Source organism: Pantoea sp. GD03673 (genome assembly GCF_029844725.1).
Taxonomy (GTDB): domain Bacteria; phylum Pseudomonadota; class Gammaproteobacteria; order Enterobacterales; family Enterobacteriaceae; genus Pantoea.
Window position 1 is genome coordinate 115343 of record NZ_JAOCKJ010000007.1, and the last position, 55043, is coordinate 170385.

Below are 55043 nucleotides of genomic sequence, written 5' to 3' on the forward strand. Positions count from 1 at the left end.
AGATGAGTCACCCGGACTTCTTTAGTCAGGCACACGATCAGACGCAACCGGTGCTGGATAATCTGGCTCAGGCTGAGCAGGAGCTGGAAACCGCTTTTGCGCGCTGGGAAGAGCTTGAGTCACTGAAAAACGGCGCGTAGGGCAGGGTTAACGGATGTGTTCAGCAGTGAAAAGTAACGCGTGGATGCTCTGTCCACAATGCGATTTAATGATTAAGCTGCCGGACATTCCCGTTGGCAGCCGTGCGTCATGCCCGCGCTGCCACACCTCACTGACGGCCAACTGGCACGAACCGCGTAATCGCCCGACAGGCTACGCCCTGGCGGCACTCTTTATGCTGCTGCTGGCGAATCTGTTTCCTTTTGTCTCCATGAAAGTGGCGGGGCTGACCAGCCAGATTACGCTGTCGCAGATCCCTGAGGTGATGGTGACGGAAGATTACAGCAGCCTGGCGACGCTGTTTCTGCTGTTCGTGCAGGCGGTTCCGGCCTTCTGCATGATCACCATTATTCTGCTGGTTAATCCGGTCCCCTTGCCGACCCGGCTTAAAACGGGTCTGGCACGCATCCTGTTTCAGCTGCGTAACTGGGGTATGGCAGAAATCTTTATGGCAGGCGTACTGGTCAGCTTCGTCAAGCTGATGGCCTATGGTGACATCGGGCTGGAAACCAGCTTCTGGCCGTGGGTGCTGTTCTGCCTGCTGCAGTTGCGCGCCTTTCAGTGCGTTGACAGGCGTGCGCTGTGGGATCGCCTCTCACCCCGACCCGCGCTGCCCCATCCGCCCAAAGTGGGCGTCAGCGGTCTGGAGCAGGGCCTGCGCTCCTGTCCCTGCTGCACCGCCATTTTGCCAGAAGCTGAGCATACCTGTCCGCGCTGTGGCGTTACGGCACAGGCACGGCGTAAGCACAGCCTGCAATGGACGCTGGCGCTGCTGTTCACCTCAATTCTGCTTTACATCCCGGCCAACCTGTTACCGATCATGGTGACGGAAACTCTCGGTACAGCCTATCCATCGAATATTATGGCAGGGGTAATTGTGCTGTGGGGGGATGGTTCCTATCCGGTGGCGCTGGTGATATTTATCGCCAGCATCATGGTGCCGACGCTGAAAATGCTGGCAATTGGCTGGCTCTGCTGGGATGCCAGCGGACGCGGGCAGCGTGACAGTCATAAGATGCATAAAATTTATGAAGTGGTCGAGTTTGTCGGCCGCTGGTCAATGATCGACGTGTTTGTGATTGCCGTGCTCTCTGCGCTGGTGCGTATGGGACAATTAATGAATGTTTATCCCGCGTGGGGGGCAGTATTGTTTGCGATGGTGGTGATTATCACCATGATCGCTGCCATGACGTTTGACCCGCGATTAACCTGGGATCGTGTACGCGAAAACAATTTGAAGGAGTCGCGCCTTGACGGAAACTAACCACGGCCACGCAAAAGTGGAACAGATTAAGCGCTGGTCGCCGGTCTGGATTGTCCCCATCGTTACGCTGTTAATCGGCGGATGGATCCTCTTTTATCACTTCAGCCATCAGGGGCCGGAAGTGACGTTAATCACTGAAAACGCCGAAGGCATTGTGGCGGGTAAAACCACGATTAAAAGCCGCAGTGTGGATGTTGGTGTGGTGGAGAGCGCAGTGTTAAGCGACGATCTTCACCATGTGGAAATCAAAGCGCGTCTGAACGCGGGCATGGAAAAACTGCTGCACAGCGACAGTGTTTTCTGGGTAGTCAAACCGCAGGTGGGCCGTGAAGGGATCAGCGGTCTTGGCACGCTGCTGTCAGGTGCCTACATTGAACTGCAGCCCGGTACTAAAAAACAGCCACCCGACCAGTTTACGCTGCTGGATGCGCCGCCGTTAGCGCCACCGGATGCCAAAGGCATTCGCATTGTGCTGGACAGTAAAAAGGCGGGTCAGCTCAATCCGGGGGATCCGGTGCTGTTCCGTGGCTACCGTGTCGGTACGGTCGAGACCAGCGTTTTTGATACTGACAAACGTATGATGACCTATCAGCTGTTTGTCGCCGCGCCGTACGATCGCCTGATTACCACCAATGTACGCTTCTGGAAGGACAGCGGCATCGCCGTGGACATGTCCGCGTCAGGGATGCGGGTGGAAATGGGATCGCTGACCACGCTGTTCAGCGGAGGGGTCAGTTTTGACGTGCCCGATGGCTGGGAGCTGGGCGAGCCAGCGCAGAACAAGTCTGACTACCATCTGTTTGACGATCAGCGCAGCATTCAGGATTCGCTCTATACCAATCATGTCGACTACGTGATGTTCTTCTCCGACTCAATCCGTGGTCTGCAGGCGGGTGCGCCAGTGGAATTCCGAGGCATCCGTCTGGGTACCGTCTCCGAAGCGCCATTGATGAAAGCGGGTCTGGTCCAGGCGCTGAATAATGATTACCGCGTGCCGGTGCTGATCCGCATCGAGCCGGATCGCTTTGTCAGCCGACTGGGTGAGAACTTCGATCTGGAGCAGCATCTGCAGGATGGTAAAAAACGTGGCCTGCGTGCCACGCTGAAAACCGGCAACCTGTTGTCGGGTGCGCTCTATGTTGATCTCGACTTCTATGACAATGCGCCAGCCTATAAAGGCCCGCAGAAAGTGTCTGGCTATGAAGTGATCCCAACGGTCAGCGGTGGCCTGAGCCAGATTCAGCAGAAGCTGATGGCGGCACTGGATAAGATCAACAGTCTGCCACTGAACGGTATGGTCAATGAAGCGACAGGTACGCTGAAAGAGAGCCAGAAAACGATGCGTGATCTGCAGCGCACCATCGACAACATCAACAACGTCACCGGCAGTCCGGCTATGAAAACCCTGCCGGAAGATCTGCAGCAGACGTTACGCGAGCTGAACCGCAGCATGAAGGGCCTGCAGCCAGGTTCGCCAGCGTACAGCAAGCTGGTCGGCGATATGCAGCGTCTGGATCAGGTTCTGCGTGAACTCCAGCCGGTATTGAGAACGCTTAATACCAAGAGCAATGCGCTGGTATTTGAGGCGAAACCGGGACAGGATCCCCAGCCGAAGAGGGCGAAACAGTGAAAAAAGGATTGATACTTTGTGCCGCGCTGGTGTTGAGTGCGTGCAGTAGCACCGTTGACAACACCTGGTATCAGCTTCCCTCCGGGACGGCACCGATGCAGGTCACCCGCAGTCAGCTGAATGAAGCTCAGCCTATGTTGTGGGTGCAGCAGGTGACGGTGCCGGACTATCTGGCAGGCAACGGACTGGTTTACCAGACCAGCGATGTCAAATATGTTATCGCCGCAAATAACCTCTGGGCCAGTCCGCTCGATCAGCAGCTGCAGCAAACGCTGATCACCAATCTGAGCAAGGCGCTGCCCGGTCGGCTGGTGGCGGGCTCGCCGTTAGGCGCGCAGCACGACACGCTGAATGTGACTGTCACAGGTTTCCAGGGACGCTATGATGGCAAAGTCATCGTGAGTGGCGAATGGACGCTGGAACATCAGGGCCGCCTGACTAAACAGGCTTTCAGTCACGTACTGCCGCAAACGGAAGATGGCTATGATGCGATGGTCAGAACGCTGGCGGCAGGCTGGCAGCAGACGGCGCAAAACATTGCTAATAGTGTGGTTGCGTTAAATTAAGAATGATGTGAATAAATAAGCTAAGCCCCTGACCCATGTCGAGTTTCTTTCGACATCGGTCAGGGGCTTTTTTATTAGCTTATTCATGGAGATAGTGTTGTCGGATGCATCACAAAACGGTCTTAATTTTACCGATTAAGGTCACATTTATGACACTGGCATGAAGATTGGGCATTGATCTTTGGGTGCGCAGGGGGTAGAACATAAGGGTGGTTGAACATTAATTCACCACTTTTCTTTCCACCAGATTCCACAGACCTTACATGAGGGACACGGAGTATGAAGAGACAGAAACGAGACCGCCTCGAACGCGCCCATTCACGTGGTTATCAGGCAGGCATTACTGGACGCTCAAAAGAGATGTGTCCGTATCAGTTGATTGACGCTAAGTCTCACTGGTTGGGAGGTTGGCGACAAGCCATGGAGGACAGGTCGGTAGCTGCATAACCGGATGTCACTGAAAAGGGAATATAACCTCCGCCATGCGCGGAGGTTTTTGTTTCCGGGAGGAAACGCTTAGAAAGCGGCAGTATCTTTGAACAGGCCGACTTTCAGATCGCTGGCGGTATAAATCAGATTACCGTCAACCAGTACTTCGCCATCTGCCACGCCCATAACCAGCTTACGGTTGATTACGCGTTTGAAATGAATGCGGTAAGTAACTTTCTTCGCATCCGGCAGGACCTGGCCGGTGAATTTCACTTCACCCACGCCCAGCGCACGGCCTTTACCTTCACCGCCCAGCCAGCCCAGATAGAAACCGACCAGCTGCCACATGGCATCAAGGCCCAGGCAACCCGGCATGACCGGATCGCCGATAAAGTGACAGCCGAAGAACCAGAGATCGGGATTGATATCCAGCTCTGCTTCAACAAAGCCTTTGTCATATTTGCCGCCGTCTTCGGTCATTTTGACCACGCGGTCCATCATCAGCATGTTGCCAGAGGGAAGCGGCGGACCATTTTCGCCAAACAGTTCACCACGACCTGACAGAATCAGATCTTCTTTGGTATAGGATTCGCGTTTATCTACCATGTTTTCAATAAGCCTTGTTTTAGTGAATCACGAATATTAGCGAACAGTTGTACGCTGAGCAAATCGGATTAACGGTGGTTAAACCAGTTAAGCCAGCGGAGCGCCCAGGGACGTTGCGGCACGTCCGGCTGATTGAACAGGCTGATACGCTCCTGAATGGTGTTCAGCAGGCTATCACCCTGACCATCTTCACTACTCCAGATTTTGCCGGTCAGCAGCGGCAATGCTTCATCGGCACGGTCAATCGCCCAGATATGGAATCGGCCCTGTTCAACCGCACTGACAACCGCCTGATTAAGACTGAGATGACGCACGTTGCAGGCGGGAATAATCACACCCTGCTGACCCGTCAGTTCACGCTGATGGCAGATATCAAAGAAGCCTTCGATCTTCTCATTCAGTCCGCCTACCGGTTGTACGTTGCCGAATTGATCGACTGAACCCGTCACAGCGATTTGTTGATTGATCGGCTGATTCGCCAGTGCGCTGATTAAGGCACAGAGTTCAGCCAGCGAAGCGCTGTCGCCGTCCACCTCGGAATAGGATTGCTCAAACACCATGGAGGCTGAGAAGGGCAGTTGCTGATCGAGCTCCAGCTCTGCAATCAGATAAGCCTGCATAATCATCATGCCTTTGGCATGGATGTTACCGCCCAGCTCCGCTTTGCGCTCAATATCCATGAACTCGCCATCGCCAGGATGGACGACGCAGGTGATACGTGATGGATCGCCCCAGGCGCGGGGATGACCAGGATATTCCACCACCGACAGGCCGTTAATCTGACCAACCACTTCGCCTTCGGTTTCAATCAGAATCTGTTGCAGCAGAATCTCATCACGCATGCGTTCATTAAGGTAATTCTCGCGCCACAAGCGTGCTTCCAGCGCGTCGCGCAGTGCTTCGGCATTGAGTGCATCCCCCATCAGGGCCGACTCGCGCATCTGCCGCTGCAGCCAGCGAGGGCAGAGTGGCAGCGTATCCTGATCGCCGCTGTAACGGACACCTTCTTTGATCAGCTCTGGCCAGAAGTCCGCTTTCGGCAGGGGCAGGCCCGCCTGTTGCGCCAGTTCAGCGTTCCAGCGACACCAGGCCAGCATGTCATTCTCATCCAGAATCTGAATGTTCTCTTCAAATTCAGTATAGATGGCCATTTCATGCGCTTCAGGGTCGAGCGCCTGAAAATCCGCCAGTGCTTCCCGGTCGCCACACAGGACCAGATTAAGATTGAGTGGCAATGAAGGAATCGAGACAGGCAGCGGCCGGCGTTCATCCTGGGATGTCCACTCGACATAGCCTTGCTCAATACACTTTTTCAGGCGCAGCCAGAGAATCGGCTGCGTCAGCAAACTGCGCAGTGACAGCACCAGCGTGCCGCCATTGGCGCGATGAATCAGCCCCGGTTCAAGCTGGATGCGGTCTTTATACTGGCGCACGCAGCCAAATAACTGCTCCGTTTCAATCCACTCGGCAAAGTGAATCCCCCCCTGACTGGTGAAGGGGCGTTGCGGATCAGAAGGGGGCTGAAGCGTGACGTTGTCAGCCATGATATGGTAATCACCGCCATACAGCGTGGTACTGTCAGCCATGACCCGCTGCGCGGCCTGAACGATGAATGCCAGATAATCGCGATTCTCCTGGCTTCTGACCAGCAGTAACGGAAATCCCTGCGTCTGGTGGTGTAAATGCGCCAGCGCATTCAGCAACCGGGGCTGTACCGTTGCCAGAGCATCAGTTTCTTCATCAGCAATTCGGGAGAAAACGGATTGGTATTGCGCGCTATCCGGCTGTAAGGTCTGCCACGTAAGTTGAGTGCTGGTCAAAATAATCGCATTTGTCTGTTTTAAGAAAAGCGAGATTATACAGGATTCACCCTTGTTAAGCACTGCAGACTTCCTGTTGAAGATGTGACGATGGCAGCATGTTTTTCGTTGCTGCATCCGGGAAAAAAGCTGTTATTCTTAGCCCGTTACGTGATCACGATGAGATTCCGATGAAATACCAGCAACTCGAAAATCTTGAATGTGGATGGAAGTGGAAATACCTGGTGAAAAAACATCGGGAAGGTGAACTGATCACGCGTCACCTTGAGTTAAGTGCGGCACAGGCGGCAGTGGATAAGCTGCTGGCGATGGAAAACAATCCGGTGACGGTGAATGAGTGGATTGCAGAACATATTCATTCTGATCTTGATAACCGACTGAAGCAGACCATCCGCGCCCGGCGGAAACGCCATTTCAACGCTGAGCATCAGCATACCCGTAAAAAATCGATAGACCTTGAGTATCTGGTCTGGCAGCGACTGGCGGGTCTGGCACAGCGGCGAGGCTGCACGCTTTCTGAAACGATTGTCCAACTGATTGAAGATGCGGAACGTAAAGAGAAATATGCCACTCAGATGTCGAGTCTGAAGCAGGATTTGCAGGCAATTCTGGGTAAATCGGGTTCCGAGAGCGAGTAAGCGGGCAGGACGTTCAGATTGGGCAAAATGAAGACCCGTTTATTACGGGCATAAAAAAACCCCGCCTTAGCGGGGTTTTTTTTGACGTATGTAACTTAAGCCTGTGGCTGAGTTACAACGTCTTTGATGCCTTTAACATCGATTTCTACGCGACGATCCGGCGACAGGCAGTCGATCAGGGCATTGCGGCCTTTCACGCTGTCACAGGTGTTGCCGGTAACTGGGTTAGATTCACCCATGCCACGTGCAGAGATCTTGTTAGAAGGGATACCTTTAGATACCAGGTAATCTACGACTGACTGAGCACGTTTCTCAGACAGTTTCTGGTTGTACTGCTCTGAACCGATGCGGTCGGTGAAGCCCAGTACGACAACGGAACCATCTTTAGGATCCATTGAGCTCAGCTGGCTGTACAGCTGATCCAGAGCCTGCTGGCCTTCTGGCTTCAGGGTAGATTTGTTGAAGGTGAACAGAACGTCAGACTTCAGGGTGAAACGCTTGGTTTCAACAACTGGAGCTGGTGCTGGCGCCGGTGCTGGAGCCGGAGCAGCGACGTCATCCTGACCGAAGCGGTAAGAAACGCCTACGCTCAGCATGCCGTTGTCTGGACGAGCACCAACGGTCTGTGCATCACCGATGTTGTTAACCCACTGGTAATCCAGACGGGTAGCCCAGTTTTTGGTCAGCGCATATTCAACACCAACTGCAGCCAGCGGAGATACGCCGGTGTCGTGGTCGCTGATGCGGCCAGTCGTTGGGTTAGTCTGCGTTGCGTCTGCACGCCATACCATGCCGCCCAGACGAGTGTACACGTCCAGATCGTCATAAATTGGGTAGCTCAGTTTAGCAGCCAGCTGAACGCCTTGTGCTTTGAATGCGCCGTTAGTCACAGTGCCTTTGTTAGGCATGCGGCCCAGCCAGTCATAGCCCAGCTCGAAGCCCAGGTATGGGTTTGCCTGATAACCAACGAACGCACCTGCGCCCAGCTGGCTTTCATGAGTTGGACCGTTGTTGTTCTCGTAACCGTTACCGTAGTAACCAGTGTCGTGATACTGAGACCAGCCCAGTTTAGCACCGGTGTACCAGGTGTCATCTTTCGGAGCGGCCTGCGCTACGGTAGCGAAGCCAGCCAGTGCCACTGCAATTGCGATAGCTGTCTTTTTCATTTTGCGCCTCGTTATCATCCAAATAGGCAATGAGCAAAAAGGTTGCTCTTGGTTTAAATCCTTCGCCGGGTCAAAACGCTCGCTTATGACTCTACCGCAAAAAACGGAGGTTATTGAGCACCCTGGCGAGATAAAGTCTACAACGAGATTGGAAACTTACAAGTATGATGTGAGGCGCTTCTGTAAAAAAACAGCGATTTATACATAATTTCTAACAATTAGCTTGGTAGTATTGTCGCGGCAAAAAGCCTTAAAAACCTGCTAAACCATTGTCACAGCTCGAACTAACAGAATAAGTGGTTTAGCGACGACAGATAAGAAAAATAGCTTGGGAAACTTCTTATTTTTACTTAATGAAACAAATCCGACTGAATTTTTATCGCAGTTTGCGGTCTGAGAGGCGCTTCCGATGTCCCGCTTGCCCGCAAAATCAAACCCAGCGCTTCACCCTCTGCCGCCGCATTTTCAAGTTGACGCCGTTCATCTTCGTCAAGGTCATAAGGAATCCATGCCAGAACGACACTGTAATTTCCTGTCCGTAATGCTTTGACCATCGCTTCCACCGCGTTCAGACGTTCAGAATCTGCGATATGCATGCTTTTATCCAGAGGTAATCCTGATGCCTGCATCCAGGTGCGATTCAGTTTATGTGCCGGTGTTAACCACAGCTGCCAGCGTGATTGCTGACTCAGCTGCTGCAATAATGGCAACAGTAGCATCTGCATCATACCGGGCTGCTCGCTGTAGCGTAACTCAGTAATTCCACCCCCCAGAGAGGCCGGAACGGAAGAGGACGCGTAATGATGAGCATAGCGTGCATTATTAGGATGTTGTGTTCGCATAAGTTAATCACCAGCAGTGGACTGTATGAATATACAGTACTGTCATCCTGGATAAAGATCAACCCAAATTTCTGAAAACGCCTCGCAAAAACGCAACAAGATTAGTGGAAGCCGTATTTATTCGTTGAACCGGCTGACGCTTTTTTTTATCTTCTAATTGCCTGATACCCAAGGTAATTTATGAAGTGTTTCTTACATGGAGGTGATGCAGTGAAAAAGGTGAATCCGGTTGTAGAGCGCTCAAGAGCGCATCTGGCCCCATTGGGACCGATAGAGTCCCGCACCCAGTTTGGGGGATATGCTCTGGCTGTTGAAAGTGTGGTTTTTGCGTTAATCAATAAAGACGATCTCTATTTGCGTGCCAGTGAACCCCTGCGCGAATACATTACCGAAAGTCCGTTGCAGCCCCTGGTTTTCCGCAAGCGTGGCAAACTGGTCAGCCTTAACTACTTTCGGGTTGATGACGCGTTATGGCGCGACCCTGATCATCTTCTGGCGCTTTCAGCCGCCTCTCTGGAAACGGCGCAACTGGAGTTACAGGACAGGCAGGCCTCTCCGCGGCTAAAAGATTTGCCCAATCTCAGCGTACGCATGGAGATGATGCTCTACGAGGCGGGTGTGATGAGCGTCAATCATCTTTATCAGATGGGGGCCAAGCAGTGCTGGCTGAAGTTAAAAGCCATCAACCAGCACGTTGGCTTTCAGACACTGCTGGCGCTGCAGGGGGCGATTACGGGCCACCATGCAGCCGCCCTGCCGCAGGCAACCCGTGCCGAGCTGAATGCATGGTTCCAGCGCACTCTTTTATCAAACCCAAACCTCAGAAGCAGTAAGAGTTAGTCAGTAATGAGCGTGCGGCGCAGGCGTGCCACATCGGGCATTAACGCTACCAGCAGACCGAGTTGCTGGAGCACCAGCGGCGCACGCGTATCCGCATCTGTGGCGAGCTGGCTGATTCGCTGAGTCAGTTGCTGGCGCATCGTTTCAACATGTTCATCGCTGACCACATCCGTCTGAAGCACATCCTCAACATAGCAAACTGTATCATCCAGCAATGCCAGCAGGTCGGGCGCGTCAATTTTATCGCGGTGAGCGCCCAGCGCGGAAATGTAACTCAGAAAGGAGTGATTGGAGCAAAGCAACTGAAAAGCCGATTCACGCAGCTTCTGGCTGGTGCGGCTTTCACTGCTCATGTTGGAGACGACTGACGCCAGTTCGGCATCTGCATTATGTGCGTCACGGCGTGCAATACGGTAGGCAAGCCGGTTATCTTTGCCCTGATGATATTGTTCCATGATCGCATCCAGATAGCGGCAGTTCGCCTTCAGGGTTCGTTCCGCGACCGCCGGAAGCTGACGAAAGCGCCAGTCAGGCCAGATAAATGCGACAGCCAGCCAGGCCAGACCACAGCCAAGTAAGGTATCGACCACCCGGGGCAGGGCGACCTCAAACCCTTCACCCAACAGGTTAAAGCAAAGCAGCACCAGCAGCGTGATAAACAGCGTAGCCTGCGCATACTGCACCTGCCTGAAAGCGAAGAACAGCACGCCGGTAATGACAATCAGGATTAACTGCCCTTCAATGGAGGGCACCAGCCATAAAACGGGCAAACCAATTGCAATCCCCGCCAGCGTTCCGCCGATGCGCAAGGCCAGGCGTCGCTGCGTTGCGTTATAGTTGGGCTGGCAGACAAACAGACTGGTCAGCAGAATCCAGTAGCCCCGCTCCAGTCCGGTAATCTGAATAAAGCCATAGCCAATACAGAGCACCACTGACATACGAACCGCATGCCGGAACAGTGCCGACGAGGGAGAAAGATGACGACTAAAGCGCAGCCGGATATCACTCCAGCCACTCAATCCTTCGCGTGACAGCAGATTGTCACTGTGCTGAGGATCTTCACCGGCCAGCGTCTGCTCTGACTCGATGGACGCGAGCTGTGCGTCAATGGCGCGCAGGTTGCGCAGCAGCCAGAACAGTGCGCGGGTATGCGTCGCTTCCGGCTCACGCTGCTCAAGCCGTTCAATCGCTTTCTGCAATCGTTCGAAGGCGCGCTCAAAGCGGCTGTCATGCACCCATCTTTCCCGCATCAGGATGCAGTGTGCCAGCTGGCGACAGGCCTGAGCCTGCATATTCAGCAGGCGCTGAAAGCGAAACAGAATTTCGTTGTAGCGCCAGTCGCCGCGCAGCAGGTGATATTGCAGATGGGAAGAGCTGGCGCGTTCATGAATATCCTGCGCCACAAAGTAGTAGTGCAGACTGCGGCGGGTGCCGCGCGATCCGCGATCGCCGCGCAGACGGCTCTGCAGCGTGGTTTTGGTCAGATTGAGCTGTGCCACTAACTGGCTGTTCACCATCGCTGCATCGATAAACGCAGCATCATCCTGCTCGCCCGCATCGGGATCGAACAGGTTCGCCTTGGCATCAAGGTAGCGTGCCAGTTGTGAAAAACTTCCCGCCAGCTGTTCCTGTACCGGCCGAACCGGGAACATCAGATGACCCAGCAAGGTCAGCAGGTTATACCAGAGTGCGCCGACCAGCAGCAGTATCGGCTGCGTAGTCCACTGGCTGAAGAGCCCGATACCAAGCATGGTATAGACCGCTATCAGCAGCGCACCGAAGGCGATGGTGGCGTAGCGCTGACCCAGGGCACCCAGCAGAATGAAGCCCCAGGTTGATATCGCCAGCCCGATAATAAAGGCAAAAGGATAAGGAAACAGTAACTCTACTGAAACCGAGGCGATGCAGAAGCAGAGCAGGGTAATCAGCAGGTTTTTCAGACGACCAGCCAGCCGATCGTCAAGATCGGCCAGCGCAGCCGCGACCACCCCCAGCGTCAGGGGAATTGTCCATTCAATCTGGTGCAGCCACCAGGGGATAGCCGCGCAGCCACTTAGCGCAAACAGGATCCGCAGCAGATAGCGCCAGGTGCTGTTAAACAGATATTTGCGCCAGCCCGGCACGGCATCTGACATCGTATTAATAGCGGCGGGCATTGGCTTCGCGTGCCGCACGCGCCTCTTCTACTGACACGACCCGGCGCCCAACCGGCCAGAGCGCGATGGCGGCGATCTTAAAGTTCGCAATTCCCACCGGAATACCGATGATGCTGATGCACTGCACAATCCCTACGGAGATATGCGAAAGACAGAGCCACCAGCCGAAGAAAATCAGCCAGAAAATATTCAGAAAGGTCCCGCCGGTATTCATAATGTGGCTCTTACTTTCAGGACGCAGCACATCAACATGCACCGCCTCGTTGCCAAACGGCAGCAGCGAAAGTTTGGTGATTTCCCAGCAGGAGCGGGTCAGCGGCAGGGTAAAAATCAGCACGATGCTGATTAACGTGGCAAACAGCCAGCTTAAGGTGGTGAAAAAGCCGCCAAGAACAAAATTAAGGATATTTAAAACGGTGCGCATGATCTTCTTTTCCTTTTGCATTCCGCAAGATGTGACGCCAAGTTTAGCCTGTTTTAAGGCTGGAGCGCCAAGGGTCTGACAGGTAAACTCCCCCTAATCCTATTCTCTGACGTTGGTGTCGGCGTGGAACTGAAAGCTACCTCAATGGGCAAACGGCTTGCCCAGCATCCTTATAATCGTGTTCGTCTGCTGGCGGCGGGTGTCGAAGTCAGTGGTGACAGGCATGAGTATCTGATCCCCTTCAACCAGTTACTGGATATCGCCTGCAAGCGCGGGCTGGTGTGGGGCGAGCTGGAATTTTTGCTGGCCGATGAAAAAGTGGTCCGGCTGCACGGCACGGAATGGCAGGAAACTCAGCGCTTTCACCACTACCTGATGCAGGCCTGGCAGAACTGGAGCCTGGAGATGAGCGCGGTGTGCTGTGAGGTACTGCAGGCGCTACGCGACGAAATCGGGGCATTTAGCGCGCAGGATCGCTGGCTGAACCGTCACGAGCTTCAGGCGCTGAAAACTAAAATTCTCAGGCAGTTCGATGCGTTGCCGATGCCGCTCACCCGCCTGAACGCGTTTGATGACTGTCGTGCTAACCTGGCATTTTGCCAGCACTGGCTGGAGCAGGGCGAGGCGGCCTTGCGGCAGCGAAACCGCGACTGGACGGCCGCTATGCTCACCCGCTATGAGGTCTTTTTCGCCAGCGTTGAGAGCGCGCCACTCAATCAATCGCAATGCGAGGCCGTGGTCAATGGCGAGGATTCACTGCTGGTGCTGGCGGGGGCAGGCAGCGGTAAAACGTCGGTGCTGGTGGCCCGTGCAGGCTGGTTAATGCAGCGCAAGCTGGCCAGCGCCAGTCAAATCCTGCTGCTGGCATTTGGCCGCCAGGCTGCTGAAGAGATGAATGAACGCATCCAGTCCCGGCTCTCCGCGGGTGATATCCAGGCACGGACGTTCCATTCCCTGGCGCTGCATATTATTCGTGAAGGCAGCAATAAACAGCCAGTGATTAGCAAGCTGGAAGGCGATGCTGATGCGCGTCGCACGCTGCTGCTCAGGGAGTGGCGGCAACAGTGCCAGGAGAAAAAAGCGATGGCAAATGGCTGGCGTCAGTGGCTGCGTGACGAACTGGAGTGGGATTTGCCCGAAGGACCATTCTGGGAGGATGAGAAGCTGGCAAACCGGCTGGCGTCACGTCTGGAGCGCTGGCTCGGTCTGATGCGTATGCACGGTGGCGCGCAGGCGGCCATGATCGCAGATGTCCCCGACGAAATAAGGGACCTGTTCAGTAAGCGTATCAAACTGATGGCACCGTTGCTGAAAGCGTGGAAGAGCGCATTAAAAGAGGAGGGCGCGGTCGATTTCTCAGGTCTGATTGCTCAGGCGATTGCCATTCTGGAAAAAGGGCGATTTATCAGCCCGTGGAAACACATTCTGGTGGATGAGTTTCAGGATATCTCGCCGCAGCGTGCCGCGTTGCTCACCGCATTACGCCAGCAGAATAAGCGCACCGCGCTGTTTGCTGTCGGCGACGACTGGCAGGCTATTTACCGCTTCAGCGGCGCAGAGATGACTCTGACCACGGCGTTTCATCACTATTTTGGTGAGGGCGACCAGTGTGTGCTGGACACAACCTACCGCTTTAACGATCGCATTGGCGACATTGCCAACCGGTTCATTCAGCAGAATCCGCAGCAGCTGGCAAAACCGCTGAACAGCGTCACCAAAGGGAACAAAAAGTCGATTTCACTGCTGGGGGAGGATCAGCTGGAAGCGCTGCTGAACAAACTCAGCGGTTACGCAAAGCCTGAAGAGCGGATTCTGCTGCTGGGGCGCTATCACTATCTGCGACCGGATTTACTGGATAAAGCCAGAACCCGCTGGCCGAAGCTCAGACTGGACTTTATGACAATCCATGCCAGTAAAGGCCAGCAGGCGGATTACGTTATTCTGCTGGGTTTACAGCAGGGCAAAGAGGGCTTCCCGGCTGAAGTACAAGAGTCGATAATTGAACAGGGTTTGTTACCGCAGCCTGAAGCGTTTCCTGATGCGGAAGAGCGCCGTCTGGCCTATGTGGCGCTGACGCGTGCGCGTCAGCAGGTCTTTCTGATGTTCGATAAAGCCGCGCCGTCACCGTTTGTCGATCACTTCCGTGACCTGGGCGTTCCCGTGCTGCGTAAAGCCTGAGCTATTTCAGACGATCGGCCAGATAGCGCGGATAGTCAGGAATCATGATTTCAACGTTTTGCGCAAACAGTGGCGACTGAATAATAAAATCAGCAGTGGAACGGTTCGTGGCTACCGGGATATTCCAGACGGTAGCCAGACGCAGCAGCGCTTTCACATCCGGATCGTGCGGCACGGCGTTGAGCGGATCCCAGAAAAAAATCAGTGCATCAATTTTCCCTTCTGAAATCAGCGCGCCTACCTGCTGATCGCCGCCCATCGGGCCGCTCAGCATGGCTGTCACATTCAGGCCGGTATCACGATTAATCAGATTTCCGGTCGTGCCGGTCGCATAGAGGATGTGTGATTCAAGTGCGGGCTGGTTTTGTTTCACCCAGTCAAGCAGGGCAGCTTTGCAGTGGTCATGGGCAACCAGCGCGATATGTTTTGTTGTGCCAAGGGTACGAAAAGTCTGTTCCATAAAGGCGTCCTGATAAGGCTCATGCGCAAGAAGAGAAAGCACGAGTTTACCTCTGGCCTTTCAACACTATCAACTCGTACGTAGCATTTTGACCAGTGTCAGAAATTGCTGACGCGTGGCTTCGTCGAAGCGATGAAACCAGCGATGCAGTGAGGGCAGTTCGGCCTGCGTAGTCCAGTCCAGATCGGCGGTAAGCCCGACAGAAGAGGGTTTAGCAGAAGCGGAATTTGCAAACCGGGGCACAGAGGCAACCTGACGGGTGAGATTATAATTCAGCATTGCTTTTTCCATATCCGCTGTCGCGGTGGTCGGCAGGTGGTCACGCACGCTGGTGATCTCATTGCCTTTTTCATCCACCAGCTGAAAGTTCAGACTGCGGTCAAAATGATAACGCTCGCGTTTTGTCTCCAGCGCCGGTAACCGAATGGTGATGGTTTTGGCTACGGCAGTAAAGGTGACGATCATCGGTGCAGACTGGTAATAGAGGGCGCTCTCTTTCTGACCTTTGTGCTGCTGCTCTACCCGAAACAGAAACTGATGCTGACCGCGATCCAGTTCTAAGCTGTCTGCGCCTTTAAGGAGCGAGCCTGAAATTTTTCGACCATCCAGCACCAGCAGATCGATATGCGGATCGAGCTTTAATGTGATGGCAGAACAGGACGCCGAAACGAGGAGCATAATGACCCCCGTTACAGCCAGCGACAGCTTCATTTCAACTCCGGTAACTGATGACACAAAGGATGATGTGTAGCAAATTTTTACATTATGGCAGTTAATTTACATTTAAACATATTTATTCGTGCGCAGGTTCAATTAATTTCGCCGGGGACTTAGCCGTTAAAGGATGCACCAAACTACACTCAACACTGGCCTGAAAGGAGATAAAGATGAACGACCAGACAATTCGCGATGTGCTGACGCGTACCCAACGTATCGCCCTGGTGGGAGCAAGTGATCGCCCCGACCGTCCCAGTTACGGTGTGATGAAATATCTGCTTGATCAGGGATATGACGTGATCCCGGTCAGCCCGAAACTGGCAGGAAAAACCCTGCTTGGGCAGCAGGCGTACGCCAGCCTGGCGGATGTGCCGGGCAACATCGATATGGTGGATGTTTTTCGCAATTCTGAAGCCGCATGGGGCGTGGCGCAGGAAGCTATTGCCGCAGGGGCAAAAACATTATGGCTACAGCTGGGTGTGATTAATGAGCAGGCGGCGGTACTGGCACAGGATGCGGGCATGACAGTGATTATGGACCGCTGTCCAAAGATTGAGATTCCGCGTCTGGGGATAACGCGCTAATCAGATGAATGTGGCGGCAGAGCGTGCCGCCACAGATTAATGCCGCAGATGAGGGGCCTGAAGTTGCTGACGCACTGACGCCGCCAGCTCATCCATTGAAGGCTGCTCGGGATGTTCAATGCTGGTTTCACCGGAAAGCTGAATCTCAGCAACATAGGTATGCACCTGATCGCCTTCCTCATCTTCCATCACTACATGATACCAGGGTGCCGTGCGCATCTTCTCTTCCGCACCAACCTCTTCAATTTTTGGCTCATCTAACGAGTATTCCGGATCGACATCGACGATAACGCCCAGTACGCCGGACAAACGATGACGAACCTGCTGACCAATACCAAATTTACTGGCAATCATAGTGACCTCCGAAAATAAGCTCTCTTACCAATATGGGGGCAGGAGCTGATTTTTCAAGTCACATGACGCGGCAGGCGAACCCTTTCAGATAGAGACCTTCCGGGTAGCTGGCGATGACCGGATGATCCGCTGCCTGACGGAACTGTTCAATAAACTGTACTTCGCGGCCCGCATCCAGTGCGGCATCGGCGATGATCTTCTGGAACAGCTCGGTGGCCATCAGGCCGGAACAGGAGAAGGTCAGCAACACGCCGCCCGGGTTCAGGAGCTGAATGGCGAGCATATTAATGTCTTTGTAGCCGCGACACGCGCCCATTAACTGGCTTTTGTTTTCGACGAACTTGGGCGGATCCATAATGATCAGATCAAATTTCTCGCCGCTGTCACGATAACGGCGCAGCAGTTTGAACACATCATCACGCTCAAAGCGGGCGCGGGAAAGATCCAGCTCATTCAGTTCCACGTTCTGACGGGCAACGTCCAGCGCCTCCTGCGAGGTATCGACGCTGATCACTTCTTTACAGCCGCCCATCAGCGCAGAAACAGCGAATCCGCCGGTATAAGAGAAACAGTTCAGCACGCGTGCATCCTGTGCGTAACGACGCGTGGCGAGGCGACTGTCGCGCTGATCAAGGTAATAGCCGGTTTTGTGACCGCCCTGAATATCAACCAGCAGCTTCATGCCATGTTCAGTAATCGGCAGCAGAGGCGGGGGCAGTTCACCAGTGACGGTGCCCTGAGTCAGCTCAAGACCCTCTTTCTTACGCACTGCGACATCAGACCGGTCATAGATGGCACAGCCAGGGAAGCACTGTTGCAGAGCAGTAATGATCGCCGCACGCTGATATTCCGCGCCTGCTGAAAGCAGCTGCAGGACTAAAAAATTGCCAAAGCGATCGATGGTAATGCCGGGTAAACCATCCGACTCACCGGCGATCAGACGATAGCTGTCCAGACCATCGCGGGCCGCCAGCCATTTGCGCCACTGCTGCGCCTGTTCAAAACGGCGGACAAAGAAGGCGATATCGATGGATTCATCGGCCTGCCAGCTCCAGACGCGGGCGCGAATCTGCGACTCGGGTGAATAAGCGGCGCGAGCCAGCCATTTACCGTTGCTGTCACACACGTCAAGGGTTTCACCCAGTTGCGCTTTCCCTTCCAGACGCGCAACCGCACCTGAAAAGACCCATGGATGGCGACGGAGCAGGGACTTTTCACGTCCCTTTGCGAGAATCAATCTGACTGTCATAGTTTGCTATGCTTACCTGAAAAAATGAGGCGCCATTGTCCGGTGGATAACGGGAAATTGCAACGAACAGCAACAGGAGAGAATAATGTCAGCAGCCTGTTTTAAAGCATGGGTTCATGGCCGCGTCCAGGGCGTCGGGTTTCGTTATAGCACGCAGGCTGAAGCGAGGACGCTGGGCGTGCAGGGTTACGCACGAAATCTCGATGACGGCAGCGTAGAGGTACTGGCCTGGGGTGAGGCGGAGCAGGTTGACGCGCTGATCGCGTGGCTTAAAGCGGGCGGGCCACGCAGCGCGCGCGTGGATAATGTGCTGGTGGAGCCGCACCAGCCCGCAGAGCCGCCCCGCAATTTCACCACCGGTTAATTACAGACATTTCGCCGGTTTTGGCAGTCCGGCGATTTTTGTCGCCTGTTTAGCGGGCCCTTCAGGGAACAGGCGAAACAGATAGCGACTGTTGCCTTTCTCTTCCCCATACTTCTGCGCCATCGCCTTTACCAGCATCCGCACGGCGGGCGACGTATTAAATTCCAGATAAAATGCACGCACAAAATGGACCACTTCCCAGTGTGCCCCGGTCATGGTAAGGCCTTCCCGTTCCGCAATGTGCGCCGCCAGCGCTTCACTCCAGTCGGCAGGATGCTTCAGATAACCTTCGGCATCGACGGCGATTTCGTTACCGTTAAAATTCACGTGACTTCCTCTCAGTAAATGACGGCGCAGTTTATCAAACCTGGCGGGCAGTAAAAGCAAAAACCCCGCCGAAGCGGGGTTTAACAGACGGACAGTCACGGCTGTTAGTTACTGCGGGCAAATCCCAGCAGGCTCAGCAGGCTGACAAAGATGTTATACAGCGACACATAAAGGCTGACCGTTGCCCGGATGTAGTTGGTCTCGCCACCGTGAATGATGTTGCTGGTTTCCCACAAAATCGCACCGGCCGAGAACAGAATAAACAGGGCGCTGATAGCCAGATGTAATGCAGGCAGCTGCAGGAAGATATTCGCAACCACCGCAACCAGCAGTACGACAAAGCCTGCCATCATCATGCCGCCCAGGAACGACATATCACGACGGGTAGTCAGCACGTAGGCAGAACAGCAGAAGAACACCAGCGCCGTGCCGCCCAGTGCCAGCGCGATCACATCGCCCATACCTGCGGTTAAGTAGGCACTCAGGATAGGACCCAGGCAATATCCCAGGAAGCCGGTGAAAGCAAAAGCGGCCAGAATACCCATCGGGCTGTTCGCCAGACGGTAGGTTAAAAACATTAAGCCATAAAAGCCGACCAGCATCAGAATCAAGCCAGGCGCGGGCAGGGCCAGAAGCGTGCTGGCCGTTGCCGTCGCGGCGGAAAAGGCCAGGGTCAGACCCAGCAGAAAATAGGTATTGCGCAGAACGCGGTGCGTTGACAGCAGTGAGGACTGCGATGAGGTGACAATTCTTTCCATGTTGCGCTCCTTTAAGCAGAACACTAATCAGCAGAACGGTAAAATATGTGCCGAGAATACGCAGGCCATTAATGAGGGAAAAGGCGTTTTACCCTTCTTTACGCGCTAATCTGCTAATTGTTTGAGCAGAGTGGCGATTTTCACAGCGAAAAATCACAATCTGACTGTTTTTCAGGCGAATAGACAGATAGACGCTTTACATCGCTAAACGGGATGTTTATAGTGCGCGTCATTGCGGAGGGGTGGCCGAGCGGCTTAAGGCAGCGGTCTTGAAAACCGCCGATGGGAAACCATCCGAGAGTTCGAATCTCTCCTCCTCCGCCACTTTATCTGCCACGGGAAATAACCGGGTAATAAAGTGGCAAAATCTCTTCTGATGATTTTGCCAGTGCAGTACAGTTTCAAAACGGAGGGGTGGCCGAGCGGCTTAAGGCAGCGGTCTTGAAAACCGCCGATGGGAAACCATCCGAGAGTTCGAATCTCTCCTCCTCCGCCACATTTTACAGGCCAGCACTCAGTGCTGGCCTGTTTCGTTTCTGCCATTCCTGTTTCTTCAGCCAATCTGAAAACTGTCCGTCTGTGTCTGTGACACAACGCTGCGCATTCATCTGTCCGATGCATCTCTGCTATAGTCCACTCACCGTTTTTGCAAACATCTGGCGCTTTTCTGAGGCGAGCTGAGTTACACTGTTAATCACATCGCTCTGAGGCGAGCTAATCGATTGATAGCCAGAGTGTTTCTTTACTGAATGAATGGAATAGGCACAATGATCAAGAAACTGAGTCTTTGCGCATTGTCAGTGCTCGCTGCATTGCCGGTCGGAACGGCAGCATTTGCTGCTGATGGTGATATGCAGCTGCAACAGGTGCTGATGTTGAGTCGTCACAATCTGCGTGCGCCGCTGGCCGATAATGGCAGTGTGCTGGAGCAGTCGACCAAAAAAAGCTGGCCGCAGTGGGATGTTCCCGGTGGACAGCTGACCACTAAAGGTGGCGTGCTGGAAGTCTACATGGGTAACTACACCCGTCAGTGGCTGGCACAGCAGGGCCTCGTGAAGAACGGCAGCTGCCCTGACAGCAATAACGTCTTTGTTTACGCGAACAGCCTGCAGCGCACGGTTGCGACCGCGCAGTTCTTCGTCAATGGCGCTTTCCCTGGCTGTGACGTCGCTGTCACGCATCAGGATGAAATGGGCTCCATGGATCCTATCTTCAATCCGGTCATCACCGATGACAGTGACGCATTCAACAAGAAAGCGCTGGCCGCCATGACCGCCGCAAATGAAAAACTCACGCTGAAGCCTGCCTTCCAGCGCCTGGAAAAGATGATTGACTACAAAGCGTCGCCTGCCTGCAACAATAAAAAGCAGTGCGATCTCAGCAGTGGTCAGAACACCTTCAGCGCTGAAAATGGCAAAGAACCGAATGTCAGCGGTCCGCTGAAAGTGGGTAATTCCCTGATTGATGCGTTCACTCTGCAATATTACGAAGGTTTCCCGCTGGATCAGGTGGCGTGGGGCCAGATTAAAACGCCTGAACAGTGGAAAGAGCTGTCAGCCATCAAGAATGGCTATCAGGATGCGCTGTTCACCAGCCCGGATGTTTCCCGTGAAGTGGCGGCACCGCTGGTGGATTACATCCGCAGTCAGTTAGTGGATCAGGATAAAGCAAACGCGCCTAAAATCACGCTGATGGTAGGACATGACTCAAACATCGCCTCGCTGCTGAGCGCGTTGCAGGTCAAACCTTATGAGCTGCCCGATACCTACGAGAAAACGCCTATTGGCGGTCAGGTTGTTTTCGAACGCTGGCATGATGCGAAAAACGACAAAGACCTGCTTAAAGTTGAGTACGTTTATCAGAGCGCCGATCAACTGCGCAATGCAGACGTGCTGAGCCTGAAAAACCCGCCGAAGCGCGTTACGCTTCAGCTGGCTGGCTGTGAAACCGATGCAAACGGCTATTGCAGCTGGGATAAGTTCTCTCAGATGCTGAATGCTGCGCTCCAGGGCACACCAATGCAGCCTGCTGCGGCCCCACAACCGGCAACGGCTGCACAGAGTGACGAGGACAGCGCGAAAGCCGCCGCGACTCAGGATGCAGCAGCGGATAAAGCTGAAGCAGATAAAGCGAACGCAGCCAAAGAGAAATCTGACGCAGATAACGCCGCCGCTGAGAAATCAGACGCGGACAAAGCGGCCGCTGAAAAAGCGAAGGCCGATAAAGCCGCAGCCGATAAAGCGGCGGCAGAAAAGGCAAAAGCTGAGAAAGCGGCCGCTGAAAAAGCAAAAGCCGAGAAAGCCGCAGCCGATAAAGCCGCCGCTGAAAAAGCAAAAGCGGACAAAGCTGCAGCTGACAAAGCAGCGGCTGAGAAAGCAAAAGCAGACAACGCAGCAGCGGAATCAGCCAGTAATACTAAAGCCACGGCTGACAAAACGAATGCCGCGAACGCGACCGCGCACACTGACACATCAGCATCAGCGGCGACAGCAACCCAGTAATTTTGCCGTCCGGCTGAGACGAAAAAACCCCGTGAAAACGGGGTTTTTTTATGGCGGGCTGGCGATTATCCCGCCACAACCACCAGTTTCTGATTCGCAAACTCTTTGATGCCCAAATCAGAAAGCTCACGCCCATAGCCTGAACGTTTTACACCACCAAAAGGCAGCTCCGCAGAGGTATCACTCTGGGAGTTGATAAACACCATGCCGGTTTCGATGGCGGAGGCCAGTTTGCGACCACGTACAATGTCGCGGGTCCAGACCGACCCCCCCAGTCCGTAGTGCGAGTCGTTCGCCAGCGCCACAGCGGCCTGATCGTCACCCACAACATAGACCTGCGCAACCGGGCCAAAGAATTCCTGATAATAAGCAGGGTTATCCGGTGTGATGCCAGTGAGAATCGTGGGCGGATAGTAGCAGCCTGCACCCTCAACAGCTTTGCCGCCCGTGACCAGTTTTGCGCCACTGGCGACGGCTTCGTCTACCTGTTTTACCAGGCGATCGCGCGCGTCAGCGGAGGAGAGCGGGCCAAGGGTCGTCTTCTCATCCAGCGGATCGCCCAGCGTGGCGGAACTCAGTGCGGCGCTGAACTGGCTGATAAAGCGGTCGGCAATCTTCTCATGCAGGATGAAGCGTTTTGCGGCGGTACAGACCTGGCCGCAGTTGCTAAGACGCGCCTGCACACCCTGACGAACCGCTTCATCGAGATCGGCATCGTCCAGCACCACAAACACATCATTGCCGCCCAGTTCCAGCGTCGACTTCTTGAGGTGCTTACCGGCCTGCTCAGCCACGGCGCTGCCTGCGCGCTCGGAACCGGTCAGGGCAACACCCTGAACCCGGTCATCAGCAATCAGATCGGCAACCTGATCGGTTGAGATGAACAGATTAGTCCAGGCCCCTTCAGGCGCACCCGCTTCACGCACCAGCTTTTCGAAGATGTCGGCACAATGCGGCACGATATTGGCATGTTTTGCCAGCACCGGGTTACCCAGCGCCAGGTTAGGAGCCAGCACGCGCATCAGTTGATAGTAAGGAAAGTTCCACGGCTCTACGGCCACTAAAACGCCAATCGGGTGATACTCAACCCAGGCTTCACCCAGTTCGCTGGGATAGGACTGTGGCTGCAGAATACGTTCCGCATTCTCTGCGTAATAACGGGCAATCTGGGAACAGATTTTCACTTCACCGCGGCTCTGACCAATCAGTTTACCCATTTCTTTACTGGCGATGGTGGCCAGCTCTTCCGCACGGCTATCAATCAGGTCAGCCAGTTTCTTCAGTACCTGCAGACGTGGCTGGATGTCACCTTTGCTCCATGAAGAATGGAACAGGCGATCGGCGACGTCCAGGGCATGACTGACGGCGGCCTCATCGTGCGGCGGCCAGCTTTTCAGCAACTGGTTATTGGCGGGATTAATGCTTTGATAGGAAGACATAGCGTACTCCTTGGTGAGCTAAAAAATTGAGGGCGGGAAAGTCCCGCCCCTGAATCAGACGTTCTTACGTTCTACGGGCTTGTCATCCCAGGTCAGGAGATCTTTATCGGTTTTTTCAAAGGCGCGGATCAGCACGTCATCACTGCCTTGCTGCCGCCAGATCTCTTCTGCCAGTCTCTCGTCGTAATTCGCCACTTCGAAAATGGCTTCGGCAATTTCAGGGGAGGTATGACGCAGACTTGCCCATTCGCCAACGTGGTGTGCTTTCGATTGTTCAGTAGACATACTTTTCTCCTTTGTTTAAATCAGTCCTGCAGTTTGACGGTCAGTCCGGCAACGTGTTCACCCTGAAAACGGGCAATATTCAGTTCCGCTTCTGTCGGCTGACGCGAACCATCGCCGCCCGCCAGCGTGGTCGCACCATAAGGCGTACCCCCGCGAACCTCAGAAATATCAAACAGCTCTTTGGTGCCGTAGCCGATTGGCACAATCACCATGCCGTGATGTGCCAGCGTGGTCCAGACCGAGGTAATCGTCTGCTCCTGACCGCCGCCAGTGCCGGTTGAGGTAAAGACGCTGGCAACCTTGCCAGACAGGGCACCTGACGCCCAGAGACCGCCGGTGCGATCCCAGAACGTCCGCATCTGTCCGGACATGTTGCCAAAGCGGGTCGGGGTGCCGACGATTATCGCGTCATAGTCAGGCAGTACTTCAGGCGTCGCTTCTGCTGCCTGCTGGTTGGTTTTGCCGCCCACCTGTGCAAAGCGATCGGCCTCCATCGTTTCTGGTACCCGCAGGATATCCACTTCCGCGCCGGGAACCCGACGCGCGCCTTCAGCAACTGCGTTCGCCATCGTTTCAACATGTCCGTACATCGAGTAGTAGAGCACCAGAATCTTGGCCATTGATCTCTCCAGGTGGTTTTGACGTCCAGAAAAAGTATAGAAGAGCTTTCGTTTTACGCAGGCGATACAGACGTTGCAGCGAATGCGTCGGGCAATAAATCCACAGCTAATCGGTTGTAAGCTGGCAGAATGTTCGTTGTTTAATCAAATTGCTGGTGATTAGTCTGTTGCTAAATGTGACTGTCGGGCGAGTAAAAGGAGAATCTGGCTATTATTTAAGCATGGGTTGGATTCAGGCTTCATGCCGTCAGCTCTCTGCTACTTCATTCTTATTTATCGCACTACGCGACAGGAGCAAATCATGACAACACATCGTGGAGGTTCAGGAAATTTTGCTGAGAACCGTGAACGCGCCGCAGAAGCGGGGCGTAAAGGGGGAAAAAACAGCGGCGGTAATTTCAAAAATGATCCGCAGCGCGCTGCCCGTGCTGGTGAGAAGGGCGGGCGCAGTAGCCCTAAAAAAGCGGACGCATAACCCCACTCTGCCGCCGGCTGAGGCTGGCGGTTATCGTCGTTGCTTTTCCCCCTCGCTCTCCCCACAATGTCGTCCGGACACATTATCAGGTGAATTATGTCGGACACACGCCGTGGTTTAACCCTGCGCCTGACGCGGCAGGAGCTGGTATTAATTTTTATAACCATGATCTGGGGCGGCACCTTTCTGGTGGTGCATCGTGCGATGCAGCACTCAGGGCCGTTCTTCTTTGTGGGGCTTCGTTTTGCCACCGCCGCGCTGCTGCTGGCGCTCTTTTTCCGCCGCTATCTGGCAGGCATGACCTGGCTGGAAGTGAAAGCGGGCGCGCTGATTGGCCTGTCGATCGCCGGAGGCTATGGCCTGCAGACCTGGGGAATGCAGACCATCTCCAGCAGTCAGTCCGCTTTTCTCACCGCGCTCTATGTTCCGGTCGTGCCGCTGCTGCAGTGGCTGTTTTTGCGTCGTCCACCGGGTTTAATGTCCTGGCTGGGGATTGTGCTGGCGTTTACCGGCTTGCTGCTGGTGGCGGGGCCGCAGGATGGCCGCATCAGTCTTAACGCCGGTGAAATAGCCACGCTACTGAGCACTCTGGCGATTGCCGCCGAGATCATCTTAATCAGTCGGTATGCCGGGCAGGTCGATGTACGCCGTGTGACCCTGATCCAGCTGGCGGTGGCGTCACTGTGTGCTTTTGCGCTGATGATCCCTGATGGCGAAACGGTGCCCGTGATCTCAACGCCACTGCTGCTCAGCGCGCTGGGGCTGGGCGCTGCCAGTGCTCTGATTCAGGTCACCATGAACTGGGCGCAACGCAGCGTTTCGCCAACCCGCGCTACGGTGATTTATGCCGGGGAACCGGTCTGGGCGGGCGTGGTAGGACGTATTGCCGGTGAGCGCCTGCCTGCACTGGCGTTGCTGGGCGGCGGGCTGATCGTCTGCGGGGTCATCGTCAGTGAGCTGCGACTGAAACGGAAAAAAGCGGTGCAGCCTGCTGCCACACCGCTGGAGTAGTTAACCCTGCTGTCGCGCCAGCGGCTTATCCTGCTGCGCCGCACTGCGTCGGCGCAGAATGGCATTGAGGATAATCGCGCCAAAGGTAGCAGTACCGATACCGCCCAGGGTGAAAGAGCCGATTTTCAGTGCGAAATCCCCTGCGCCGAGAACCAAGGTGGTAGCCACCATAATCAGGTTACTGTTCTGACCTAAATCGACATGGTTCTGCACCCAGATGCGTGCGCCTGCCACCGCAATCAGCCCAAAAACCACAATGGATGCACCGCCGATCACCGGGGCCGGAATGGTGTGGATCAGCGCACCAAACTTCGGTGAGAAACCGGCCAGAATGGCGATAACCGCCGCGGCAACAAACGCCAGCGTCGAGTAAACCTTCGTAACCGCCATCACTCCGATGTTTTCAGCATAGGTCGTTACACCGCTACCCCCGATTGAACCGGAGAGAATGGTGGCCAGGCCATCGCCAGCAAAAGCCCGTCCCATATAAGGGTCAAGATTGCGGCCGGTCATGCCCGCCACCGCTTTCAGATGCCCCAGGTTTTCCGCCACCAGAATGATTGCTACCGGGGCGATCAGCACCATCGCCTGCAGATCAAAGGTCGGTGCGGTGGTGTGCGGCAGGCCAAACCACGCTGCCTGTGACAGCAGCGTAAAATCCACCGGCTTGCCCAGCCCCATAACGTTGGTCAGCAGTGCATAGATGGCCCAGGCCATAATCAGGCCCACCAGAATCAGCAGACGCTGTACCATCCCGCGGGTAAACACCGCGACGAGACCGATACAGAGTACGGTCATCACCGCAACCCAGCTGTCGAATGAAGACGCAGAGACGCTGTGAACCGCAATCGGTGCCAGATTCAGTCCAATTGCCATCACCACCGCGCCGGTCACCACTGGCGGCATCAGGTTTTCGATCCAGCGCGTGCCCGCCTTCATCACCACCAGCCCAATCAGCGTGTAGAGCAGGCCGCAGGCGATAACCCCGCCCAGCGCCACGCTAAGGTTTGGATTCAGCCCCTGACCGCTGAAGCCGGTCACCGCAATCACCACGCCCACAAAAGCGGCGCTCGACCCGAGATAGCTGGGCACCCTGCCGCCGGTAATAAAGAAGAACAGCAGGGTCCCGATACCGGAGACCAGAATCGCCAGATTGGGATCCAGCCCCATCAGCAGCGGCATCAGCACCGTTGCGCCAAACATTGCCACTGCATGCTGCAACCCCAGCACCAGCGTCTGCCCCAGCGGCAGCGTCTCATCCGGGGCGATAATGCCGTTTTCTGTCAGTGCCGACTTCTTTTGCCATTGCGGAAACCAGGATTGTGCCATCGTCTACTCCAGAGCGTGAGGAATGCCGGTAAGTTTCAGGGAAGAGTTAACAGGCATCCTGCCGCAACAGGGGATGGTATCCCCGGTCAAACCATACAAGGCCGTGAGTGTCATCATTGCGCACTAAGCCCACGACTTCGCAGAACAGGGTGTCATGCGTACCGACGCTGACAATCTGCGTGATGCGACAGTCAAAAGAGGCAACCGCGCCGCTCAGTACCGGCGAGCCGGTTACGGCCGTTGACCACTCAGCCGCAATGAAACGATCGGCCATGGGCGTTTTTCCGCCGAATAGATTAGAGAGTGCTTCGTGTCCCGCTGCCAGCGTATTGACGCAAAGCTGCATATTTTCACGGAACACCGGATAAACCGAGGCAGAGCGGTTAAGGCAGACCAGCAGCGTCGGCGGCGAATCCGTGACGCTGCACACCGCCGAGGCGGTAAAGCCTGCGCGACCGGCCGGGCCTTCAGTGGTGATGATGTTGACCGCTGCGCCCAGTCGTGACATCGCTTGGCGAAACGCCGTTTTCTCAACGGCAGGGGTAAGGGTATCCAGGCTCATCGTCTTCTCCGTTAAGGGGCTATCCGGCGACGCGCTGCAGCGGCCGCACGTCATCAGTTTCATCCAGCCACTGCAACAGCAGGGCAGTAAAGTTTTCGGGGTCGGTGACGCTCATGGCATGACCGCCCCAGGCCATCATTTTTTCAGTGGCGTTGGGCAGGGCTGCGGCCAGATCCGCAGAGCAGTGCCACGGCACCAGCAGATCGTCCTGGCTGGCGATCACCAGCACCGGCTGCGGAATGGCAGCCGCCCGTGCGCTGAAGTCGGCGCTCATCAGGGCGTGCAGTCGCCGCATCAGGTTTTCCATCCCCTGAAAATGCGTCACGTGGTGGCTATCTTCCTGCTCCAGCCGCGTCTGATGCTGTGCCATCCACTCAGCAGGATAAAGAAACAGCGGCTGGGCACGGACAAATGCCTCAACGCCGACGTTGAGCAGCAGATCCTGCCGCACCTGAAAACAGCGCCGGGTATGAGGATTCAGCGTCAGCCAGCCATTGATCACCACGATCCGCGCGATCCGATCCGGATAATCCAGCGCCAGCTGCATCCCGATCAGCCCGCCCAGCGCGTGGCCGATCAGGCTGAAACGCAGGATGCCGTGCTGCGCCAGTGCGTCAGCCAGTTCCGCTGCCATCATCGCCATGCTGTAGCCTTCCGGTAAGCTGTCCGCGCTGCGTCCGGTGCCGCGCTGGTCATAGAGCACCACCCGATAGCGTGCCGTCAGCGCCGCCAGCTGTGGCTGCCAGAAACCGGCCACGCCGCCCAGCCCGGAAGAGAGCACCAGCGTGGGTGCCTCGGGGTTTTGCAGGCCCAGAATATCCAGCTGCATCAGACCTCCGGTTTGCCGATGTGCGCCACACTGGCGATTTCAATCAGCGCATCAGGCTTGACCAGCCCACACTGAATGCAGAAACGGGCAGGCTTGTCACCGGGGAAGTAGTCGGCGTAAACCTGATTCACGGCGGCGTAATTCGACCAGTCGGTGATGAAGATTGAGTTAAATGTCACATCGTTCATGCTGCCACCGGCGGTCTCAATCACCTTTTTAATGGTTTCCAGCACGTGGCGGGTCTGTGCGGCGGCATCACCCACATGCACCACGTTGTTGTCAGCATCAAACGGCAGCGTACCCGAGACATAGACCACGCCATCCGCCAGCGTGCCGGGGACAAACGGGGCAATGGGGGTGGTAGTGCCTGGTGGCACAATGATACTTTTCGGCATAGCGACATCCTCTCAGGGGTTAGCGGGTATTCAGGCTTTCGCAGAAGGTATCGACATCCGACACCCAGCCAAAAAAGGTTTCGATGTTGAACAGGGCCGCCTGTTGCGCAAAGGCCGGGCCAGCCTGATACGTGGCGTCTTCCAGCACCACGCCGAAGTACTCCAGGAAGAAGCCGTCGCGCAGCGTCGATTCCACACAGACATTGGTGGCGATGCCAGTGAAAATCAGATGACGGATCCCGCGACTGCGCAGCATGCTGTCAAGTGAGGTGTTATAGAAGCCGCTGTAACGCGATTTTGGCAGCACAATGTCACCCGCTTGTGGCACCAGCTCATCGACCAGCGCGTAATCCCAGCCGCCTTTTGACAGCAGCGAACCTTGCAGTTCGGGGCGTTTGCGCATGGTCTTTAGCGCATTTGATTTGTGGAAGTTAGGAGACCCGGCATCTCCCGCTTCAACATAATCACGGTCCCAGCCGTTCTGGAACCAGATGATCTGTACGCCTGCCGCGCGGGCCGCCGTCACCGCCTGATGAATTTTCGCAATAACCGGCTTCGTTGCGGAAACATCGAAGCCCGCCAGATCGAGGTAGCCACCTTCAGTGGCATAGGCGTTCTGCATATCGACGACAATTAGTGCCGTCTGACCCGGTGGAAAGGCGATCGGCTCTGGCCGTGCTGGCAGTTCAACCTGAGGAACAGCCGGCGTGTGGGCACAATAAACGGTATTCATCATGCCACCTCCTGCTGTGCATCGAGCAGGGCGCTGCGACAGGTCATTAGCGGCTGAATGTGCTGACCGAAGTTTTCAATACCTTCCAGGAAATCATCAAAGGTCAGCAGCACACCGTGCGTGCCTTCAACCTGCGCCACTTCATCCAGCATCCGCGCCACGCTGGCATAAGAGCCGACCAGAGTGCCCATGTTGATGTTGACTGCCGAGGTCGGATCCGCCATCTGGCGCACATTGGTGTCGCTGCCCGATTTAGTGTCCTGCTGACTCTGGGTGGTGAGCCATGAGAGCGCTTCTTCATCCGCACCGGCTTTATAGTGTTCCCACTTCGCCCGCGCTTCTTCATCGGTTTCGGCAGCAATAATCATAAACAGCACGTAGGAGCCGACATCACGGCCCGCTTTTTCTGCGGCCTGCTTCATGCGAATGGACGTAGCGCTGAAGGCGGCAGGCGTGTTAACACCTTTACCAAAGCAGAAGTTGTAATCAGCGTGCTGAGCGGAGAAGGCCATACCGGCATCGCTCTGTCCGGCACAGATAACCTTCATCGGGCGCTGCGGCTGCGGACTGACGCGGCAGTCGTTCATGGTGAAGAACTCACCTTTAAAGTCCGATTTTCCGGTGCCCCACAGATCGCGCAGCACGGTAACGTACTCGGTCAGATATGCGTAGCGGCTGCCAAAATACTCATCGCCCGGCCACATTCCCATCTGTTCATATTCTGGTTTCTGCCAGCCGGTCACCAGGTTAACACCGAAGCGACCGCCTGAAATAGAATCAATCGTGGACGCCATACGCGCCACAATGGCCGGGGGCAGTGTCAGGGTGGCTGCGGTGGCGTAGATTTCGATGCGTGATGTGACGGCAGCCAGACCCGCCATCAGGGTGAATGACTCCAGGTTATGATCCCAGAATTCTGTTTTTCCGCCGAAGCCGCGCAGTTTGATCATCGAGAGCGCAAAATCGAAATGATAATGCTCTGCTTTCAGCACGATGGCTTTGTTCAGTTCAAAGGTCGGCATGTACTGCGGCGCATTGGACGAAATCAGCCAGCCATTGTTACCAATCGGAATAAAGACGCCTATCTTCATGTGAAACCTCGTTGCGATGGGGGAAGGTGTTTCACGCGCTGCACTGCATCCTGCGACATCCGTGTGGGCTGCGCTCAGTCACAATTTTGCAAACTGTGTGCCACAATTTTTATTGGTATAGATAACAATGAGTTGAATTTAACCCTAAAGGGTTAAGTGGACTGACGGGTCCATTTCGGACCATCTGGTCAAAATTCGCTGCACGTTTTGCATGCAGGCTGAGCAAAAAAGGTGCAGGGCGCGGATTGGGCAGCGACGCATCCCTTTGCTATGATGCGCTGACACCAGAAGGATGAGGTAAACGTGTGAATAACGATGAAAAAACGCCAACGCGTCGTTCGCGTGCGGTGGCAGCGAAGCGGGCTGCCATACTGGAAGCGGCATTAACCTTCTTTTCACAGTTTGGTATTCACGGCACCAGCCTCGATAAGGTGGCCGAACTGGCCGATGTCTCTAAAACCAACCTGCTCTACTATTTTCCCTCTAAAGAAGTGCTCTACGTGGCGGTGCTCAAGCAGATCCTGGATGTCTGGCTGGCCCCGTTGCGTGCGCTGGCGCACGATCAGGATCCGCTGGTCGCCATCCGGCGTTACATCCGGCTGAAACTGGAAGTGTCCCGCGATCACCCTCAGGCTTCCCGTCTGTTCTGTCTGGAGATGTTACAGGGCGCACCCCTGCTGAAAGGAGAGCTGGCGGGCGATCTCAAGCAACTGGTGGATGACAAGGCAGCGATTATTGAGCGCTGGATTGATGAAGGACGGCTGGCGGGCGTCCAGCCTCAACATCTGATCTTCATGCTGTGGGCCACCACGCAGCATTACGCCGATTTTGCCACCCAGGTTGAGGCCGTGACCGGCCAGACTCTCAGCGATCCGGCGTTTTTCGACCAGACCGTTGAAAACGTTCAGCGCATGATCATTGAAGGCATTCGCGTGCGCTAATTCAGGACACATTCATCATTCGGTGACGGGGTTAATCAATGGATTCTGTTTCGCAGTTCGTGCTGGGTGCTTCGGTCAGTGTTGCGGTGATGGGACGTCGGGTGCCGGTCTGGCAGGCCGCGCTGGTGGGCGGCGTCTGCGGCACCTTACCCGATCTGGATGTGTTCCTTGATCATGGTGATGCGATACGCAACATGACCCTGCACCGCACGGAGTCCCATGCGCTGATCTGGCTCACGCTGGTCTCACCTCTGATTGCGTGGGGGATTGCGGGCTGCTTTCGTCAGCGCATAACGTGGGCGATGTGGTGGCCCGCGATCTGGCTGGCGCTGATTACCCATCCACTGCTTGATTTGATGACGGTGTACGGAACGCAGCTTGGCCTGCCGATCACCGATTACCCTTATGCCATCGGCAGCATTTACATTATCGATCCGCTCTATACGCTGCCACTGCTGGCGGGCCTGATTGTCGCCCTGTGGCGTCGTGATGACAAAGGCGTACGCGGGAACCGTTTCGGCCTGACGCTGAGTACGCTTTATCTGGTCTGGAGCGTGGTGATTCAGGGCGTTGCAGGCTGGCAGATCAGAGAGGCGCTGACGGCGCAGGGCATTGCGTCTGATAAAGTCCTGGTGACGCCCACGGCCTTTACTACGCTGGTCTGGCGCAGCGTGATTATGACGCCGGATCGCTATGGTGAAGCTTACTGGTCACTGTTGTCGCCTTCGCGTCCGCTGCAGGTGACATGGTATCCGCGTCACCCTGAACTGTTCGACGCATTTCGGGGCAGCGGGTACGCAGAGCGCGTCGCCTGGTTCAGCCACGGCTTCTATGCCCTGCGTGAGCAGGACGGGCAGACAACGATAGCCGATCTGCGCATGGGCGAAGGCGATAGCTATACCTTCACGTTTGGTCTGGGCACGCCTGAGCAGCCTGATTCGCGGCCGCAGCGCTTACCTTATGAACGTCCCTCGTTGTCTGCCATTTTCTCTGCGCTGGGCGAACGCCTGTAAAAAAGTCAAAAAAAGCCCGGTCAGGTGACCGGGCTTTTTCATGCTGTGACGGATTAGCGGCTGCGACGATTACGCAGCATCCAGCCCACACCCAGCAGTGCAAACCAGAGAGGCGTTACCATCAGCGCCTGGCGCGTATCGTCCTGCAGCGTCAGCAGCACCAGCACAAAGGCGAAGAATGCCATGCACACCCAGCACATAAACTTACCCAGTGGCATTTTAAACGCCGACCCGGCATGGCGCTGCGGATACTTTTTACGGTAGGCCAGATAGCTGCACAGAATGATGGTCCAGACGAACATAAACAGAATGGCCGAAACGGTGGTGACCAGCGTAAAGACCTTCATCACATCCGGGATAAGATAGATCAACGCCACACCGAGCAGCAGGCACAGGCAGGAGAAGAACAGGCCGGTGGTCGGAACCGCGCGGGCTGAGAGACGGCCAAAGGCGCGACTGGCAACACCCTGCTGCGACAGACCATAGAGCATACGGCTGGTGGAGAAGATGCCGCTGTTTGCCGAGGAGGCCGCCGAGGTCAGCACCACAAAGTTAACGATACTTGCCGCCGCAGGCAGGCCAATCAGCACGAACATCTCAACAAAGGGACTGCGATCGGCCATCACCTGGGTCCACGGCGTCACCGCCATAATGACCATCAGCGCCAGCACATAAAACATGATTACCCGCAGCGGAATCGCGTTAATGGCGCGCGGTAACACTTTATGTGGATCGTGGGTTTCCGCGGCTGCCGTGCCCACCAGCTCAATGCCGACAAACGCAAACACGGCAATCTGGAATCCGGCAAAGAAGCCGCTGAGTCCTTTCGGGAACATTCCGCCGTGATCCCAGATATTGCTCAGCGCTGCGGTGCCGCCACCGGGTGAAGGGTAGTGAATGGATACCAGCACAATGCCGGTTACGATCAGCGCCACAATGGCGACGATTTTGATAATCGCGAACCAGAACTCCATCTCACCAAACAGCTTAACGGTAGCAATGTTCAGCGCCAGGAAAACCACCACGCAGAGCAGGGCGCTCATCCAGATTGAGAAGCCCGGAAACCAGAGCTGGAAATAGGCGCTGATGGCCACGACGTCGGCGATGCCGGTGACCACCCAGCAGAACCAGTAAGTCCAGCCGGTAAAATAGCCCGCCCACGGGCCAAGCAGATCCGCAGCGAAATCGCTGAAGGATTTGTACTCAAGGTTGGAGAGCAGCAGCTCTCCCATAGCGCGCATGACAAAGAACAGCATAAAGCCGATGATCATATAGACAAAAATGATCGAGGGGCCAGCCAGACTGATGGTTTTACCGGAGCCCATAAACAGGCCGGTGCCGATAGCACCCCCAATGGCGATGAGCTGAATATGGCGATTGTGCAGGTTGCGCTGTAGCTTGTCGGGCGCGTCGAGTGCGCGTGCGGTTTCTTTAGATTGATCAACCATAGAATTGTCTTTCCTGTCGTGATGTTGTGTCAGCTCTGCTGGCTGTTAGTAAACGCGTCTGCCCGGGGGCAAGTGGGCATAAGATAGAGGAAGAGCACCGGAATCGGGTAACGCTTTTTTATCAATTGTGATGCTTTACGCACCGTAAGCCGTCCTGAAGGGCCGTTTCGTTCAATGCTGCGTCAGTCTGAGTAATTATTCATCACGTTGTGTCAGGCAGACGGCGTGAAGCGGAATGTGCTTCTACACTTTTTATTTATTAATCATTACGCTGCAAAGGGAATTATGCGCACGCTAATCCTGTTTCTGCTGTTAATGGCGCTGGGATGGGTCAGCTTACCCTGGCTTAAGCAGCATCTCCCGCCGCAGTTCAATCCCTTTACACCGCTCTCCGTTACCGATCCACCCGGCTGGATGACGCAGTTAAAGATGAAAAGACTGGCCCGCGATCCTGACGAATGTCTGGCAGTAATGCGTCGTGCGCAACAGGCAGGATGGGTCAGCTTCAGCGAGCGTCCGGCGGTCACGGGCAACTGTCCGCTCAGTCATCCACTGCGAATTCAGAAATTTGGCCCGGTCAGCCTCAGCAGCAGCTTTCTGGCCAGCTGTCCGATGGCCGTCGCCAGCACCATGTATGCCCTGCGCAGTCGGGAACAGATCACCAGAGATATGCACAGTCCGCTGGTACGAATTACCCATGTTGGCAGCTATGCCTGCCGCAATATTTATCACCGCGCACAGGGTCGGCTCAGTGAACATGCCACCGCTGATGCCTGGGACGTGACCCGCTTTGAACTGGCTGATGGCCAGCGGCTTGAGGTCAGTCGTCACTGGCAACAGCCGGAAGACAAAGCGGCCATGCTGCATACGCTGTGGCGTGGCGGTTGTGAGGTCTTCGGTAATGCGCTGGGCCCGGACTACAACGCCGCGCACGCCTCGCATTTTCATTTAGGTATGCGTGGCGCGGGATACTGCCGGTAAATCATCAGAGATGAATTAATACCGTTCCTGACCCACAAAAGAATGGTCAGCTGGGGAAAAAAACCAGCCAGTTATCATCGTCAGTGCCGACCCGGCTGAAAAATAGCTGGCAACAGGTTAAAGGCCAATCGCGCATGGTTTTTCAGGGCCATAAATTTCAACAGAAAAGGGACATAAACTTAATCAGCGGTGAAGTTTCGGTACTTTATCTGAACAGCACCAGTAACTGCAGGATGAAATTATTTCACGATGCGGCAACGTGAATTAAGGGAAATTAATCGTATTTACAAAGCGTGCAGCACGAAATAATGATCGGGCATTCTCCCGTTAAAAATTTTTCCAGGTGATTCAGTTGTGTGACTATCGTTAAAGTGATTTTCATGGCTAAAATAGCGTCAGCGTTGAGCGTGGTGTCGACATAACGTACTGTCATCATTAATAGTGATCATTGTCGTGTATTGCCTCCGGACAGGTGATAAGTCATGCTGATTTACTTTAATGCACAACTTTCGGTTCAGATTATTCCAGGCAAAAAAATTGTCTGAAGACAAAGTGAGGTAACGCATCCGCTGGTTAATGTCGCTGAGCTGAATCGTCCCATCAGGCACCCCTCCGCGACGTTTGCCGGACTGCGCCTGCAGGTGAGGCAGAATCAGTATTCAGAGGCGGCAGGCGCACGTGATGAGACGGTCCTGACAGGAAAGCACGGGCTGCCGCAGGGCAGAGGGGCGGCGTCGGTCAGCGAGCGAGTCTTATTTCCTGATAAAAAATATCCGGCAGTTTTGTGTTGCCGCTTCGCTTATTTAAGCGCAATCAACGCTTTGTTTAGTCGATATTTACTCAACACCCTGTAACGCGATTCGATATTTCCAGCCGCTTCCCTGGGTCTGAGATAAACTTCAATTTAATAACAGGGATTGAAATTCTATCAGAAAAATCTTATTCTCCTGGGGTGATTGAAATTGCTGTGACCGGCCTCACATTGTAAGGGCGGGGCATTTTTTCACTCCGTCATAACGGTGAAGGGTTAAATGGACTGTTGATTGTGAGGGATTCACCCCACGATAAATTAATTTTCTGCTGTTAATTTAATTTATCCGATGAATCCGAATGAATAATACCGTAAGGACGAGTGAAATTAACGCTGAGGCAATATGAGTACTGAAAACTATTTCGCCTGGCGAAGCGAGGTGAAAGAAAAATTTCAGGCATTAACGGTTACTTCTGAATTGAAGACGTTATTGCAACAGTTTACTGAATCATTAGGCTTCGATTATTTTGCCTTTTTGATACAGCATCCGGTGCCATTTACCCGGCCGCGTATTCATTTACATAGCTCCTATCCCAAATTATGGGTTAAGCGTTATGAGAAGCAGAATTATTACGCTGTCGATCCGGTGCTCACATTGTGCCAGCGACCCGGCAGAGGTATGGCCTGGATGAAAGAGCAGTTCGCTGACGCCGGCAATCTGTGGCAGGAAGCGAGAGAATATGGGCTGCAGAGCGGATTTTCTTGCTCCGCAATGGCACCAAATCGCGTCCTTGGTATATTATCTATATCGTCGCAACAGCCCATTTCTGTCCAGCTCCGCCATGCGGAGCTGGAGGTAAAACTACACCTTTTGGCGGAACTAAGCCTGGATACGCTGGAACGCTTTAGCGATGATGCAATGATGGTACTAAAAAAGGCGTTTAGTCAGCGCGAGCTGGAAATTCTGAAATGGACAGCCGAAGGAAAAACGGCGGTCGAAATTTCACTTATTTTATCCATCTCTGAACATACCGTTAACTTTCACCAAAAAAATATGCAAAAGCGTTTCAATGTTTCCAATAAAACGCAGATTGCCTGCTACGCAGCGGCAATCGGACTGATCTGAACATAATACAACTGCTACATTTGGCAGTTCCTTTGTCCGGGTCTGTTGTCTACCCTGCGCCGGGGCTTTGCCAGGCTGGCGCAAAGAAATCATTGCAAACATGGGGATGTCAGAGGCGCATGATGAAAATAGTGCAAACGCAATTAAAGGATATGCCATCCTCGTTGCTTGCCGAACTCGGCAGCTACCGTTACAGCGTTTTTGCGCGCGGCGAAGGGTGGTCAATACCGCCACGCCTGAGCACGCCAGGACAGGAATATGATCGTTACGATCGTTCAGATGTCACCTGGCTTATCGCGTGGAATGCGCGCGAAGGCATCAGTGGCTGTGCGCGTCTGATGCCCTGGTTCGAACCTGAGCAGAGTGAGGGCATTGTGCTGCCTTTCAGCCATGAGAAAGTGTGGGAGATGTCGCGCTTCTCGGCACGTCTGGACGTCGACGCTGAACTGCCGCTCAACATTCTCTGGCACGCGGTGCAGCTGGCAGAGCTGAACGGCATGGAGTACATCATCAGTTCGGCTACGCCGTTGCTGGAGAAGATGTTTGAGCAGCATGGCGTGGTGTATGAGCCACTGACGCCGGGCCTCATCCTGTCAGAAGATAATCTGTTTGCGATCCGTATTCCGGTTGTCCAGCCCGCTCTTGCAGAGAAATATCGGGGCACTCGCCGCTTCAGCCCGGAAGAGGTGCTGCCAACGCTGGGCGTTTCGGTTAACTGGCAGGCGCACAGTTAGCGTATTTGCCCCCGTTGCAGGGGGCAAAAGCTTACTGACGGTAGGCTGTTTTAATCTGTTTGATGGTATTGCTGAACACTTCCGCCTGAGGCTTGTCGCCCAGCGTCTGCACATAGCGTTCCATGTTAATAATCACTTTTCCGGCATCAGCCTGACCCATACCTTTAAGAATCAGGGTAATCATCATCTTCAGGCCCGCGATTTCATCCGCTAATTTCCGGGCTTCCTGGGAAGTTGCAAAATCTTCATCGCTCATGCGTTTCTCCTTGGTGAATAACAACGTGTCGGCAATCTGTCCGAACAGCAGTGCGTCAGTATATCACAGGGGCAGTAAGTTGCTGATGCGGCCGCTTCGCTTGATTATAAAAGGCTGGTTTATCCAGTGTAATTAATCAATCGCTGTAAGTAATTACAGCCTTTCTCGGGTCAGGCGTCACGAGAGTGAACGGCGCTGAACCCTGAAGCGAGACGATGTTAATCAGCTGAATTAAATAGAGTTTGACGATGATTTCCCGATCCGTTTTTTTGTAAGAGAAGGCGGTTAAGCTCTTTCGGACGGGCCTGGCTGCAATCATGTAATGCCTGCACTGTTTTGCTTTGTTGATGTGCTTTTGAGGTAAAAGCGGGTATGATTGGTGCCTGAAATCGTGAATTGCTTCTTCTTTTTTAGCCTCTGGAGTTTCCCCGTTGATCAGTGTGCTTCTTGTTGATGACCATGAACTTGTCCGCGCGGGTATCCGTCGCATCCTGGAGGATGTCAAAGGTCTGGCCGTGGTCGGAGAGGTCAACTGTGGCGAGGATGCTGCCAGATGGTGCCGTGCCAATCAGGTTGATGTGATCCTCATGGACATGAACATGCCGGGGATCGGCGGACTGGAGGCGACGCGCAAAATCGTGCGTTACAATCCCGATATCAAAATCATTATGCTGACCATTCACACGGAAAATCCGCTGCCTGCAAAAGTCATGCAGGCGGGTGCTGCCGGTTACCTCAGTAAAGGTGCTGCGCCCCAGGAAGTGATTAATGCGATTCGCTCGGTGAATGCCGGCCAGCGCTACATCGCGTCAGACATTGCTCAGCAGATGGCGCTGAGCCAGATTGAGCCGCAAAAAGCGGAATCCCCCTTTAGCTGTTTGTCGGAAAGGGAATTGCAGATTATGCTGATGATCACCCGAGGACAAAAGGTGACGGAAATTTCCGAGCAGTTAAATCTCAGTCCTAAAACCGTTAACAGTTACCGCTACCGGATGTTCAGTAAGCTGAATATCAGTGGCGACGTCGAGTTAACGCATCTGGCCATTCGACATGGCCTCTATAATGCGGAGCCGTTAATCAGTAGTGAATGACGTTTTTGATTCCAAAGCCTTTCTGAGTACGGTAACCAGCAAACCCGGTGTTTACCGCATGTATGACGCCTCAGGCACCGTCATTTATGTGGGCAAAGCCAAAGACCTGAAGAAGCGCCTGACCAGCTACTTCCGCGCCCAGGTCGGCAGCCGCAAAACCGAAGCGCTGGTAAGCAATATCCAGCACATCGATGTCACCGTTACCCATACCGAAACCGAAGCGCTGCTGCTTGAGCATAACTACATCAAGCTCTATCAGCCGCGCTATAATGTACTGCTGCGCGACGATAAATCGTATCCTTACATCTTTCTCAGCAGTGATACCCATCCGCGGCTGGCCATGCACCGTGGCGCAAAGCATGCCAAAGGCGAATACTTTGGCCCGTTTCCCAACGGCTATGCGGTACGTGAAACGCTGGGCCTGCTGCAAAAAGTCTTTCCTGTCCGCCAGTGCGAAAACAGCGTCTACCGCAATCGCTCCCGTCCCTGTCTGCAATATCAGATAGGTCGCTGTCTTGGCCCCTGTGTTGCAGGCCTGGTTAGTGAGGAGGAGTATGCTCAGCAGACCGATTACGTGCGTCTGTTTTTGGCCGGTAAAGACGACCAGGTACTCAACCAGCTGGTCAAACGTATGGAAGAGGCGAGCGTGGGTCTGCGCTTCGAAGAAGCTGCACGACTGCGCGATCAGATTCAGGCCGTACGACGGATCACTGAAAAGCAGTTTGTCTCTAATCAGGGTGATGACCTTGATGTGATGGGTGTGGCTTATGACGCGGGTATGGCCTGCCTTCATGTGCTGTTTATCCGTCAGGGCAAAGTGCTGGGCAGCCGCAGCTATTTCCCGAAGGTGCCGGTGGATACCGATCTGGCCGAGGTGGTGCAGACCTTTGTCGGGCAGTTCTATCTGCAGGGTAGCGAAGCACGCACGCTGCCAGGGGATATTCTGCTGGACTTCACCTTGCCGGAGCGCGAACTGCTGGCGGAGTCGCTCAGTGCGCTGGCGGGACGTCGGGTGAATATTCAGAGCAAGCCGCGTGGCGATCGTGCCCGGTATCTTAAACTGGCGCGTACCAACGCCGCGACGGCGTTAACCACGCGCCTGTCACAGCACTCCACCATTCATCAGCGGCTGATGGCACTGGCGGAGTTTCTTGAGCTCGACAGGATTACACGCATGGAGTGTTTCGATATCAGCCACACGATGGGTGAGCAGACCATCGCCTCCTGCGTGGTGTTTGACCAGAATGGTCCGCTGCGTGCCGACTATCGTCGCTATAACATCAGCGGCATTACGCCGGGCGATGATTACGCTGCCATGAATCAGGTGCTGCGACGCCGGTATGGTAAAGCGATTGAAGAAGATAAAATCCCGGATGTGATTCTGATCGATGGCGGTAAAGGTCAGCTCTCTCAGGCGAAACAGGTTTTTGCGGAGCTGGATGTCCCCTGGGATAAGAACCGGCCTATTCTGCTCGGCGTCGCAAAAGGCAGCGATCGCAAAGCCGGTCTGGAGACGCTCTTTTTTGAAGCCGAAGGTGAGGGCGTTTCGCTGCCACCGGATGCGCCCGCGCTGCATGTGATTCAGCATATTCGTGACGATGCTCACAATCATGCGATTTCGGGCCACCGTAAAAAACGGGCTAAAGTAAAGAACACCAGCGCACTGGAAAGCATCGAAGGGGTAGGGCCGAAACGGCGTCAGCAACTGCTCAAGTACATGGGAGGCCTGCAACCGCTGATGAATGCGTCGGTGGAGGAGATCGCCAATGTACCCGGCATCTCACACGCGCTGGCAGAAAAAATATACTACTCCCTGAAACACTAGCATTGAAACGGGGGGGGCAATGTAGGAACATAGGTTAAATTCTACCTATATCCAGACAGTTACCGGCATATGCAATTAAACATCCCGACGTGTCTCACCCTGTTTCGAGTCGTGCTCATCCCGTTCTTTGTGCTGGCTTTCTATCTGCCGTTCACCTGGGCGCCGCTGGCTACCGCACTGATTTTTGTTTTTGCGGCCATTACCGACTGGTTTGATGGCTTTCTGGCGCGCCGCTGGAAACAGACGACGCGCTTTGGTGCGTTTCTCGATCCGGTAGCGGATAAAGTGATGGTGGCGATTGCGCTGGTGCTGGTGGCGGAATATTTCCACGCGTGGTGGATTACGTTGCCCGCCGCCACCATGATTGCCCGTGAGATCATTATCTCTGCGCTGCGTGAATGGATGGCAGAGATTGGCAAACGCAGCAGCGTGTCGGTTTCCTGGATTGGTAAGGTGAAAACCACTGCGCAGATGTTCTCTCTGTTTGCCTTGCTGTGGCGTCCTGATGCCACCGTTGTGGCGGTTGGCGTGGTAGCGTTATACATTGCTGCGGTGCTGACTTTCTGGTCAATGTTCCAGTATTTAAGCGCCGCACGCGGCGATCTGCTCGAACCGTGATCGATACGATTTAAAAAGCAGCAAACGGACACGCTGTGAGGATAATTTTATTGACTCATTGCGTCATCTAAGTAGAATGCATCGCATCGAACGGCAGCCAGGCTGCCAGAAGATAAATAAAATCAGCAGGTTCGACGAAATTGCTGAAAATTGCGGGAATAGCTCAGTTGGTAGAGCACGACCTTGCCAAGGTCGGGGTCGCGAGTTCGAGTCTCGTTTCCCGCTCCAGATTCGCAGGTCAGGTTAACCTGACGGCACATCAGTTTAAGGCGCGTTGGCAGAGTGGCTATGCAGCGGATTGCAAATCCGTGTACCTCGGTTCGACTCCGGGACGCGCCTCCAGTTACACCCTGCCCGGGTGGTGAAATCGGTAGACACAAGGGATTTAAAATCCCTCGATCGTAAGGTCGTGCGGGTTCAAGTCCCGCCCCGGGCACCATATTTCTGCCGAAGAAAAAAGAATAAATCAAAGCAATATGCAGTAATGTCGTAACCGCCCAGGGGCGGTTTTTTTGTGCCTGCTATCTGACGTCACAGCCGCTGAACACGGGTTTAGCATTCTCCACTGCCATCAATCCCGGGAGCTGAACACCAGCTGCTCATCCGTGTTACTGACCAGAACCATTCGTTGCGCCTCTCCACTGGATGAAACAAAGGTCACTTCATGCCCGATGCTGATAGCATCAAAGGCATCCGTTGGCTGCGACTGCTTCTGAATCTCCAGTACCATCCGGGACGGAAAGGGCTTGTCGTTGACCGTATCCAGACGATAGCTGGCGGTGAAATTCAGTTCGGGTTGATCAACCACGTAGAATTGTCCTGAAGGCATAGTCTTCACCTCTGTATAAATTTGGCCATAAATTCTGACCGGAACAGGCTGCCTGAAATTTAAGGTTAGCTGAATAATCCATGCCTGTGAGTGCCCGCGCCTTGTTTTTGGGTGCAGGCACCAATTGCTGAATATACCTGCCGCTTGCGCTTGTCTGTTCAGAAAGGAGCACTAACCTTGTTTACATCGTGTACTTTTCTGGTAAACGCTTCGGGCATGGTATAAAGGTATTACTGCAACTCTTAATGGGTTGACGATGCGGGTTCAATTCCTGCTGCCCGGTCCAACTCCTGCCACTTTCCAACGCCCGTTTTCCCGGCCACAACATACCCCATTACATCTGATTTCACGCATTTTTGCGGCCTGCATCGAATTCTGTAACCTGTTGAAACAGGCCGGCTTACCGTAAAGTAAAAGGTATGGTTTACCGTCGCAGAGAAGTTAACGCCAATGACAAAAGCTTTCACGCCTGATTTAACGTTATCGCCTTTACCCCCGGTTATTGGCGTTGTCGCCAGTCAGGTGCGCCATTCCTGTCAACAGAAAATGCTGGATGAGGTGACGCGCCAGCTCAACGCGCGGGGTGTTATCACGGTGCTGCTGAATGCCGACACCGACGAGGCAATGACAGCACTCATCCGTCAGGCCACGCCCCTTGCGCTGCGGGGGTTGCTGTTATTACCCGGAAACAAAGTTATCAATGCCTGCAATCTGCCGGTGCTGGCGATCGACGCTGAGCCTGAACTGCAGGCGGATGCGCTGCGGGCAGGGGAAGTGACCGCAGCACTACTGCTTACGCAGGGGCATCAGCGGTTTGGTTTTATGCAGAGTCAGCCTGATGACATCGCACAAAAACAGGGCTACTGCACCACGCTACAGGCGGCGGGCAGGACGCTGGACGCTGAACTGACTGCGGGCAGTGACGATCGTGACGGCGCTTATCTGGCGATGATGCATTATCTGAAAAAGACCCGCGCCGCTGAACGTATTCAGGCGCTCTTCTGTGAAAGCGATCGGCTGGCGTTTGGTGCGATACAGGCAGTACGCGATTTCGGTCAGGGTGCTTATCTTGCAGTGGCTGGATTTGGTGACAGTGAGGAAGCACACAGTCCGACCTGGCATCTGACCAGCTGGTCACCTGATATCAGGCAGATCATTGGCAGCGCGTTAGATCGCTGGCTGGGGGAACCGGCAATAAGCAGCGGTGGAAAAGGGCAATTGCAGCAGCGTCACTCCCATTCTGGCAAAGTCCTGCCGGGTGAAATGTCAGCCTGCGGCTGCGCCTTTCGGCACTAGCCAGCCTGCGGGACAGGCTGGCCTGAAACACATTATCCCTGCGGTTGTCCTGCCGGGCCGACACCACCCGGTGCGCCAACCGGCTGCTGTCCGCTTGGGGGTGGAGGTGCGTCTTTGCCTGGCGGCGGCGGTGGTGGGGCCTCTCTGCCCGGCGGTGGCGGCGCACAGGCGGTAAGGGTAGCAAGGATAGCCAGCGTCGATAACAGGTAAGCCGTACGTTTCATCGTAATTCCCTGATCAGGTAAGCGGAACGTAAAGTATAGAGAATCGCCAAAAAATCGCGCAGTCAGTGATGAACACGCGATACGTTTCGTAAATTAACGGCGATTATTTGAGACGCCTCTCAACTCCTGCAAGCTGAGCATGCGTCGCGGGCAGGAGCACGCTAAGGTAGCGCTTCATTTAAGAGGAGTCGTTATGAATGGCATTATGAAGTTCGTCCGCGGCTGGCTGGTGTTCTCTGTACTGTGGGGCGTATTCATGTGGTTTATGTCATGGCAGCAGCAGGGTAAAGAGCCGGGTCTGGCGATTCTGACAAGTCTCTACGCCGGTTTAATTTATCAGGCGCTGATTACCATGGTAGGCCGCTACCGGGCGCGACGGCAACAGGCTTAAAGCGTACTGCTGCCAGAGTGGCAGCAGTACGCAGTTGTTAGCCGAAATTACCGGTCAGGCGCTGATGGAAATCAGTGCTGCGCGGATCCAGCCCCTCAATTGTCACCTCTGCACCATAACGCTGATAGCGGTACTCAATGCCATCCAGTGCCGCGACGCTGGATGCATCCCAGATCTGTGCGTGGGTTAAATCGATGGTCACCTTTTTCGGGTCATGGGCATAATCGAAATGCTCAAACAGATCGTTGCTGCTGGCAAAGAACAGCGGACCGCGCACCACATAGCGCACTGAGCTGCCATCTTCGCTCAGCTGGCGTTCCGCATGGATAACGTGCGCGATACGGCGGGCAAACAGCAGCATCGCCAGGATGACCCCACACAGCACGCCCAGCGCCAGATTACCTGTCCAGACAGTGACGGCCACCGTCAGCACCATAATCAGCGTCTCTGACCAGGGCATACGTTTCAGGGTGGCAGGCTGCAGGCTATGCCAGTTAACGGTTTTCACTGCTACAACCATCATGATCCCAGCCAGCACTACCATCGGGATTTGCGCCATGATACGGCTCAGTCCGGTCACCAGTAACAGCAGCACCAGACCGGCGGCTACGGTGGATACACGGCTGCGCGCCCGGCCCAGCTCAACGTTGACAATGGTCTGGCCTATCATCGCGCACCCTGCGATCCCGCCATAAAAACCAGCGAAAATATTTGCTACCCCAAGGCCCCAGGATTCACGCCACTTACTGGAGGGCGTATCGGTCAGGTCATCAACCAGTTTAGCGGTCAGCAGTGACTCCATCAGCCCGACAAAGGCGATGCTCAGTGCGGTGGGCCAGATGATCTGCAGGGTCTGCAGGTTCAGCGGCACCAGCAGGCTGTTAAAACCGGGCAGGCCGGGACTCATTGGCCCTTCATCCCCGACGTTCGGCATGCGATAGCCCATTAACAGCGCGACGCCTGTCACAACCACAATAGCGACCAGAGGAGAAGGAACACTCTTTACCAGGTGCGGCAACAGCAGCACGATAGCCAGGGTGACAGCAAAGAAGATCCAGACCAGAGAAGATTGCCCCCAGACGTGCGGCACCTGGGCAAAGAAAATCAGCACGCCGAGCGCATTCACAAATCCCAGCATCACCGAGCGGGGAATATAGCGCATCATGCGCGCCAGACCGGCCACGCCAAACAGAATCTGAATCACGCCGCCCATTACGACCGCGGGCAGAATATATTCCACGCCGTGCAGATGGACCATTGGCCCGATAACCAGCGCCACGGAGCCCGCAGCCGCCGTGACCATTGCCGGACGACCGCCCAGTATCGACAGGGTCAGGCAGAGCACCACCGAGGCGACCAGACTGACTTTAGGGTCAACACCGGCAATAACGGAAAAGGAGATCACTTCAGGGATCAGCGCCAGCGCGGTAATAACACCGGCCAGGCATTCGCGGGTCAGCAGTGCAGGCGAACGCAGAACGCGCCCCACACTGATATCGCCCGCCACAACGTCGGTTGCGGCAACATCATTGGTTTGAGTCATAAAGTTTTGCAGGCTCTTTAGTTGTTTTGCTCCCGCGCGAAGGGCGGGAAAATCAGGATAACGATGAGGGGCAGATAGTACCGGGCGGCTGGCGAAGATGCCAGAAAAAGGCAGAGGACTCCTTCCGTAGAGTCGCGATTACAGTGAAAAATCGTCCGGGGTTTTATGGACCACCAGGTCAAGCAGCTGTCGGTAGATGTCCAGCATCTCCCTTTCGCTCTCCAGTTCCAGCCGGTGAATAAGCTTTGAGATAATGGCTTTATTATTCACTGGCATACCTGACTGCAAAATTTCTGCAACAAGGATGCCCAGCATTTCCATCTCGCTGGCTGGCTTATTGGCTGCAGGATTAAAATAATCAGCGATTTCCTGATTGGTCCGGGGAAGAACAGTTTGCATGTGTAAGCCCTTCAGAACAGCCCGATTCCGGTTCGGATGTCAGGACAAAAACGATCAAAAAAACCATCACATGGACAGATGCGATGGTACCAGCTTCAAATATTGAGCAGATAAAAATAACCTCTGAAGGTGGAAATCCACTGACACCTTCAGAGGCGACGCAAGTGCATCATTCGTTACAGAGTCGCATGACAACTCATGGCAGTAAACTTATACAATGAAGGGCAATCTGTACAATCGGATCCTTTGACAAAATGTGCTATTGATAACTTATCAGCAAGTTATAAGGAATATTCCGAACAAAAATCTGTACAGGTAACCTATACAACGACGGCGCTGGCGGGCGGAACGGCAGAGGCAAGGGAAGCTGCAGCCCGCTTCCCGCTGAAAAACTAACCGAAAAGCGCCAGTTTTGCCGTCAGCTTACGCAGCGACTTTTTATCCCCGACGACAGCAAGCCCCAGCAGACGCCACTGCTGACGGGGTTGCTGCCGCAGAACGGCCCCCAGTGCCAGATAATCGGTGGTGCTCTGACCCGCTTCCGGAAACAGCACCAGATCGTACTCACCCTGTTCGCACCGCTCCCGCAGCACGCTGAGCTGCTCGTCGGTGGCGGCCAGTACGGGAATCCCGGTGGTGATCAAACCGGGAGAAGGGCGTCTCTCCGCGTCGGTCAGCGCGTCACCTACCAGTTCAGGATGGCGCTGTCCCAGGGTTAAGGCCATTACGGCGGCGGCGTTGGTCGCTTTGCCTGGCGGCAAAGCGGCATTCAGTATCATCACACATCGTGGGTTTTGCATTGCGCTTCTCCTGACGAAAAAACGCATTGTGGCAACGGGCTTAAATCAGGTCTGGAAGATTTGTGCAGGCCCGCTGATAACGGGCAGGGGAGAGCTGGCAGGCGCGTTTAAACCAGCGGCCCAGATGACTTTGATCCGCGAAACCCAGCGCGGCGGCCACATCAGCGACGGGCTGGCCCTGCGCCAGCTGACGGCGCGCCTGGCTCAGCCGCCACTGCACCAGCCAGGCGTGGGGCGGCAAACCCCAGTGCGTCTGGAAGAGGCGCGATAAGCGGAAGCGATCGATCTGCAGATGCTGTGCCATCTCAGTCAGGCCGGGGTTATCCGCATGATGGGCAATCAGCCAGTCACGGGCCAGCAGCGCCAGCCGGGCATCTCTGTCCGCAGGCTGTGCGGGCAGTGACCACTGCCGGTGCGGGGTGAGCTGACCCAGCATCCGCGCCAGCGCTGCTTCTTGAATGATGGCAGGATGGTTGTGCCACAGCGCATCGAATGCGTGCCAGACGGCATAGGCCAGCGGGCGGTCATCGCGAAGGGTAGCGGCAAACCGTAGCTCGTGCGGGGAGGGGGCATCAGCCTGCTCAGGCACAAGGTGCCGGGCAATCTGCTGCGGTGAAAGATAGAGCATCCGATAGGTGAAACCGCTGTCATTGATGGCGTCACCATCATGCAGCTCCTCCGGCTCAAGCATAAAAACCGTTCCAGGACGGCTCTGATGCTGTTTGCGCCGCGAATGAAACTGCTGTACACCTTGCTCGGTTACACCAATCAGATAGCTGTCATGCCAGTGAGGATCATAGGCGTGGCCGGTAAAATGGGCGCGCAGCGCCTCAATACCGCTGACGGCGTCACGGCGCAGATCGACCCAGTTAGCTGATGCCTGTTTCATGATATCGGGCTCCCGGTTGCGGCCTCTGGACATTCTGCCGCGATACACTAATTTTTAACAGACCGGACGCTTTTCATTCGTGTTTCGCTTTGCGTATAATAACGCTTCCACTCAATTAGATATCTTACTATTAGGCTGCTAACATTTGTCTCAGCACACCCGTACCTTTACCCATTTACTGCATCTGACCGCCCACGCCTGGCGGCTGGCCGTGGACCGTCACCTTAAAGATAGTGGCTTAAGCATGAGTAGCTGGATGGCCATCGGGCTGATTGCCAGTGAACCGCAACGCATGACCCAGACCGAACTGGCGCAGCTGCTGGGCCTGGAAGATGCCAGCATGGTGCCGCTGGTGGATCGGCTGGTTAAACAGTCACTGCTGACACGGGTACAGCCGCCGGAAGATCGCCGTAAGCGACACCTGGTGCTGACCGAAAAGGGGAACGAAGCGTTCGCCAAAGTGAAAACCGAGGCTGACGCACTGCGTACTGAAATGCTGGCTGATATTGATCCGCAGGATCTGGCTGTGACCGAGCGCGTACTGCAACAACTGTTGAGTCGCATGGGAAGTATGTAGCAGTGGCAAAGCGAAATCCCTACGCTGCACGCGAGTGGTTGCCGCATGAAAAACCGATGCTGCCGGGATCGCCCTCGACGCCGCTGCATCCGATGCCAAAGCGCCTGGCGTTTGGCCTGATTGGCTTACTGATTTCGCTGACCGGTGCGCTGAGTAATGCGCTGGTTACGGCAAATCTGGTTAATCTGCAGGGGACGTTTGGTGCCTGGTCGAATGAGATTGCCTGGCTGCCTGCGGTCTATGTCATGGGCAATATCTCAATCAACCTGCTGCTGGTGAAGTTCCGTCAGCAGTTTGGCCTGCGTGTCTTTACCGAAGCGTTTCTGGTGCTCTATGTACTGGTGGCATTCTTTCATCTGTTCGCCAACGACCTCAGCTCGGCCATCATTGTGCGCACCGCCCACGGCATGGTGGCTGCGGCCCTCAGTTCACTGGGCATCTACTATCAGGTCCAGGCCTGGCCCGCGAAACACCGGCTGAAAGCGCTGGTGATTGGCCTCACGGTGTCGCAGCTGGCGATCCCGCTGGCCCGCTTATTCTCTTCGGAATTGCTTCAGCTCAACGAGTGGCGCGGACTGTATCTGTTTGAACTTGGTCTGGCGCTGATTGCGCTCGGCGGGGTCCTGCTGGTGAAACTGCCACCGGGCGATCGCATCAAAACGTTTGAAAAGATGGATTTCGTCACTTTTATCCTGCTGGCACCCGGCATGGCGCTGTTGTGCGGCGTACTGACGCTGGGCCGGATTGAGTGGTGGTTTACCACCCCCTGGCTCGGTATCTGTACCGCGATCGCCCTGACGCTGATTGTCGCGGCGATCGTTATTGAGCATAACCGGCGCAACCCGCTCATCAACACCCGCTGGCTCAGCAGCGGCATGATGGTGCGGCTGGGCATTGTGATGATTATGATCCGCATCGTACTGGCAGAACAGAACACCGGCGCGGTCGGCTTTCTGCAGCAGATCGGCCTGCAGAATGATCAGATGCGCGGTCTGGCCCTGGCGATTATGGCTGGGGTTATCGCAGGCATCGCTGCCAGTGCGCTGACCATTAAACCTGCTCATCTCAACTGGCCGATTGTCGTCTCGCTGGTGGTCATGATCATCGCCTCATTGATGGATGCACAATCCAGTCCGCTGACCCGTGGCCCCGAAATGTATTTCAGCCAGTTTCTGCTGGGCTTCAGCAGCGCCTTTTTCATGGCACCCGCAATGCTGATGGGCATTGGCAGCGTGGTGACGCAGCCGAAAAATCTGGTGAGCTTTGTGGTGCTGTTTGGTATGAGTCAGAACCTTGGCGGGCTGATCGGCTCGGCGATTCTTGGCACATTTCAGGTCTGGCGGGAAAAATATCACTCCAGTTTGTTGGGCGATCAGCTTTCTCTGCTCGACCCCAACGTCACCGAACGGCTCAGCCAGTATAATGCGCTGTTTAACTCGCTGGTGGGTGACGACGTTCTGCGTGGCGCGCAGAGCACCAGCCAGTTACAGACGGTGGCTACGCTGCAGGCCAACGTGCTGGCCTGGAACGACACCTACCTGTTAACCGCCGCACTGGCGCTGATTACGCTGATGTGGGTGATCTGGCGTTTGACCCGGCGTCGCTATCTTGACTGGCGTCAGGCGCAATTCAACCTGCGTGAGCAGCAACAGCTGGCCGCATTACAGGAATCAACGGAGAAACAATGAGTCAGCAGGATGAGCTTCAGGCGGCGGAACGCGAGCGTGCAAATCGCCGCCGTATTCTTTCTATTGCCGCAGGCAGCGGCATTGTGGTGATTGGTGTACTGGTCATTCTCTACGCCTGGCAACTCTGGCCCTTCACCAGCGCGATACAAAGTACCGAAAATGCCTATGTACGGGGCCAGGTGACCTTTATCAGTCCGCAGGTGAATGGCTATCTCACGTCGGTCGCGGTAATCGACCTGCAGCCGGTGAAAAAAGGCCAGCTGCTGATGACGATTGACGACCGTATCTATCGCCAGCGGGTGCATCAGGCGCAGGCGCAGCTGGCAATGAAGCAGGCGGCACGCAACAATAATCTGCAGCAGCGACGCAGTGCAGAAGCGACCATTCAGAGCAACAAAGCCGCGCTGGAGAATTCTAAAGCCCAGGCGCTGAAAAGCGGCTTCGATCTTAAACGGGTTGAAAATCTTGCGGCAGATGGCTCGCTGTCGGTGCGCGAGCGCGACGCTGCCCGTGCCGCCAATGCCCAGGCCCAGGCGCAGGTACGCCAGGCTGCCGCGCAGATCGCCGTCGCCCAACAGAATCTGCAAACCGTTATTGTTAATCGTGAGGCGCTGGAAGGCGATGTCGCCAGCGCACGTGCGGCGCTGGAGCTGGCGGAGATCGATCTGGCGAATACCCGCATTACCGCGCCCGACGATGGCCAGCTCGGTCAGCTGTCGGTTCGCACCGGTGCCTACGTCACGGCGGGTACGCGCCTGACCTCAGTAGTGCCGAATCACAAATGGATCATCGCGAACCTGAAAGAGACCCAGCTGGCCAATATTCGTCCCGGCCTGCCGGTAACGATTCGGGTCGATGCGCTGGATGGCAAACGCTTTAACGGTCAGGTGGAGTTTATCTCTCCGGCCGCCGGTTCTGAGTTCAGCGCCATTTCGCCCGATAACGCCACCGGCAACTTTGTTAAAATTGCACAGCGCATTCCGGTACGCATCCGCATCAACGATCAGGACATGCATCAGCTTCGTCCGGGTATGTCGGTCGAAGTTAACATTGACACCGCCGCCCGGCCCGCCGCTGAGGGCGCACCATGAGGGGGCGCTTACTGATTGGCGTTGTCGCCCTTGTGCTGACAGGCTGCGCCACTGAGGTTGAAAAGGCACCCGCCTCTCTGCCGATCCCCGACGCCTGGCGCGAGAGTGTCGGACCCTCAGCCGCGCCGGAGGCAGAGTGGTGGCGTGCGTTTCATGATGAATATCTCAACCGGCTGGTGACCCAGGCGCTGCGCAATAATCCCGATATTCTCACGGCGCGATCCCGGGTCGACCAGTATCGCGCCCAGCTGCGCGCCACGCAGGGGGATAACTTCCCGACCCTGAGCGCCGGCGTTGCCGCGACCCGTGAGCGCACGCTCTCGTCAGTGACGGGCCAGCCGTATGAAACCGATGTTTTTCAGGGCTTATTACAGGCGAACTACGAGGTCGATCTCTGGGGGGCACGCAGCAGCAGCATCACGGCGGCGCAGGCGACCTTAGCGGCACAGCAGGCCGCCGCGTCTGCGGCCGGGCTGACCATCGCCAGTTCGGTGGCGTCGGGATACCTCAACCTTTGTGCGCTGGATGAGCAGCTGCGGGTAACGGAGGCGACGCTTGTAACCCGCAACAATTCCCTGAAACTGGCACAGCGTCAGTTTGAAACCGGCTACACCTCCAGACTGGAGTGGATGCAGGCCGCTTCGGAATATCAGTCAGCCAGAGCGCAGATGCCGCAGTTGAAGCATCAGATCACCCAGCAGGAAAATGCGCTGAGCATCCTGGTGGGCATGAACCCGCGTAGCATTGCCCGTCGTCAGCACTTTGATCAAATCTCCCCGCAGCAGATGCCGTCACTGCTGCCCTCCGAACTGCTTAATCGCCGCCCGGATATCGTGCAGGCACAGCGTCAGTTACTGGCGGCGGATGCCAGCCTGGCGTCGTCGCGGGCGAAGCTGTTGCCGGGCCTGAACCTCACGGCCACCGGTACCCTGCAGAGTTCGGTGCTGCATCAGCTGGCGGACGATCCCTTCCGGCTGTGGAGCGTGGGGGGCAGCATCCTGGCACCGCTGCTGAACCGTGAAGCGCTGACGGCGCAGGTGGATGTCTCGATGGCGACGCGGAATCAGGCACTTTATGGCTATGAAAAAGTGGTGCGTAACGCCTTCTCGGAAGTCAGCGATGCGATAGATGCCATCCGTCAACGTGAGGCACAGCTTCAGGAACTGCAAAAGCAGGAAGCCTATGTCACGGAGGCGCTGCGTATTGCCCGCAACCGCTATCAGAACGGCTACGCCTCTTATCTGGATGAACTGGATGCGCAGCGAACCCTGTTTTCCACCCAGCTGAATCGGGTGACGGTCAAAAATAACCTGCTGCTGGCCCAGATAGATCTTTATCGCGCACTGGGTGGCGGCTGGACGCCCGCCTCTTCACCGTAATCTCTCAGGCCGATCCAGCCGAAGGCAGAGTGCCTGTCGTCAGGATCGGCCGCTGCACTCTCGCGGTCAACGCGTACTTTGTCCCGTTTTAATCCCACAAATAACCGCTAAAAACCTGTGCATACTTCTGCTTACCAGTCTTGACATTCGATGGTATCATGCGCGGGTTTTTAGCTGGCCAGACGGAAAAGCGCACGTAAAGTTAAATCAGCGCCAGGCGAGTTATCCGTTTAATGCACTGATATAAATCATAAAAGAAGGGATTCATCATGAATAAAAAAACAATTTTCACGCTGACAGTGTTAGCTGCGTTATTAACCGGTTGTGCGCGCACTGCGCCGATTCACAACGTGAATCAAACCCTCACACAGCGCTACAGCGATAACCAGATGAAACTGGCAATTATTGAGGCGGGCATTGGCCGTAAATGGGTCATGACTCCCGTTTCTCCTGGCGTGATTAATGGCCGTCTGGCCCAGCGTGATTTCGTGGCAAACATCCGCATCACTTATACCAGCCAGAACTATCACATCGATTATGTCAGCAGTGAAAACCTGAAAGCGGGACAGGGCAAGATCCACAGTAACTACAACCGCTGGATCGCCAATCTCGATCAGGATATTCAGTTACGGCTGTCGGCCCTGGCCGCTCAGTAACGGGTAAGCCGTCGTCATGGTGTGTCGACAGACGATCTGAATATAAAGATCGCCGTCAACCGGCCGACAAATCAGATGAGCTGCTATTGCTGACCCCCGGAGTAAACCTCTACCGTGAAGGCCCGCTTCGGGATCGGCAGAGGTTTTCCAGAATGCAATTTTTGCCGGGGAGAAGGGTGACAATCCGATGAATGCCGACGCCACACCTATGACGAAAAGAGTGTTGAGATGAAACTCGCTTACTCACTGGTCGACTGGCAGGCTCTGGCTCCGGGTTTACACGGGCGCGAGACCTGGCAGGACTGGGCGCAACAGGGCACCGCAATTACCCCCACAGAGGCGATGGCGAAGCCGCAATTTTTACCGATGATGACGGCGCGTCGTCTGAGCGGCGGCAGTCGTGCGGCGGTAGAGTGCGGGCTGGCGATGCTGGCACGGCAGCGGGCAGACGCTATCGTCTTTACCAGTCGTCACGGTGAACTGGAGCGTAATCTGCGTATCCTCAATACGCTGGCGGCTCAGCAATCAATGTCACCCACGGATTTTGCCATGTCGGTTCATAACTCGGCGGTTGGCAGTCTGACCATTGCGGCAAAAGCGCCGCTGGTCTCCACCTCTATTGCGGCAGGTATCGACTCTTTTCAGCAGGGGTTGATTGAAGTCAGCGCCCTGCATCAGGGCGGGTATCAGCAGGTACTGCTGGTCGATTTTGACGGCATCGTGCCTGACTACTATCTGCCGTGGCTGTCGGATCAGGGCGTCAATTTCCCGTATGCCGTGGCGCTGTTGCTGCGTGCGGGGGAAGAATTGCACTGTACTGGCCGTACCGGTGGAGAGGGAAGGGCAGTCGCCCCGCTGCCGCAGAGCCTGCATTTTCTGCAACAGTGGCTGGCGGAATCGCCCACCTTTAGCCTGCCAGGCGAGCGCCTGACATGGCACTGGGAGAGAAATCATGGCTGATTGTTCACAAACAGCGCATTACGCGGGCAGCCGCGTCAATTACTGCTGGCGGCTGATGATGACAGCGGTGAGTTTTACGCTCTTTGGCCTGGGCGGGCTGCTTCTGTCACTGATTGGCTTCAATCTGCTGCTGCTGGTACAGCGCGATTCCCTGCGCCGCCGCCTGCTGGCCCGGCGTGCTATCGCCTTCAGCTTTCGCTGCTTTCTGCGTTTCTGCCGGATGACCGGGGTCTATGACTACCGGATTGAGGGCGCAGAGCTGCTGCAACAGGATCGGGGATGCCTGATTGTCGCCAACCATCCGTCACTGATTGACTACGTGATGATCGCGTCGGTGCTGCCGGAGATGGATTGTCTGGTGAAAGCCGATCTGCAAAAGAACCCTTTTATGCGTGGGGTGATCCGCGCTGCGGATTATCTGATCAACAGTGAAGCGGAGACGCTGCTGCCGGACAGTCAGCAGCGACTGGCACGCGGCGACAATATCCTGATTTTCCCGGAAGGCACCCGCACCCGCTACGGTCAGCCGCTGACCCTGCAGCGGGGGGCCGCCAATATTGCGGTACGCGCCGGATGCGATCTGCGCGTGGTTCATATCACCTGCAGCCAGCGTATGCTCGATAAACAGAGCCGCTGGTATCAGATTCCGCCGATCAAACCGCTGTTTACCGTACGAGTACAAGCGCGAATCGACAGTCAGTCGTTTTGTGAAAGCAATCCCGACGCGCAGCCACTG

Annotated in this window: 60 protein-coding genes and 6 tRNA genes (2 of these 66 running past the window's edge); 37 read left to right on the forward strand and 29 right to left on the reverse strand. The window is 55.2% G+C overall.

All coding sequences use genetic code 11. The features are described from left to right. The 5 genes from N5J69_RS14985 to rmf all read left to right on the forward strand — a co-directional run. Positions 1 to 140 carry the end of an ABC transporter ATP-binding protein gene (locus tag N5J69_RS14985; RefSeq protein WP_279771369.1) on the forward strand. Its footprint begins 1777 nt before the window's first position, so 140 of the gene's 1917 nt are visible here — the last part of the coding sequence; its start codon lies off the left edge, out of view; the stop codon is at positions 138 to 140. Between the two features lie 14 nt (positions 141 to 154). Then, positions 155 to 1423, forward strand: coding sequence for a membrane integrity-associated transporter subunit PqiA (pqiA, locus tag N5J69_RS14990; RefSeq protein ID WP_279771370.1), 1269 nt, complete (start codon positions 155 to 157; stop codon positions 1421 to 1423). Continuing rightward, positions 1410 to 3053 carry an intermembrane transport protein PqiB gene (gene pqiB, locus N5J69_RS14995; RefSeq protein ID WP_279771371.1) on the forward strand — a complete coding sequence of 548 codons (1644 nt, stop codon included), beginning with the start codon at positions 1410 to 1412 and terminating at the stop codon, positions 3051 to 3053. The genes pqiA and pqiB overlap by 14 nt, the downstream gene beginning before the upstream one ends. Further along, positions 3050 to 3619, forward strand: coding sequence for a membrane integrity-associated transporter subunit PqiC (pqiC, locus tag N5J69_RS15000; RefSeq protein WP_279771372.1), 570 nt, complete (start codon positions 3050 to 3052; stop codon positions 3617 to 3619). Before pqiB ends, pqiC begins: the two co-directional genes overlap by 4 nt. Positions 3620 to 3898: 279 nt before the next feature. Then, positions 3899 to 4066 (forward strand): ribosome modulation factor, encoded by a 168-nt coding sequence (gene rmf / locus N5J69_RS15005; RefSeq protein WP_008925875.1) that lies wholly within the window; start codon positions 3899 to 3901, stop codon positions 4064 to 4066. Between the two features lie 69 nt (positions 4067 to 4135). Here the strand turns inward: rmf and fabA are convergent, their stop codons facing one another. Together fabA and N5J69_RS15015 are read right to left on the reverse strand one after the other, a co-directional pair. Further along, positions 4136 to 4654: a bifunctional 3-hydroxydecanoyl-ACP dehydratase/trans-2-decenoyl-ACP isomerase gene (gene fabA / locus N5J69_RS15010; RefSeq protein WP_009091047.1), complete on the reverse strand. Its 519-nt coding sequence runs from the start codon at positions 4652 to 4654 to the stop codon at positions 4136 to 4138. Positions 4655 to 4722: 68 nt separating this feature from the next. Continuing rightward, a complete protein-coding gene (locus tag N5J69_RS15015; RefSeq protein ID WP_279771373.1) occupies positions 4723 to 6591 on the reverse strand; it encodes a Lon protease family protein in 1869 nt (622 codons plus the stop codon). 53 nt (positions 6592 to 6644) lie between these two features. Here N5J69_RS15015 and matP point away from each other — a divergent pair, with 53 nt between their 5' ends. Further along, complete coding sequence (matP, locus tag N5J69_RS15020) at positions 6645 to 7112, forward strand: macrodomain Ter protein MatP (protein WP_143813132.1); 468 nt, start codon at positions 6645 to 6647, stop codon at positions 7110 to 7112. Between the two features lie 95 nt (positions 7113 to 7207). On the opposite strand, the gene ompA is transcribed toward matP, so the two are convergent. Both ompA and sulA read right to left on the reverse strand, forming a co-directional pair. Then, positions 7208 to 8278: a porin OmpA gene (gene ompA, locus N5J69_RS15025; protein ID WP_279771375.1), complete on the reverse strand. Its 1071-nt coding sequence runs from the start codon at positions 8276 to 8278 to the stop codon at positions 7208 to 7210. Positions 8279 to 8628: 350 nt separating this feature from the next. Beyond that, on the reverse strand, positions 8629 to 9120 hold the full coding sequence (gene sulA / locus N5J69_RS15030) for an SOS-induced cell division inhibitor SulA (protein WP_279771376.1): 492 nt from the start codon (positions 9118 to 9120) through the stop codon (positions 8629 to 8631). A 210-nt stretch (positions 9121 to 9330) separates the two neighbouring features. Here sulA and N5J69_RS15035 point away from each other — a divergent pair, with 210 nt between their 5' ends. Then, on the forward strand, positions 9331 to 9960 hold the full coding sequence (locus tag N5J69_RS15035; RefSeq protein ID WP_279771377.1) for a TfoX/Sxy family DNA transformation protein: 630 nt from the start codon (positions 9331 to 9333) through the stop codon (positions 9958 to 9960). Here N5J69_RS15035 and yccS read toward each other — a convergent pair. Together yccS and N5J69_RS15045 are read right to left on the reverse strand one after the other, a co-directional pair. Next, the gene (gene yccS / locus N5J69_RS15040; RefSeq protein WP_279771379.1) at positions 9957 to 12116 is read right to left on the reverse strand and encodes a YccS family putative transporter; all 2160 of its coding nucleotides are present in this window, start codon (positions 12114 to 12116) and stop codon (positions 9957 to 9959) included. The two genes, N5J69_RS15035 and yccS, sit on opposite strands and share 4 nt — an antisense overlap. Further along, positions 12100 to 12540, reverse strand: a complete 441-nt coding sequence (locus N5J69_RS15045) for a YccF domain-containing protein (protein ID WP_279771380.1) — start codon at positions 12538 to 12540, stop codon at positions 12100 to 12102. The genes yccS and N5J69_RS15045 overlap by 17 nt, the downstream gene beginning before the upstream one ends. 123 nt (positions 12541 to 12663) lie before the next feature. Here N5J69_RS15045 and helD point away from each other — a divergent pair, with 123 nt between their 5' ends. Further along, positions 12664 to 14718 carry a DNA helicase IV gene (helD, locus tag N5J69_RS15050; RefSeq protein WP_279771381.1) on the forward strand — a complete coding sequence of 685 codons (2055 nt, stop codon included), beginning with the start codon at positions 12664 to 12666 and terminating at the stop codon, positions 14716 to 14718. 1 nt (position 14719) lies between these two features. On the opposite strand, the gene mgsA is transcribed toward helD, so the two are convergent. Next, positions 14720 to 15178 carry a methylglyoxal synthase gene (gene mgsA, locus N5J69_RS15055; RefSeq protein WP_279771382.1) on the reverse strand — a complete coding sequence of 153 codons (459 nt, stop codon included), beginning with the start codon at positions 15176 to 15178 and terminating at the stop codon, positions 14720 to 14722. A gap of 69 nt (positions 15179 to 15247) precedes the next feature. Beyond that, on the reverse strand, positions 15248 to 15889 hold the full coding sequence (locus tag N5J69_RS15060) for a DUF2057 family protein (RefSeq protein ID WP_279771383.1): 642 nt from the start codon (positions 15887 to 15889) through the stop codon (positions 15248 to 15250). 176 nt (positions 15890 to 16065) lie between these two features. Between N5J69_RS15060 and N5J69_RS15065 the strand changes: the two genes are divergently transcribed. Beyond that, positions 16066 to 16479: a CoA-binding protein gene (locus N5J69_RS15065; protein ID WP_279771384.1), complete on the forward strand. Its 414-nt coding sequence runs from the start codon at positions 16066 to 16068 to the stop codon at positions 16477 to 16479. 36 nt (positions 16480 to 16515) lie between these two features. Here N5J69_RS15065 and hspQ read toward each other — a convergent pair whose 3' ends face one another. After that, positions 16516 to 16833, reverse strand: coding sequence for a heat shock protein HspQ (hspQ, locus tag N5J69_RS15070; RefSeq protein ID WP_013357363.1), 318 nt, complete (start codon positions 16831 to 16833; stop codon positions 16516 to 16518). A 58-nt stretch (positions 16834 to 16891) separates the two neighbouring features. Beyond that, complete coding sequence (gene rlmI / locus N5J69_RS15075; RefSeq protein ID WP_279771385.1) at positions 16892 to 18082, reverse strand: 23S rRNA (cytosine(1962)-C(5))-methyltransferase RlmI; 1191 nt, start codon at positions 18080 to 18082, stop codon at positions 16892 to 16894. An 85-nt stretch (positions 18083 to 18167) separates the two neighbouring features. On the opposite strand from rlmI, the gene yccX reads away from it, so the two are divergent. Further along, positions 18168 to 18446: an acylphosphatase gene (gene yccX, locus N5J69_RS15080; RefSeq protein WP_279771386.1), complete on the forward strand. Its 279-nt coding sequence runs from the start codon at positions 18168 to 18170 to the stop codon at positions 18444 to 18446. Here yccX and N5J69_RS15085 read toward each other — a convergent pair whose 3' ends face one another. After that, entirely contained in the window at positions 18447 to 18773 is a 327-nt protein-coding gene (locus N5J69_RS15085) for a TusE/DsrC/DsvC family sulfur relay protein (protein WP_279771387.1), read from the reverse strand. A gap of 104 nt (positions 18774 to 18877) precedes the next feature. Next, positions 18878 to 19531: an FtsH protease modulator YccA gene (gene yccA, locus N5J69_RS15090; RefSeq protein WP_279771388.1), complete on the reverse strand. Its 654-nt coding sequence runs from the start codon at positions 19529 to 19531 to the stop codon at positions 18878 to 18880. A gap of 236 nt (positions 19532 to 19767) precedes the next feature. On the opposite strand from yccA, the gene N5J69_RS15095 reads away from it, so the two are divergent. From N5J69_RS15095 to agp, 3 genes are all read left to right on the forward strand, one after another. Next, positions 19768 to 19855: transfer RNA gene (locus tag N5J69_RS15095), tRNA-Ser, on the forward strand. An 84-nt stretch (positions 19856 to 19939) separates the two neighbouring features. Next, a tRNA-Ser gene (locus N5J69_RS15100) sits at positions 19940 to 20027 on the forward strand. A 271-nt stretch (positions 20028 to 20298) separates the two neighbouring features. After that, positions 20299 to 22032: a bifunctional glucose-1-phosphatase/inositol phosphatase gene (agp, locus tag N5J69_RS15105; RefSeq protein WP_279771389.1), complete on the forward strand. Its 1734-nt coding sequence runs from the start codon at positions 20299 to 20301 to the stop codon at positions 22030 to 22032. A gap of 65 nt (positions 22033 to 22097) precedes the next feature. On the opposite strand, the gene N5J69_RS15110 is transcribed toward agp, so the two are convergent. The 3 genes from N5J69_RS15110 to wrbA are packed head-to-tail and all read right to left on the reverse strand — an operon-like array spanning position 22098 to position 24376. Further along, positions 22098 to 23471 (reverse strand): NAD-dependent succinate-semialdehyde dehydrogenase, encoded by a 1374-nt coding sequence (locus N5J69_RS15110; protein ID WP_279771392.1) that lies wholly within the window; start codon positions 23469 to 23471, stop codon positions 22098 to 22100. A gap of 54 nt (positions 23472 to 23525) precedes the next feature. Next, a complete protein-coding gene (locus tag N5J69_RS15115; protein WP_003850006.1) occupies positions 23526 to 23756 on the reverse strand; it encodes a YccJ family protein in 231 nt (76 codons plus the stop codon). Positions 23757 to 23776: 20 nt separating this feature from the next. Continuing rightward, the gene (gene wrbA / locus N5J69_RS15120; protein WP_279771393.1) at positions 23777 to 24376 is read right to left on the reverse strand and encodes an NAD(P)H:quinone oxidoreductase; all 600 of its coding nucleotides are present in this window, start codon (positions 24374 to 24376) and stop codon (positions 23777 to 23779) included. Positions 24377 to 24677: 301 nt separating this feature from the next. On the opposite strand from wrbA, the gene N5J69_RS15125 reads away from it, so the two are divergent. Both N5J69_RS15125 and N5J69_RS15130 read left to right on the forward strand, forming a co-directional pair. Beyond that, on the forward strand, positions 24678 to 24851 hold the full coding sequence (locus N5J69_RS15125; protein ID WP_013357370.1) for a general stress protein: 174 nt from the start codon (positions 24678 to 24680) through the stop codon (positions 24849 to 24851). A 96-nt stretch (positions 24852 to 24947) separates the two neighbouring features. Beyond that, positions 24948 to 25862 carry a DMT family transporter gene (locus N5J69_RS15130; protein WP_279771395.1) on the forward strand — a complete coding sequence of 305 codons (915 nt, stop codon included), beginning with the start codon at positions 24948 to 24950 and terminating at the stop codon, positions 25860 to 25862. Here N5J69_RS15130 and rutG read toward each other — a convergent pair whose 3' ends face one another. The 6 genes from rutG to rutA are packed head-to-tail and all read right to left on the reverse strand — an operon-like array spanning position 25863 to position 30801. Further along, positions 25863 to 27191, reverse strand: coding sequence for a pyrimidine utilization transport protein G (rutG, locus tag N5J69_RS15135; protein WP_279771397.1), 1329 nt, complete (start codon positions 27189 to 27191; stop codon positions 25863 to 25865). 46 nt (positions 27192 to 27237) lie between these two features. Next, positions 27238 to 27753, reverse strand: a complete 516-nt coding sequence (rutF, locus tag N5J69_RS15140) for an NADH-dependent FMN reductase RutF (RefSeq protein WP_279771399.1) — start codon at positions 27751 to 27753, stop codon at positions 27238 to 27240. Positions 27754 to 27772: 19 nt separating this feature from the next. After that, positions 27773 to 28582 carry a pyrimidine utilization protein D gene (rutD, locus tag N5J69_RS15145; protein WP_279771401.1) on the reverse strand — a complete coding sequence of 270 codons (810 nt, stop codon included), beginning with the start codon at positions 28580 to 28582 and terminating at the stop codon, positions 27773 to 27775. Beyond that, complete coding sequence (gene rutC / locus N5J69_RS15150; RefSeq protein ID WP_279771403.1) at positions 28582 to 28977, reverse strand: pyrimidine utilization protein C; 396 nt, start codon at positions 28975 to 28977, stop codon at positions 28582 to 28584. Before rutC ends, rutD begins: the two co-directional genes overlap by 1 nt. A 19-nt stretch (positions 28978 to 28996) precedes the next feature. Further along, the gene (rutB, locus tag N5J69_RS15155) at positions 28997 to 29710 is read right to left on the reverse strand and encodes a pyrimidine utilization protein B (protein ID WP_279771619.1); all 714 of its coding nucleotides are present in this window, start codon (positions 29708 to 29710) and stop codon (positions 28997 to 28999) included. Next, positions 29710 to 30801, reverse strand: coding sequence for a pyrimidine utilization protein A (rutA, locus tag N5J69_RS15160; protein WP_279771405.1), 1092 nt, complete (start codon positions 30799 to 30801; stop codon positions 29710 to 29712). The genes rutB and rutA overlap by 1 nt, the downstream gene beginning before the upstream one ends. Positions 30802 to 31106: 305 nt before the next feature. Between rutA and rutR the strand changes: the two genes are divergently transcribed. Beyond that, positions 31107 to 31742, forward strand: coding sequence for an HTH-type transcriptional regulator RutR (rutR, locus tag N5J69_RS15165; RefSeq protein ID WP_279771408.1), 636 nt, complete (start codon positions 31107 to 31109; stop codon positions 31740 to 31742). A gap of 38 nt (positions 31743 to 31780) precedes the next feature. Then, on the forward strand, positions 31781 to 32755 hold the full coding sequence (locus N5J69_RS15170) for a metal-dependent hydrolase (RefSeq protein ID WP_279771410.1): 975 nt from the start codon (positions 31781 to 31783) through the stop codon (positions 32753 to 32755). 53 nt (positions 32756 to 32808) lie between these two features. On the opposite strand, the gene cycA is transcribed toward N5J69_RS15170, so the two are convergent. Continuing rightward, on the reverse strand, positions 32809 to 34203 hold the full coding sequence (gene cycA, locus N5J69_RS15175; RefSeq protein WP_279771412.1) for a D-serine/D-alanine/glycine transporter: 1395 nt from the start codon (positions 34201 to 34203) through the stop codon (positions 32809 to 32811). A gap of 285 nt (positions 34204 to 34488) precedes the next feature. Between cycA and N5J69_RS15180 the strand changes: the two genes are divergently transcribed. From N5J69_RS15180 to N5J69_RS15190, 3 genes are all read left to right on the forward strand, one after another. Then, the gene (locus N5J69_RS15180) at positions 34489 to 35184 is read left to right on the forward strand and encodes an extensin family protein (RefSeq protein ID WP_279771414.1); all 696 of its coding nucleotides are present in this window, start codon (positions 34489 to 34491) and stop codon (positions 35182 to 35184) included. A gap of 1154 nt (positions 35185 to 36338) precedes the next feature. Continuing rightward, complete coding sequence (gene sdiA / locus N5J69_RS15185; protein WP_279771415.1) at positions 36339 to 37061, forward strand: transcriptional regulator SdiA; 723 nt, start codon at positions 36339 to 36341, stop codon at positions 37059 to 37061. Positions 37062 to 37183: 122 nt separating this feature from the next. Beyond that, positions 37184 to 37795 carry an acyl-homoserine-lactone synthase gene (locus N5J69_RS15190; protein ID WP_279771416.1) on the forward strand — a complete coding sequence of 204 codons (612 nt, stop codon included), beginning with the start codon at positions 37184 to 37186 and terminating at the stop codon, positions 37793 to 37795. A gap of 31 nt (positions 37796 to 37826) precedes the next feature. On the opposite strand, the gene N5J69_RS15195 is transcribed toward N5J69_RS15190, so the two are convergent. Then, a complete protein-coding gene (locus N5J69_RS15195) occupies positions 37827 to 38051 on the reverse strand; it encodes a DUF2594 family protein (protein ID WP_003849983.1) in 225 nt (74 codons plus the stop codon). Positions 38052 to 38482: 431 nt separating this feature from the next. On the opposite strand from N5J69_RS15195, the gene uvrY reads away from it, so the two are divergent. The 6 genes from uvrY to N5J69_RS15225 all read left to right on the forward strand — a co-directional run bounded on the left by uvrY (position 38483) and on the right by N5J69_RS15225 (position 42024). After that, on the forward strand, positions 38483 to 39142 hold the full coding sequence (gene uvrY / locus N5J69_RS15200; RefSeq protein ID WP_013357383.1) for a UvrY/SirA/GacA family response regulator transcription factor: 660 nt from the start codon (positions 38483 to 38485) through the stop codon (positions 39140 to 39142). Next, positions 39135 to 40967 carry an excinuclease ABC subunit UvrC gene (uvrC, locus tag N5J69_RS15205; protein WP_279771417.1) on the forward strand — a complete coding sequence of 611 codons (1833 nt, stop codon included), beginning with the start codon at positions 39135 to 39137 and terminating at the stop codon, positions 40965 to 40967. Before uvrY ends, uvrC begins: the two co-directional genes overlap by 8 nt. Before the next feature lie 69 nt (positions 40968 to 41036). After that, on the forward strand, positions 41037 to 41585 hold the full coding sequence (gene pgsA, locus N5J69_RS15210; protein WP_013357385.1) for a CDP-diacylglycerol--glycerol-3-phosphate 3-phosphatidyltransferase: 549 nt from the start codon (positions 41037 to 41039) through the stop codon (positions 41583 to 41585). Between the two features lie 152 nt (positions 41586 to 41737). Next, positions 41738 to 41813 (forward strand) — tRNA-Gly (locus tag N5J69_RS15215). 40 nt (positions 41814 to 41853) lie between these two features. After that, positions 41854 to 41927, forward strand: a tRNA-Cys gene (locus tag N5J69_RS15220). 10 nt (positions 41928 to 41937) lie between these two features. Next, positions 41938 to 42024, forward strand: a tRNA-Leu gene (locus N5J69_RS15225). A 132-nt stretch (positions 42025 to 42156) separates the two neighbouring features. Here N5J69_RS15225 and N5J69_RS15230 read toward each other — a convergent pair. Further along, positions 42157 to 42414, reverse strand: a complete 258-nt coding sequence (locus N5J69_RS15230; protein ID WP_279771419.1) for a hypothetical protein — start codon at positions 42412 to 42414, stop codon at positions 42157 to 42159. 210 nt (positions 42415 to 42624) lie between these two features. Between N5J69_RS15230 and N5J69_RS15235 the strand changes: the two genes are divergently transcribed. Next, positions 42625 to 42700 (forward strand) — tRNA-Lys (locus tag N5J69_RS15235). A gap of 164 nt (positions 42701 to 42864) precedes the next feature. Next, positions 42865 to 43710 carry a substrate-binding domain-containing protein gene (locus tag N5J69_RS15240; RefSeq protein WP_279771420.1) on the forward strand — a complete coding sequence of 282 codons (846 nt, stop codon included), beginning with the start codon at positions 42865 to 42867 and terminating at the stop codon, positions 43708 to 43710. Between the two features lie 32 nt (positions 43711 to 43742). Here the strand turns inward: N5J69_RS15240 and N5J69_RS15245 are convergent, their stop codons facing one another. Then, complete coding sequence (locus N5J69_RS15245; protein ID WP_279771421.1) at positions 43743 to 43934, reverse strand: hypothetical protein; 192 nt, start codon at positions 43932 to 43934, stop codon at positions 43743 to 43745. Positions 43935 to 44127: 193 nt separating this feature from the next. Here N5J69_RS15245 and N5J69_RS15250 point away from each other — a divergent pair, with 193 nt between their 5' ends. Then, positions 44128 to 44325 carry a DUF6404 family protein gene (locus N5J69_RS15250; protein ID WP_279771422.1) on the forward strand — a complete coding sequence of 66 codons (198 nt, stop codon included), beginning with the start codon at positions 44128 to 44130 and terminating at the stop codon, positions 44323 to 44325. Between the two features lie 37 nt (positions 44326 to 44362). On the opposite strand, the gene N5J69_RS15255 is transcribed toward N5J69_RS15250, so the two are convergent. Together N5J69_RS15255 and N5J69_RS15260 are read right to left on the reverse strand one after the other, a co-directional pair. Continuing rightward, positions 44363 to 45868 (reverse strand): SulP family inorganic anion transporter, encoded by a 1506-nt coding sequence (locus tag N5J69_RS15255; protein WP_279771423.1) that lies wholly within the window; start codon positions 45866 to 45868, stop codon positions 44363 to 44365. Between the two features lie 138 nt (positions 45869 to 46006). Beyond that, a complete protein-coding gene (locus N5J69_RS15260) occupies positions 46007 to 46267 on the reverse strand; it encodes a biofilm/acid-resistance regulator YmgB/AriR (protein ID WP_279771424.1) in 261 nt (86 codons plus the stop codon). A 198-nt stretch (positions 46268 to 46465) separates the two neighbouring features. Between N5J69_RS15260 and N5J69_RS15265 the strand changes: the two genes are divergently transcribed. Then, positions 46466 to 46663, forward strand: a complete 198-nt coding sequence (locus tag N5J69_RS15265; protein WP_279771425.1) for a hypothetical protein — start codon at positions 46466 to 46468, stop codon at positions 46661 to 46663. On the opposite strand, the gene N5J69_RS15270 is transcribed toward N5J69_RS15265, so the two are convergent. Beyond that, positions 46660 to 47067 (reverse strand): DUF2000 domain-containing protein, encoded by a 408-nt coding sequence (locus N5J69_RS15270; protein ID WP_279771426.1) that lies wholly within the window; start codon positions 47065 to 47067, stop codon positions 46660 to 46662. The genes N5J69_RS15265 and N5J69_RS15270 overlap by 4 nt on opposite strands. A gap of 40 nt (positions 47068 to 47107) precedes the next feature. Next, positions 47108 to 47956 carry an AraC family transcriptional regulator gene (locus N5J69_RS15275; protein ID WP_279771427.1) on the reverse strand — a complete coding sequence of 283 codons (849 nt, stop codon included), beginning with the start codon at positions 47954 to 47956 and terminating at the stop codon, positions 47108 to 47110. A 145-nt stretch (positions 47957 to 48101) separates the two neighbouring features. On the opposite strand from N5J69_RS15275, the gene N5J69_RS15280 reads away from it, so the two are divergent. The 7 genes from N5J69_RS15280 to N5J69_RS15310 form a co-directional block, all read left to right on the forward strand. Next, positions 48102 to 48533: a MarR family transcriptional regulator gene (locus tag N5J69_RS15280; RefSeq protein WP_013357394.1), complete on the forward strand. Its 432-nt coding sequence runs from the start codon at positions 48102 to 48104 to the stop codon at positions 48531 to 48533. 2 nt (positions 48534 to 48535) lie between these two features. Continuing rightward, positions 48536 to 50221: an MFS transporter gene (locus N5J69_RS15285; RefSeq protein WP_279771429.1), complete on the forward strand. Its 1686-nt coding sequence runs from the start codon at positions 48536 to 48538 to the stop codon at positions 50219 to 50221. Continuing rightward, entirely contained in the window at positions 50218 to 51312 is a 1095-nt protein-coding gene (locus N5J69_RS15290) for an HlyD family secretion protein (RefSeq protein WP_279771430.1), read from the forward strand. Before N5J69_RS15285 ends, N5J69_RS15290 begins: the two co-directional genes overlap by 4 nt. Then, on the forward strand, positions 51309 to 52691 hold the full coding sequence (locus N5J69_RS15295) for an efflux transporter outer membrane subunit (RefSeq protein WP_279771432.1): 1383 nt from the start codon (positions 51309 to 51311) through the stop codon (positions 52689 to 52691). The genes N5J69_RS15290 and N5J69_RS15295 overlap by 4 nt, the downstream gene beginning before the upstream one ends. 269 nt (positions 52692 to 52960) lie before the next feature. Beyond that, a complete protein-coding gene (locus N5J69_RS15300) occupies positions 52961 to 53347 on the forward strand; it encodes a hypothetical protein (RefSeq protein ID WP_279771433.1) in 387 nt (128 codons plus the stop codon). Between the two features lie 228 nt (positions 53348 to 53575). Beyond that, the gene (locus N5J69_RS15305) at positions 53576 to 54307 is read left to right on the forward strand and encodes a beta-ketoacyl synthase chain length factor (protein WP_279771435.1); all 732 of its coding nucleotides are present in this window, start codon (positions 53576 to 53578) and stop codon (positions 54305 to 54307) included. Further along, a protein-coding gene (locus tag N5J69_RS15310) for a lysophospholipid acyltransferase family protein (protein WP_279771437.1) crosses the window boundary here: on the forward strand, positions 54300 to 55043 show its 5' portion. 57 nt of this gene lie beyond the right edge of the window; 744 of the gene's 801 nt are visible here — the first part of the coding sequence; the start codon lies at positions 54300 to 54302; its stop codon lies off the right edge, out of view. The genes N5J69_RS15305 and N5J69_RS15310 overlap by 8 nt, the downstream gene beginning before the upstream one ends.

Bases quoted from the DNA above. Each gene is read 5' to 3' on its own strand.
- yccX (WP_279771386.1), top strand. From the start codon at position 18,168: ATGTCAGCAGCCTGTTTTAAAGCATGGGTTCATGGCCGCGTCCAGGGC.
- cycA (WP_279771412.1), bottom strand. From the start codon at position 34,203: ATGGTTGATCAATCTAAAGAAACCGCACGCGCACTCGACGCGCCCGAC.
- N5J69_RS15015 (WP_279771373.1), bottom strand. From the start codon at position 6,591: ATGCAGCAACGAAAAACATGCTGCCATCGTCACATCTTCAACAGGAAG.
- N5J69_RS15300 (WP_279771433.1), top strand. From the start codon at position 52,961: ATGAATAAAAAAACAATTTTCACGCTGACAGTGTTAGCTGCGTTATTA.
- yccS (WP_279771379.1), bottom strand. From the start codon at position 12,116: ATGCCCGCCGCTATTAATACGATGTCAGATGCCGTGCCGGGCTGGCGC.
- agp (WP_279771389.1), top strand. From the start codon at position 20,299: ATGATCAAGAAACTGAGTCTTTGCGCATTGTCAGTGCTCGCTGCATTG.
- N5J69_RS15065 (WP_279771384.1), top strand. From the start codon at position 16,066: ATGAACGACCAGACAATTCGCGATGTGCTGACGCGTACCCAACGTATC.
- N5J69_RS15260 (WP_279771424.1), bottom strand. From the start codon at position 46,267: ATGCAAACTGTTCTTCCCCGGACCAATCAGGAAATCGCTGATTATTTT.
- N5J69_RS15250 (WP_279771422.1), top strand. From the start codon at position 44,128: ATGAATGGCATTATGAAGTTCGTCCGCGGCTGGCTGGTGTTCTCTGTA.
- N5J69_RS15305 (WP_279771435.1), top strand. From the start codon at position 53,576: ATGAAACTCGCTTACTCACTGGTCGACTGGCAGGCTCTGGCTCCGGGT.
- wrbA (WP_279771393.1), bottom strand. From the start codon at position 24,376: ATGGCCAAGATTCTGGTGCTCTACTACTCGATGTACGGACATGTTGAA.
- yccA (WP_279771388.1), bottom strand. From the start codon at position 19,531: ATGGAAAGAATTGTCACCTCATCGCAGTCCTCACTGCTGTCAACGCAC.
- ompA (WP_279771375.1), bottom strand. From the start codon at position 8,278: ATGAAAAAGACAGCTATCGCAATTGCAGTGGCACTGGCTGGCTTCGCT.
- matP (WP_143813132.1), top strand. From the start codon at position 6,645: ATGAAATACCAGCAACTCGAAAATCTTGAATGTGGATGGAAGTGGAAA.
- N5J69_RS15295 (WP_279771432.1), top strand. From the start codon at position 51,309: ATGAGGGGGCGCTTACTGATTGGCGTTGTCGCCCTTGTGCTGACAGGC.
- N5J69_RS15110 (WP_279771392.1), bottom strand. From the start codon at position 23,471: ATGTCTTCCTATCAAAGCATTAATCCCGCCAATAACCAGTTGCTGAAA.
- N5J69_RS15195 (WP_003849983.1), bottom strand. From the start codon at position 38,051: ATGAGCGATGAAGATTTTGCAACTTCCCAGGAAGCCCGGAAATTAGCG.
- N5J69_RS15170 (WP_279771410.1), top strand. From the start codon at position 31,781: ATGGATTCTGTTTCGCAGTTCGTGCTGGGTGCTTCGGTCAGTGTTGCG.
- pqiA (WP_279771370.1), top strand. From the start codon at position 155: ATGTGTTCAGCAGTGAAAAGTAACGCGTGGATGCTCTGTCCACAATGC.
- N5J69_RS15125 (WP_013357370.1), top strand. From the start codon at position 24,678: ATGACAACACATCGTGGAGGTTCAGGAAATTTTGCTGAGAACCGTGAA.
- N5J69_RS15245 (WP_279771421.1), bottom strand. From the start codon at position 43,934: ATGAAACGTACGGCTTACCTGTTATCGACGCTGGCTATCCTTGCTACC.
- N5J69_RS15240 (WP_279771420.1), top strand. From the start codon at position 42,865: ATGACAAAAGCTTTCACGCCTGATTTAACGTTATCGCCTTTACCCCCG.
- N5J69_RS15190 (WP_279771416.1), top strand. From the start codon at position 37,184: ATGAAAATAGTGCAAACGCAATTAAAGGATATGCCATCCTCGTTGCTT.
- N5J69_RS15045 (WP_279771380.1), bottom strand. From the start codon at position 12,540: ATGCGCACCGTTTTAAATATCCTTAATTTTGTTCTTGGCGGCTTTTTC.
- rutG (WP_279771397.1), bottom strand. From the start codon at position 27,191: ATGGCACAATCCTGGTTTCCGCAATGGCAAAAGAAGTCGGCACTGACA.
- pgsA (WP_013357385.1), top strand. From the start codon at position 41,037: ATGCAATTAAACATCCCGACGTGTCTCACCCTGTTTCGAGTCGTGCTC.
- N5J69_RS15130 (WP_279771395.1), top strand. From the start codon at position 24,948: ATGTCGGACACACGCCGTGGTTTAACCCTGCGCCTGACGCGGCAGGAG.
- N5J69_RS15270 (WP_279771426.1), bottom strand. From the start codon at position 47,067: ATGCAAAACCCACGATGTGTGATGATACTGAATGCCGCTTTGCCGCCA.
- rutC (WP_279771403.1), bottom strand. From the start codon at position 28,977: ATGCCGAAAAGTATCATTGTGCCACCAGGCACTACCACCCCCATTGCC.
- N5J69_RS15265 (WP_279771425.1), top strand. From the start codon at position 46,466: ATGGCAGTAAACTTATACAATGAAGGGCAATCTGTACAATCGGATCCT.
- hspQ (WP_013357363.1), bottom strand. From the start codon at position 16,833: ATGATTGCCAGTAAATTTGGTATTGGTCAGCAGGTTCGTCATCGTTTG.
- sdiA (WP_279771415.1), top strand. From the start codon at position 36,339: ATGAGTACTGAAAACTATTTCGCCTGGCGAAGCGAGGTGAAAGAAAAA.
- mgsA (WP_279771382.1), bottom strand. From the start codon at position 15,178: ATGGAACAGACTTTTCGTACCCTTGGCACAACAAAACATATCGCGCTG.
- N5J69_RS15115 (WP_003850006.1), bottom strand. From the start codon at position 23,756: ATGTCTACTGAACAATCGAAAGCACACCACGTTGGCGAATGGGCAAGT.
- rutB (WP_279771619.1), bottom strand. From the start codon at position 29,710: ATGAATACCGTTTATTGTGCCCACACGCCGGCTGTTCCTCAGGTTGAA.
- N5J69_RS15230 (WP_279771419.1), bottom strand. From the start codon at position 42,414: ATGCCTTCAGGACAATTCTACGTGGTTGATCAACCCGAACTGAATTTC.
- N5J69_RS15255 (WP_279771423.1), bottom strand. From the start codon at position 45,868: ATGACTCAAACCAATGATGTTGCCGCAACCGACGTTGTGGCGGGCGAT.
- N5J69_RS15290 (WP_279771430.1), top strand. From the start codon at position 50,218: ATGAGTCAGCAGGATGAGCTTCAGGCGGCGGAACGCGAGCGTGCAAAT.
- rmf (WP_008925875.1), top strand. From the start codon at position 3,899: ATGAAGAGACAGAAACGAGACCGCCTCGAACGCGCCCATTCACGTGGT.
- N5J69_RS15060 (WP_279771383.1), bottom strand. From the start codon at position 15,889: ATGAAGCTGTCGCTGGCTGTAACGGGGGTCATTATGCTCCTCGTTTCG.
- N5J69_RS15275 (WP_279771427.1), bottom strand. From the start codon at position 47,956: ATGAAACAGGCATCAGCTAACTGGGTCGATCTGCGCCGTGACGCCGTC.
- fabA (WP_009091047.1), bottom strand. From the start codon at position 4,654: ATGGTAGATAAACGCGAATCCTATACCAAAGAAGATCTGATTCTGTCA.
- rutA (WP_279771405.1), bottom strand. From the start codon at position 30,801: ATGAAGATAGGCGTCTTTATTCCGATTGGTAACAATGGCTGGCTGATT.
- rutF (WP_279771399.1), bottom strand. From the start codon at position 27,753: ATGAGCCTGGATACCCTTACCCCTGCCGTTGAGAAAACGGCGTTTCGC.
- sulA (WP_279771376.1), bottom strand. From the start codon at position 9,120: ATGCGAACACAACATCCTAATAATGCACGCTATGCTCATCATTACGCG.
- rlmI (WP_279771385.1), bottom strand. From the start codon at position 18,082: ATGACAGTCAGATTGATTCTCGCAAAGGGACGTGAAAAGTCCCTGCTC.
- N5J69_RS15180 (WP_279771414.1), top strand. From the start codon at position 34,489: ATGCGCACGCTAATCCTGTTTCTGCTGTTAATGGCGCTGGGATGGGTC.
- rutD (WP_279771401.1), bottom strand. From the start codon at position 28,582: ATGCAGCTGGATATTCTGGGCCTGCAAAACCCCGAGGCACCCACGCTG.